Origin of the sequence: uncultured Jannaschia sp. (assembly GCF_947494025.1) — a bacterium.
Classification (GTDB): Bacteria; Pseudomonadota; Alphaproteobacteria; order Rhodobacterales; family Rhodobacteraceae; genus Jannaschia.
Map to the genome: position 1 here is coordinate 1 of NZ_CANLTQ010000013.1, position 56087 is coordinate 56087.

The 56087-nt window shown below is 69.1% G+C and carries 53 protein-coding genes and 3 tRNA genes (1 of these 56 running past the window's edge); 35 read left to right on the forward strand and 21 right to left on the reverse strand.

Annotation, left to right across the window (positions count from 1 at the left end; genetic code table 11):
* Window positions 1–139 precede the first annotated feature (139 nt).
* The 5 genes from Q1B08_RS13935 to Q1B08_RS13955 all read right to left on the reverse strand — a co-directional run bounded on the left by Q1B08_RS13935 (window position 140) and on the right by Q1B08_RS13955 (window position 3068).
* Window positions 140–523, reverse strand: coding sequence for a hypothetical protein (locus Q1B08_RS13935; protein WP_299819970.1), 384 nt, complete (start codon window positions 521–523; stop codon window positions 140–142).
* On the reverse strand, window positions 520–867 hold the full coding sequence (locus Q1B08_RS13940) for a hypothetical protein (RefSeq protein ID WP_299819973.1): 348 nt from the start codon (window positions 865–867) through the stop codon (window positions 520–522). Before Q1B08_RS13940 ends, Q1B08_RS13935 begins: the two co-directional genes overlap by 4 nt.
* A 70-nt stretch (window positions 868–937) precedes the next feature.
* The gene (locus Q1B08_RS13945) at window positions 938–1951 is read right to left on the reverse strand and encodes a patatin-like phospholipase family protein (RefSeq protein ID WP_299819976.1); all 1014 of its coding nucleotides are present in this window, start codon (window positions 1949–1951) and stop codon (window positions 938–940) included.
* Window positions 1948–2298 (reverse strand): pentapeptide repeat-containing protein, encoded by a 351-nt coding sequence (locus Q1B08_RS13950; RefSeq protein ID WP_299819979.1) that lies wholly within the window; start codon window positions 2296–2298, stop codon window positions 1948–1950. Before Q1B08_RS13950 ends, Q1B08_RS13945 begins: the two co-directional genes overlap by 4 nt.
* Window positions 2295–3068: a 3-hydroxybutyrate dehydrogenase gene (locus Q1B08_RS13955; protein WP_299819982.1), complete on the reverse strand. Its 774-nt coding sequence runs from the start codon at window positions 3066–3068 to the stop codon at window positions 2295–2297. The genes Q1B08_RS13950 and Q1B08_RS13955 overlap by 4 nt, the downstream gene beginning before the upstream one ends.
* A 568-nt stretch (window positions 3069–3636) precedes the next feature.
* Here Q1B08_RS13955 and Q1B08_RS13960 point away from each other — a divergent pair.
* Window positions 3637–5466 carry an extracellular solute-binding protein gene (locus tag Q1B08_RS13960; protein ID WP_299819986.1) on the forward strand — a complete coding sequence of 610 codons (1830 nt, stop codon included), beginning with the start codon at window positions 3637–3639 and terminating at the stop codon, window positions 5464–5466.
* 41 nt (window positions 5467–5507) lie between these two features.
* Here the strand turns inward: Q1B08_RS13960 and Q1B08_RS13965 are convergent, their stop codons facing one another.
* Window positions 5508–5783, reverse strand: a complete 276-nt coding sequence (locus Q1B08_RS13965; protein WP_299819989.1) for a DUF3572 domain-containing protein — start codon at window positions 5781–5783, stop codon at window positions 5508–5510.
* 89 nt (window positions 5784–5872) lie between these two features.
* Between Q1B08_RS13965 and Q1B08_RS13970 the strand changes: the two genes are divergently transcribed.
* The 3 genes from Q1B08_RS13970 (at window position 5873) to Q1B08_RS13980 (ending at window position 9109) form a co-directional block, all read left to right on the forward strand.
* Window positions 5873–7303 carry a diguanylate cyclase gene (locus Q1B08_RS13970; RefSeq protein ID WP_299819992.1) on the forward strand — a complete coding sequence of 477 codons (1431 nt, stop codon included), beginning with the start codon at window positions 5873–5875 and terminating at the stop codon, window positions 7301–7303.
* A gap of 727 nt (window positions 7304–8030) precedes the next feature.
* Window positions 8031–8444 (forward strand): DUF983 domain-containing protein, encoded by a 414-nt coding sequence (locus Q1B08_RS13975; protein ID WP_299819995.1) that lies wholly within the window; start codon window positions 8031–8033, stop codon window positions 8442–8444.
* Window positions 8441–9109, forward strand: a complete 669-nt coding sequence (locus Q1B08_RS13980; protein WP_299819998.1) for an NUDIX hydrolase — start codon at window positions 8441–8443, stop codon at window positions 9107–9109. Before Q1B08_RS13975 ends, Q1B08_RS13980 begins: the two co-directional genes overlap by 4 nt.
* Here the strand turns inward: Q1B08_RS13980 and Q1B08_RS13985 are convergent.
* A complete protein-coding gene (locus tag Q1B08_RS13985) occupies window positions 9075–9968 on the reverse strand; it encodes a DMT family transporter (protein WP_299820001.1) in 894 nt (297 codons plus the stop codon). The two genes, Q1B08_RS13980 and Q1B08_RS13985, sit on opposite strands and share 35 nt — an antisense overlap.
* Before the next feature lie 142 nt (window positions 9969–10110).
* On the opposite strand from Q1B08_RS13985, the gene Q1B08_RS13990 reads away from it, so the two are divergent.
* Together Q1B08_RS13990 and Q1B08_RS13995 are read left to right on the forward strand one after the other, a co-directional pair.
* Complete coding sequence (locus Q1B08_RS13990; RefSeq protein ID WP_299820004.1) at window positions 10111–12402, forward strand: NADP-dependent malic enzyme; 2292 nt, start codon at window positions 10111–10113, stop codon at window positions 12400–12402.
* A 179-nt stretch (window positions 12403–12581) separates the two neighbouring features.
* Window positions 12582–13256: a hypothetical protein gene (locus Q1B08_RS13995; protein WP_299820007.1), complete on the forward strand. Its 675-nt coding sequence runs from the start codon at window positions 12582–12584 to the stop codon at window positions 13254–13256.
* Window positions 13257–13430: 174 nt separating this feature from the next.
* Here Q1B08_RS13995 and Q1B08_RS14000 read toward each other — a convergent pair whose 3' ends face one another.
* Window positions 13431–13646 (reverse strand): hypothetical protein, encoded by a 216-nt coding sequence (locus tag Q1B08_RS14000; protein ID WP_299820010.1) that lies wholly within the window; start codon window positions 13644–13646, stop codon window positions 13431–13433.
* A gap of 77 nt (window positions 13647–13723) precedes the next feature.
* On the opposite strand from Q1B08_RS14000, the gene Q1B08_RS14005 reads away from it, so the two are divergent.
* Window positions 13724–14008 (forward strand): DUF2312 domain-containing protein, encoded by a 285-nt coding sequence (locus tag Q1B08_RS14005; protein ID WP_299820013.1) that lies wholly within the window; start codon window positions 13724–13726, stop codon window positions 14006–14008.
* A gap of 9 nt (window positions 14009–14017) precedes the next feature.
* Here the strand turns inward: Q1B08_RS14005 and Q1B08_RS14010 are convergent, their stop codons facing one another.
* Window positions 14018–14884, reverse strand: a complete 867-nt coding sequence (locus Q1B08_RS14010; RefSeq protein WP_299820016.1) for a hypothetical protein — start codon at window positions 14882–14884, stop codon at window positions 14018–14020.
* Between the two features lie 87 nt (window positions 14885–14971).
* On the opposite strand from Q1B08_RS14010, the gene Q1B08_RS14015 reads away from it, so the two are divergent.
* The 13 genes from Q1B08_RS14015 to Q1B08_RS14075 all read left to right on the forward strand — a co-directional run bounded on the left by Q1B08_RS14015 (window position 14972) and on the right by Q1B08_RS14075 (window position 27970).
* Window positions 14972–16636, forward strand: coding sequence for an iron ABC transporter permease (locus tag Q1B08_RS14015; RefSeq protein WP_299820019.1), 1665 nt, complete (start codon window positions 14972–14974; stop codon window positions 16634–16636).
* Between the two features lie 9 nt (window positions 16637–16645).
* Window positions 16646–16718 (forward strand) — tRNA-Thr (locus Q1B08_RS14020).
* A 1662-nt stretch (window positions 16719–18380) separates the two neighbouring features.
* On the forward strand, window positions 18381–19067 hold the full coding sequence (locus Q1B08_RS14025; protein WP_299820022.1) for a hypothetical protein: 687 nt from the start codon (window positions 18381–18383) through the stop codon (window positions 19065–19067).
* A gap of 320 nt (window positions 19068–19387) precedes the next feature.
* Window positions 19388–19555: a hypothetical protein gene (locus Q1B08_RS14030; RefSeq protein WP_299820025.1), complete on the forward strand. Its 168-nt coding sequence runs from the start codon at window positions 19388–19390 to the stop codon at window positions 19553–19555.
* Window positions 19552–20664 carry a tetratricopeptide repeat protein gene (locus Q1B08_RS14035; protein ID WP_299820028.1) on the forward strand — a complete coding sequence of 371 codons (1113 nt, stop codon included), beginning with the start codon at window positions 19552–19554 and terminating at the stop codon, window positions 20662–20664. The genes Q1B08_RS14030 and Q1B08_RS14035 overlap by 4 nt, the downstream gene beginning before the upstream one ends.
* A gap of 58 nt (window positions 20665–20722) precedes the next feature.
* Window positions 20723–21118, forward strand: coding sequence for a DUF4112 domain-containing protein (locus tag Q1B08_RS14040; protein WP_299820031.1), 396 nt, complete (start codon window positions 20723–20725; stop codon window positions 21116–21118).
* Window positions 21115–22098, forward strand: a complete 984-nt coding sequence (locus tag Q1B08_RS14045) for a YihY/virulence factor BrkB family protein (protein WP_299820034.1) — start codon at window positions 21115–21117, stop codon at window positions 22096–22098. The genes Q1B08_RS14040 and Q1B08_RS14045 overlap by 4 nt, the downstream gene beginning before the upstream one ends.
* The gene (locus Q1B08_RS14050; RefSeq protein WP_299820037.1) at window positions 22076–23242 is read left to right on the forward strand and encodes an AI-2E family transporter; all 1167 of its coding nucleotides are present in this window, start codon (window positions 22076–22078) and stop codon (window positions 23240–23242) included. The genes Q1B08_RS14045 and Q1B08_RS14050 overlap by 23 nt, the downstream gene beginning before the upstream one ends.
* A 116-nt stretch (window positions 23243–23358) precedes the next feature.
* Window positions 23359–24315: a tripartite tricarboxylate transporter substrate-binding protein gene (locus tag Q1B08_RS14055; RefSeq protein WP_299820040.1), complete on the forward strand. Its 957-nt coding sequence runs from the start codon at window positions 23359–23361 to the stop codon at window positions 24313–24315.
* A gap of 70 nt (window positions 24316–24385) precedes the next feature.
* Window positions 24386–24835, forward strand: coding sequence for a tripartite tricarboxylate transporter TctB family protein (locus Q1B08_RS14060; RefSeq protein ID WP_299820043.1), 450 nt, complete (start codon window positions 24386–24388; stop codon window positions 24833–24835).
* Window position 24836: 1 nt separating this feature from the next.
* On the forward strand, window positions 24837–26357 hold the full coding sequence (locus Q1B08_RS14065; RefSeq protein ID WP_299820046.1) for a tripartite tricarboxylate transporter permease: 1521 nt from the start codon (window positions 24837–24839) through the stop codon (window positions 26355–26357).
* The gene (locus Q1B08_RS14070) at window positions 26338–27687 is read left to right on the forward strand and encodes an acyclic terpene utilization AtuA family protein (RefSeq protein ID WP_299820050.1); all 1350 of its coding nucleotides are present in this window, start codon (window positions 26338–26340) and stop codon (window positions 27685–27687) included. Before Q1B08_RS14065 ends, Q1B08_RS14070 begins: the two co-directional genes overlap by 20 nt.
* On the forward strand, window positions 27680–27970 hold the full coding sequence (locus tag Q1B08_RS14075; protein WP_299820053.1) for a DUF4387 family protein: 291 nt from the start codon (window positions 27680–27682) through the stop codon (window positions 27968–27970). Before Q1B08_RS14070 ends, Q1B08_RS14075 begins: the two co-directional genes overlap by 8 nt.
* 338 nt (window positions 27971–28308) lie before the next feature.
* Here Q1B08_RS14075 and Q1B08_RS14080 read toward each other — a convergent pair.
* Window positions 28309–28392, reverse strand: a tRNA-Tyr gene (locus tag Q1B08_RS14080).
* A gap of 98 nt (window positions 28393–28490) precedes the next feature.
* Here Q1B08_RS14080 and Q1B08_RS14085 point away from each other — a divergent pair.
* Together Q1B08_RS14085 and Q1B08_RS14090 are read left to right on the forward strand one after the other, a co-directional pair.
* Complete coding sequence (locus tag Q1B08_RS14085) at window positions 28491–29273, forward strand: RNA methyltransferase (RefSeq protein ID WP_299820055.1); 783 nt, start codon at window positions 28491–28493, stop codon at window positions 29271–29273.
* Between the two features lie 188 nt (window positions 29274–29461).
* The gene (locus Q1B08_RS14090) at window positions 29462–29884 is read left to right on the forward strand and encodes a CoA-binding protein (protein ID WP_299820058.1); all 423 of its coding nucleotides are present in this window, start codon (window positions 29462–29464) and stop codon (window positions 29882–29884) included.
* A gap of 64 nt (window positions 29885–29948) precedes the next feature.
* On the opposite strand, the gene Q1B08_RS14095 is transcribed toward Q1B08_RS14090, so the two are convergent.
* The 9 genes from Q1B08_RS14095 to Q1B08_RS14135 all read right to left on the reverse strand — a co-directional run bounded on the left by Q1B08_RS14095 (window position 29949) and on the right by Q1B08_RS14135 (window position 38977).
* The gene (locus Q1B08_RS14095) at window positions 29949–31151 is read right to left on the reverse strand and encodes a PRC-barrel domain-containing protein (RefSeq protein ID WP_299820061.1); all 1203 of its coding nucleotides are present in this window, start codon (window positions 31149–31151) and stop codon (window positions 29949–29951) included.
* 216 nt (window positions 31152–31367) lie between these two features.
* Window positions 31368–31685: a phosphoribosyl-ATP diphosphatase gene (locus Q1B08_RS14100; RefSeq protein WP_299820064.1), complete on the reverse strand. Its 318-nt coding sequence runs from the start codon at window positions 31683–31685 to the stop codon at window positions 31368–31370.
* 2 nt (window positions 31686–31687) lie between these two features.
* Window positions 31688–32449, reverse strand: coding sequence for an imidazole glycerol phosphate synthase subunit HisF (hisF, locus tag Q1B08_RS14105; RefSeq protein WP_299820067.1), 762 nt, complete (start codon window positions 32447–32449; stop codon window positions 31688–31690).
* A 70-nt stretch (window positions 32450–32519) separates the two neighbouring features.
* Window positions 32520–32762, reverse strand: a complete 243-nt coding sequence (locus Q1B08_RS14110) for a hypothetical protein (RefSeq protein WP_299820070.1) — start codon at window positions 32760–32762, stop codon at window positions 32520–32522.
* On the reverse strand, window positions 32759–33481 hold the full coding sequence (hisA, locus tag Q1B08_RS14115) for a 1-(5-phosphoribosyl)-5-[(5-phosphoribosylamino)methylideneamino]imidazole-4-carboxamide isomerase (RefSeq protein WP_299820073.1): 723 nt from the start codon (window positions 33479–33481) through the stop codon (window positions 32759–32761). Before hisA ends, Q1B08_RS14110 begins: the two co-directional genes overlap by 4 nt.
* 233 nt (window positions 33482–33714) lie before the next feature.
* A complete protein-coding gene (hisH, locus tag Q1B08_RS14120) occupies window positions 33715–34353 on the reverse strand; it encodes an imidazole glycerol phosphate synthase subunit HisH (protein WP_299820076.1) in 639 nt (212 codons plus the stop codon).
* A gap of 2 nt (window positions 34354–34355) precedes the next feature.
* The gene (gene hisB, locus Q1B08_RS14125; protein ID WP_299820079.1) at window positions 34356–34943 is read right to left on the reverse strand and encodes an imidazoleglycerol-phosphate dehydratase HisB; all 588 of its coding nucleotides are present in this window, start codon (window positions 34941–34943) and stop codon (window positions 34356–34358) included.
* A gap of 115 nt (window positions 34944–35058) precedes the next feature.
* Window positions 35059–35133 (reverse strand) — tRNA-Gly (locus tag Q1B08_RS14130).
* A 403-nt stretch (window positions 35134–35536) separates the two neighbouring features.
* A complete protein-coding gene (locus tag Q1B08_RS14135) occupies window positions 35537–38977 on the reverse strand; it encodes a pyruvate carboxylase (protein ID WP_299820082.1) in 3441 nt (1146 codons plus the stop codon).
* Window positions 38978–39513: 536 nt separating this feature from the next.
* Between Q1B08_RS14135 and Q1B08_RS14140 the strand changes: the two genes are divergently transcribed.
* Complete coding sequence (locus Q1B08_RS14140) at window positions 39514–41907, forward strand: UvrD-helicase domain-containing protein (protein WP_299820085.1); 2394 nt, start codon at window positions 39514–39516, stop codon at window positions 41905–41907.
* Between the two features lie 738 nt (window positions 41908–42645).
* On the opposite strand, the gene Q1B08_RS14145 is transcribed toward Q1B08_RS14140, so the two are convergent.
* Window positions 42646–42867: a DUF1127 domain-containing protein gene (locus Q1B08_RS14145; protein ID WP_299820088.1), complete on the reverse strand. Its 222-nt coding sequence runs from the start codon at window positions 42865–42867 to the stop codon at window positions 42646–42648.
* A gap of 199 nt (window positions 42868–43066) precedes the next feature.
* Between Q1B08_RS14145 and Q1B08_RS14150 the strand changes: the two genes are divergently transcribed.
* From Q1B08_RS14150 to Q1B08_RS14205, 12 genes are all read left to right on the forward strand, one after another.
* On the forward strand, window positions 43067–44257 hold the full coding sequence (locus tag Q1B08_RS14150; protein WP_299820090.1) for an MFS transporter: 1191 nt from the start codon (window positions 43067–43069) through the stop codon (window positions 44255–44257).
* 21 nt (window positions 44258–44278) lie between these two features.
* Window positions 44279–45358, forward strand: coding sequence for an Mrp/NBP35 family ATP-binding protein (locus tag Q1B08_RS14155; protein ID WP_299820093.1), 1080 nt, complete (start codon window positions 44279–44281; stop codon window positions 45356–45358).
* A gap of 832 nt (window positions 45359–46190) precedes the next feature.
* Window positions 46191–46697, forward strand: coding sequence for a cell division/cell wall cluster transcriptional repressor MraZ (locus Q1B08_RS14160; RefSeq protein ID WP_299820096.1), 507 nt, complete (start codon window positions 46191–46193; stop codon window positions 46695–46697).
* Between the two features lie 3 nt (window positions 46698–46700).
* Complete coding sequence (gene rsmH / locus Q1B08_RS14165) at window positions 46701–47684, forward strand: 16S rRNA (cytosine(1402)-N(4))-methyltransferase RsmH (RefSeq protein ID WP_299820099.1); 984 nt, start codon at window positions 46701–46703, stop codon at window positions 47682–47684.
* Entirely contained in the window at window positions 47684–48121 is a 438-nt protein-coding gene (locus Q1B08_RS14170; RefSeq protein WP_299820101.1) for a cell division protein FtsL, read from the forward strand. Before rsmH ends, Q1B08_RS14170 begins: the two co-directional genes overlap by 1 nt.
* On the forward strand, window positions 48118–49908 hold the full coding sequence (locus Q1B08_RS14175) for a penicillin-binding protein 2 (protein ID WP_299820103.1): 1791 nt from the start codon (window positions 48118–48120) through the stop codon (window positions 49906–49908). Before Q1B08_RS14170 ends, Q1B08_RS14175 begins: the two co-directional genes overlap by 4 nt.
* Before the next feature lie 50 nt (window positions 49909–49958).
* Entirely contained in the window at window positions 49959–51410 is a 1452-nt protein-coding gene (locus tag Q1B08_RS14180) for a UDP-N-acetylmuramoyl-L-alanyl-D-glutamate--2,6-diaminopimelate ligase (RefSeq protein WP_299820105.1), read from the forward strand.
* Window positions 51407–52795 carry a UDP-N-acetylmuramoyl-tripeptide--D-alanyl-D-alanine ligase gene (murF, locus tag Q1B08_RS14185; protein ID WP_299820107.1) on the forward strand — a complete coding sequence of 463 codons (1389 nt, stop codon included), beginning with the start codon at window positions 51407–51409 and terminating at the stop codon, window positions 52793–52795. Before Q1B08_RS14180 ends, murF begins: the two co-directional genes overlap by 4 nt.
* Window positions 52796–52798: 3 nt before the next feature.
* Window positions 52799–53881, forward strand: a complete 1083-nt coding sequence (gene mraY / locus Q1B08_RS14190) for a phospho-N-acetylmuramoyl-pentapeptide-transferase (RefSeq protein WP_299820110.1) — start codon at window positions 52799–52801, stop codon at window positions 53879–53881.
* A gap of 7 nt (window positions 53882–53888) precedes the next feature.
* Entirely contained in the window at window positions 53889–54122 is a 234-nt protein-coding gene (locus Q1B08_RS14195) for a hypothetical protein (protein ID WP_299820112.1), read from the forward strand.
* Complete coding sequence (gene murD, locus Q1B08_RS14200) at window positions 54119–55507, forward strand: UDP-N-acetylmuramoyl-L-alanine--D-glutamate ligase (protein ID WP_299820114.1); 1389 nt, start codon at window positions 54119–54121, stop codon at window positions 55505–55507. Before Q1B08_RS14195 ends, murD begins: the two co-directional genes overlap by 4 nt.
* Before the next feature lie 128 nt (window positions 55508–55635).
* Complete coding sequence (locus Q1B08_RS14205; protein ID WP_299820116.1) at window positions 55636–55902, forward strand: hypothetical protein; 267 nt, start codon at window positions 55636–55638, stop codon at window positions 55900–55902.
* A 100-nt stretch (window positions 55903–56002) separates the two neighbouring features.
* On the opposite strand, the gene Q1B08_RS14210 is transcribed toward Q1B08_RS14205, so the two are convergent.
* Window positions 56003–56087 carry the end of a DUF502 domain-containing protein gene (locus tag Q1B08_RS14210; RefSeq protein WP_299820119.1) on the reverse strand. The gene runs 626 nt beyond the window's last position, so the window shows 85 of its 711 coding nt (coding positions 627–711); the start codon falls outside the window, past its right edge; it ends in the stop codon at window positions 56003–56005.

Below are 56087 nucleotides of genomic sequence, written 5' to 3' on the forward strand. Positions count from 1 at the left end.
AAAGCCGCACTCGTCGCAACCGCCAGAAAGCTGCTCTGCACCCTCAACGCCATGCTCGCAGCAGGAACAGACTACACCCAGCAGACACCTGGCTAAGTACAGTTGCCGGGCGCCGGCGGGTTCCGCACGACCGGCGATATCAGAACGACGGGGCGATCCGGCCGCCGTCGATGGGCTCCAGGTCGAAGCCCGTGACCACCATGTCGGGATAGCGGAGAACGACGTCGCGGAAGGCCGCGTGGCGGGCGCGTGGCTCTGCCTGCTCCACGGGCATCGCGAAGGCGAAGCGCGCGAGGTGGCGTCGGTAGACCTGTTCGTAGTGCCAGTACTGGTTCGGCGTCAGCGCGGCCTCTCCCTCGCGGCCGGCGAAGACGATTCGCATGCGCGCATCGCCTGCTCGGGTCGTCGTCGGGCCGTCGTACCACGCATATCGCGGATCGAAGTCCCCGCTCAGGCCCAGCCGCTGCGCCCAGACCGGACCGGCCGCGGTCAGCGCGCAGAGCAGCGCGATCACGCCCCTCATCGGTCGCGTCCCATCGGGTTGGCCTCCCGGTCGTCGTCTCCGAATCGGCCATCGTCGGCGAGCGCGTCCTCGCCCTCGGGAATGTAGCCGTCGCTTTCGCGGACCGCGGCATCGTCATGGGTCGGGTCGGCATAGGCATCCGCCGGCATCGGCCCGCCGAGGAACTCATGAAGCGCCTGCTGCGCTTCGCCGGGCGAGGTCCCCTCGTGCGCCGCGATCAGCTTCGCGAGCTCGGCGGTGGAACCATCGGCGTCCTCGAGGTCGGAATCACTCAGTTGCGGCCAACGGCTCATCAGCGCATCGCGGAACGGCACCCAGTCCTGTTCGAAATCCTGGCGGCTCATGCGGTCCTCCTGTGGTTGCGTGTCGGCAGAACGCGTGCCGCGGATGGGGGTTCCTGCGCGGCGACCCGGTTCAGGCGTACATCTCGCGGAGGTCGACGGTGGAACGCACGCCGATCGCGTCGAAATCCCGGTCCAGAAACGCTTCGGCGGCTCCCGCGCCGGCTTTGCGGAGCTGGTGGATGACGACCGGGTTCGGCACGACCTTGGTCGCGACCGAAAGCTGCCGCATCAGGGGATCGTCGGCGATCATGTGGACGATCACGTCCTTCATGGAGCCTTCGGGTATCTTGCCGGAATGGACGAGACGTTGCACGAACTCGACCGCCCGCAACTCGCGCAGCAACGAGGTGTTGAAGCTGATCTCGTTGATCCGGTTCTGGATATCGCGCGCCGTTACCGGCAGCTCGGGCCGCTCCAGCGGATTGATGTTCACGATCAGGATGTCGCGCGGCAGCGACCCGTCGAAGAGCGGAAACAGCGCCGGGTTGCCGGTATAGCCGCCGTCCCAATAGGCCTCCCCGTCGATCTCGACCGCCGGGAACAGCGTCGGCAGGCAGGTGGAGGCGAGGATGGCCTCCACCGTGATCGCGTCCCGCGTGAAGAGGCGGATCTTGCCAGTCCGCACGTTCGTCGCACAGATGTGGAACTCCGGACCGGATGCCGCGCAGACGGCGTCGAAGTCGAGTCCCGACAGGATTCGCCGCAGCGCGTCCTGGCTCATGCTGTTCGTCATGTAGGGACTGACGGCCCGGCTGATCGCGTCGACGAACTGGTAGCCCGGCGACATCTCGGTGCCGTAGCTGACCGCCATCGGGGAGAAGGCCTCGAACCAGGGGCCCCAGACCTCGTCGGTGAGCGCGCCGACGCCGGTCCAGATCGCCTCCAGCCATTCGCGGGCGAGGTTGCGGCTGCCACGCGCGAGGCCGGCTTTCACCGCCGCGCCGTTCAGCGCCCCGGCGGAGGTGCCGGAGATGCCCGCGATCTCGATGCGCTCGTCCGCGAGCAACCGGTCCAGCACGCCCCATGTGAACGCGCCATGCGCCCCGCCGCCCTGCAGCGCGAGGTTGATCCGCTTCGGCGTCATCCGTCCCGCCAGCGGGCCAGAAGGTCGGACACGGCGATGCCGTCGATCGTCATGCCCTCGATCTCGGCATTCGTGATGACGACCCCCGTCAGGTTCGCCGCGTCGATCGTCGCGCCCGCGAGGTTCACGTCGTGGAACCGCGCGCGACAAAGGTTGACGTTCTCGAAGGCGATGCCTTCCGCGTTCACGTCGTCCACCCGCGCAGCCTGCAGCTGACTGTCGGCCAGGATCGCATCCTTGAGGCTGACACGGGTGAAGGTGGAGCCGTCGAGGAACTTGTCGGCAAGCTCGAGACGGTCGGGCAGGGCGCCGCCGTCCTCCTCGCCGGTGAACATGTCCTCGGTCACAACGCGGTCCATCCGCCATCGACGCTGATCGTTGTGCCGGTGATCTGCGCCGCCGCGTCCGAGCAGAGGAACAGCGCCGTTCCGCCGAGCTGTTCCACCGTGGCGAATTCCTTGGAGGGCTGCCGGGCGAGAAGGACGTCACGGATCGCTGTTTCCCGATCCATGCCGTATTCCTTCATGGTGTCGGGGATCTGCCCCTCCACCAGCGGGGTCATGACGTATCCGGGGCAGATCGCGTTGGCGGTGATCGGCTCCTCCGCCGTTTCCAGCGCCACGACCTTGGTCATGCCGACGATCCCGTGCTTCGCCGCGACATAGGCCGACTTGTAGGGCGAGGCCGTCAGCCCGTGGGCGGAGGCGATGTTGATGACCCGGCCCCAGCCGGCCTCGCGCATCATCGGCAGGGCCGCGGCCGTCGTGTGGAAGGCGGAGGACAGGTTGATCGCGATGATCGCGTCCCATTTCGCGGCCGGGAAATCCTGGATCGGCGCGACGTGCTGGATGCCCGCATTGTTGACAAGCACGTCGCAGGCCCCGGCCCGCTCCACGAGCGACCGTGCCGCGTCGCCGTCCGACAGGTCGGCCTGGATGTAGCGGACGTTGACGCCGTGCGCCTTGGCCATGTCGGCGGCAAGGGCATGGTCTTCGTCGGTGTCGGTGTAGGAGTTCAGCACGACGTCGAGCCCGGCGGCCGCGAAGCTTTGGGCGACGCCCAGCCCGATTCCCGAATTCGATCCCGTCACGATGGCCGTCTTGCCCTCGAGCGACATATCTGACCCCTTCTTCGATCATTCTCTATCGCTGCGGAGCATAGATGCCGCAGGTGCAAAGGAAAGAGGAGGGTTCTTCAGGGCAACCGGTCGGTGGGAACGCGACAAGGCCCGGCGGTCGTCGGTCGGCAAGCCGGGGGCGAAACGAACAGCTCGCGTGCCCGCCCCGATCGGTGCGGATCCGGTTGGCCTCCGCACGCCCTACGATATTTCCCCGATTTCAAGCATGCCGTGGTGGAACGCGGTCCTGGCGGCGGGCTTTCGCCGAGATCGCGCGAAGGCGGATGGACGCGGCCGGGAACTCGACTAGAGGAAGGGCGCAAGGTCCGACCAAGGCGCGGGACCCGGCAGCTGCCGGGCAAGACCTGTACCACAATGCCAAAAAAAAACGCCGGCACGAGGCCGGCGTTCAGTCATTGAGGCAGGTTTCATACAGGCAAGAAACCTATCGAGCAGTAATTCGTATATAGACGTTAACGTAACAGAGTCCAAGGAAATCTTTCGATCCCGGCGAACAAATACCTCTGATAAAGTTCAAATTGTACAGGCTGTTAGAAGGGGCAGAACAATGCACCTCGATCGTTTCGCGCGAATCGCCCATCCGATTCGTTCACTCGCCATCGCTTTGATCCTAGGGGGATTCGCCGTCCGGGCAGGGGCCGACAGCCACGGGGTCGCCCTTTACGGGGCGCCCGCGCTGCCGCCGGATTACGAACACCTGCCTTACGTAAACCCCGATGCGCCGAAAGGCGGAACCTTCACGGACGGACAGGTCGGCAGCTTCGACAGCCTCAATCCGCACATCCAGCAGGGTAACGTTCCCTGGCAGCTACGCTTCCTCGCCTACGAGACACTGCTCGGCCGCTCCTACGACGAACCGTTCACGCTCTACACGCTCCTTGCGGATTCGGTGAAGGTGAACGACGCCAATACCGAGATCACCTTCACGCTGAATCCTGACGCGCGGTTCTCGGACGGATCCCCCGTCACCGTCGACGACGTGATCTGGTCCTGGAACGTTCTGGGGCAGGAGGGGGCGAACGGTCGCTACCGGACGGCCTTTGCCAAGGTCTCCTCCGTGGAGAAGGTGGGCGAGCGCGGCATCCGCTTCGCTATCCCCGAACCGGATCGTGAGCTGCTGATGACGCTCGGCATGCGCCCCATCATGAAATCCGCGCCCTATGCCGGGGACGAGCGGTCCTTCTTCCGTTCCGGTCTCGACAACGTTCCCGTCACTTCGGCCCCCTATGTTATCTCCGACGTGGATGCCGGCCGCTTCGTCGAACTCGAACGCGACCCCGACTACTGGGGCGCCGATCTGCCGTTCCGGCAAGGCATGCACAACGTCGACACGATCCGGATGGAGTTCTTCGGCGACGCCACCGCGCATTTCGAGGCGTTCAAGGCCGGCGAACTCTCGTCCATGCGGGAGACGAACGCCTCCGCCTGGGCGCGGAACTATGATTTTCCGGCAGTGCAGTCCGGCGAGGTCGTCCTGTCGGAAATCCCGCACGAGCGGCCCAGCGGGATGACCGGGCTCGTGATGAACACCCGCCGCGCGCCCTTCGACGACTGGCGCGTGCGCGAGGCGATGATTCAGGCCTTCAATTTCGAATACGTCAACGCCGTCATCAACGATGGCGCACAACCCCGGATCACATCCTACTTCTCGAACTCGCCCCTCGGCATGGAGCCGGGACCGGCGGGAGGACGCGTGGCCGAACTGCTCGAGCCGATGGCGCCGGATCTCCTGCCCGGCACGATCGAGGGTTACGCGCTGCCGCGAACGGAGGGGCAGGCCTCCGACCGTCGCGGTCTGCGCAGCGCGATGCGTCTTCTGGAGGACGCCGGCTACGAGGTCGAGGCCGGCGTGATGACAGGCCCGGACGGCCCGCTTTCCGTCGGCATCCTCGTCCCTAACGGCTCATCCGAGGTGCGGACGATCGTCGACATCTATCTCCAGTCGTTGAAACGCCTGGGCATCGACGCCCATGCCGTCTCCGTCGACAGCGCGCAGTTCACCGAACGCACGAACGCCTACGACTTCGACATGGTATGGTATTCCTGGGGCCTGTCGCTCAGCCCCGGCAACGAGCAGCTCGCCTATTGGGGGCCGAACGGCGTGGACCGGCCGGGGTCGCGCAACCTGATGGGGGCCGACGATCCGGCCATTGTCGCGATGATCGACGCCATGCTCACCTCCGAGACGCAGGAGGATTACATCGCCGCCGTCCGCGCGCTCGACCGGGTCTTGACCGCGGGGCGCTACGTCGTGCCGACCTGGTACAATCCCGTCAGCTGGATCGCGCACGATGCCGATCTGAAATATCCGGCCGACAACCTGCCGATCTACGGCGACTGGATCGACTTCCAACCCGACGTCTGGTGGTTCGACTAGGCCGGTCGCCCGCGTTGCCGCCCTGCGAATCAGGTCGGTCGTCAGGTCCAATGCGGCAGGTCACCGCCCGGCAGCGCCGCCCGGGCGGCCGCGAAGGTGTCGGTGCTGTACCCGCGCGCGCGGCAGAAACCGGTGACCCAATCGTCGTCCAGCATGACGAAGTCGAGCACGGCGCCGAGAAAGGCCGGATCGCGGGCCCCCGCGACGATCGCGTCGCGGTCGGCGCCGGTCGTCGACTGGAACTGGTCCAGAAGCTCGGCCTCGGCCATCCAGCCCAACGCGTCTAGGGCGATGACGTCGGCATGATCCCGCTGCATCGGCACGTCCCCCAATCCTCTCGAAACCAATTGTTAACCTTCATGACCGATTAATTCGGTGAACAAAACAATAAGCCGCAGGTAACGGAATGTCGGGTCGCATCCTCATCGTCGACGACGTCGCAACGAACCGCATCGTTATGAAGGTGAAGCTTTCCGCGGCGCGCTACGAGGTCGTGCCCGCGTCGAGCGGTGCCGAGGCGCTCGCGATCGCGGAAGCCGGCGGCATCGACATCGTTATCATGGACATGATGATGCCCCAGATGAACGGCGCCGAGACCTGTCGCAGGCTGCGGGCGAATCCCGCGACCGCGACGATCCCCGTGATCCTCGTGACCGCTTCGGAGGATATGCAGGCCCGGATGGAGGGGTTGTCGGCGGGGGCGGACGACTTCCTTTCGAAGCCGGTGGACGAAGTGGCGTTGCTGGCCCGGGTCCGGTCGCTGCTACGCGCCCGCGAGGAGGAGCGCGAGTTCGAGGCCCGCAGCAGCGCGCTTCTGGAGATGTCCACGCCCGTGGCGATGGGCTTCGCGGAAGCCGGCGGCCAGGCGGCGTTCCAGTCCGCGCCTTCCGTGGGGGGTGTCGGGGGGGGCCTGACCGACGGGCGGATCGCCATCGTCGGCGGGCCCGAATCGACATGGCTGCCGGTGCAGCGCGACCGTTTGCGCCCGCTTTTCCGCGAGACCGTGCGAATCGTCGCTCGCGACGCCGCGCTGGCGATGACGTCGGAGACGGCGCCGGACCTGTTCCTGATCGATGCCGATCTGGGCGGCCGCAACGACGGGCTGCGCCTGATGTCGGAGTTGCGCTCCCGCGCGGCTACCCGTCACGCGGCGTTCATCATCCTCTTGCCGCCGGGTGACAGCGAGCGCGCGGCGACGGCGCTCGACCTGGGCGCGGCCGATGTGGGCTACCATCCGTTCCCGGTGGACGAGATTGCGATGCGCATCCGCACCCAGCTCGCCCGCAAGAAGCGGGCCGACAAGATGCGCGACACGCTCGACACGGGTCTGAAGCTCGCGGTGATCGATCCGCTGACGGGCCTGCACAACCGTCGCTACGGCCTGTCGCACCTGAACCGGGTGGCCGCGCGCTGCCGGGCACAGGGCATCCGCGCCGGCGTCGTGCTGATGGACATCGACCACTTCAAGCAGGTGAACGACACCTATGGGCACCCGGCGGGCGACGTCGTGCTGGCCAAGGTGGCCCAGACCCTCGACAACAGTCTGCGTCACGAGGACCTCGTGGCCCGGATCGGCGGCGAGGAGTTTCTTGCCATCCTGCCCGACACCGACATCAACCAGATGCGCTTCGTCGCGGAACGCCTGCGCAACGCCGTCGAGGAGCTGCGCATCGACGTCCCCGGCGGACAGGTCCTGCAAGTGACGCTCTCGATCGGCGTGGCGCTGCTGGAGGATCGCGACGACGCGGCCAGCCGCGCGATGGAGACGGCGGACAAGGCGCTCTATTCGGCCAAGGGCGCCGGGCGCAACCGGGTGCGGATCGCCTCCGGCGCCTGAGCCGCGGGTCGCCGCTGGCGTCGGCCGGTTCACGACGATTTCGGGGGATCTTGATCCCGATTCTCGCGAGCGCCGCTGCACCGTCATCGACGACTCGAATGCGGCCCGATCGAAGGGCTCCGAGCGCAGCGCCGCGGCAGCACGTCGAAGATGAGCGTGGTCCGTACCGCGCCGAAGCGGAACTCGTCGAGGAACGAGCCCGACGCGGCGATCCGCCCGCCGAGTCTCCTGCGAAAGAACAAGATTTTCGGTGGAACGGCCGCATGGCCGGGCGCCGCGACGATGCGCGCGCAAGGTTTCGGGAGCCGGCGCCGTGTCGCCGCAGGCCGCCCGAAGGAGCTCGTCGAGATCGTGCTCGCGTGTTCCGACGACACCAGCCATTTTCCGCTCGCCGCGTGGGGACAGGCTCCCGACCGCTCGCACCCAGCGTCGCCGCGATGTCCGGGGTCGAATGGGTCTTCGGCATCGCGAAGGACCACAACCTGCCGCTGCCGTTCGCGCAGCTAGGCCAGGGCCGCGCCCCGCGCTGCGCCGTTCCGCGGCGATCAGGCCCGCGAGCGCGAAGGGCGCGACGTCTGACGCTTCGCCCCGCCTCGTCGAGCGGGGCCTGTCGCCCGGCGTTCCATCGCGCAGATCGCCGAAAAGATGCGAACATGCGACCGCACCCGGCCAGACGCCTTTTCCGCGATGCATGCATGTCCTAGCTACGGGATATTGGAGGATCGCGATGACCGAGGCCCACACGAACCCGCAGGACGCGGATCGCCCCATGTCGCAGGCCGTCTGGCGCGGATGGCGGCGACGCTGCCCGAATTGCGGCGAGGGCGGGATATTCACCGGCTACCTGAAGGTGCGCGACGAATGCCCCCATTGCGGCGAATCCCTGCATCATCATCGGGCCGATGACGGGCCGCCCTACCTGACACTCCTGATCGTGGGGCATATCGTCGGGCCGGGGATGCTGTGGTATTTCGTCGCCTTCGAACCCGACCCCTACAGCTTCATGGCGATCTTCATGGGCGCCTCCGTCGTCCTGTCGCTCTGGTTCCTGCCGCGGTTGAAGGGCGTGATCGTCGGCGTGCAATGGGCCGCGCGGATGCACGGCTTCGGCCACGGCGACCCGCCGAGCGACCTGTCGTGAGCGCACCGATCCGCGACGCGGCGAGCGTCGTGCTGCTGCGGCGCGGGGCGGCGGGGCCGGCCGTTCTGATGGGGCGGCGCGGGGCCGGGGCGGCGTTCATGCCGTCGAAATACGTCTTTCCCGGCGGCGCGGTGGACCCGGGCGATGCGGCGACCGTCTTCGCGCGACCGCCTGCCGGGCCGACCTGCGCCGCGCTTCTGGACCGGTCGGAAACGCCGCCCGAAGCGCTCGCCGCCGCCGCCATCCGCGAGCTTGCGGAGGAGACGGGGCAGGTGCTGGGCCGGCCCGGGTCGGGCTGCGACTGGCCCGGCTTCGCGGGTCTCGCCCCCGACGCGGCGCCGCTGCGCTTCGTGTTCCGCGCCGTCACGCCGCCGGGGCGGCCGCGCCGCTTCGACGCGCGGTTCTTTCTTGTCGACGCGGATGCGCTCGCGACCGATCCCGACGATCATTCGCGGGCCGAGGACGAGCTCGCGCACCTCCATTGGGTGCCGCTCGCGGCGGCCCGCGCGCTCGACATCCCCTTCATCACCGAAGTCGTGCTGGCCGAGGTCGCGGCCATCGCCGCCGGCGCCGTGCCGCAGGGCGTGCCGTTCTTCGACAATTCCGGCGAAACGTCGCTCTTCCGCAGGCTCAGGCCCGGAGCAGGACAAGCGCGACCACGCTGAGGCTGACGAGGACGATGGCCAGAAGCTCCCGCCGCGAGAAGCGCTCGCCCAGCACCAGCCAGGAGATCGCGAGCGACAGGATCAGCTCCACCTGCCCGACGGCGTTCACATAGGCCGCGTTCTGAAGCGTGTAGGCGGTGAACCAGCCCAGCGAGCCGAGCATCGACGTCGCGCCCACGAGCGCGGTCGCCCGCCAGCGCCGGAACACCGCGACGAGGCCCCCCCGGTCCCGCCAAAGGAGCCACAGGCCGAGCAGGATCGTCTGCACCAGCGTCACGAGGCAGAGCGTCACCGCCGCCCGCAGGATCGCGGCCTCCGCGTCCACGAGGAGCGAGGCGCCCCGGTAGCCCACCGCCGAGACCGAGAAGAACGCGCCGGAGGCGAGGCCCAGGGCGGAGGCGCGGTTGAAGACCTGCCAGCCCCCGTCCGCCGGCACGGAAAGGACCAGGACGCCCACGAGACCGACCGACATCGCCGCGAGATCCGCGAGCGTCACCGTCTCGCCCAGCACCAGGAAACCCGTCGCCGCCGTCATCAGCACCGTGACCTTGGAGAAGGCGATCCCGACCGCGAAATTGCGCCGCGCGAACAGAGCCACCACGCAGATCGTGGCGAGGATCTGCGCGATCCCGCCCGTCACGGCATAGGGCCAGAAGCCCGGTGCGATGCCGGGCAACGCGCCGCCTCGCGCCACGACCCAGACGAGGAGGCCGAGCGCGATGGCCCCCGGTGCGTAGACGAAGCGCGCGAAGGTCGCGGCGGCTGGCGACAGGCCCCCGACCGAGAGCCGCTTCTGCAGAAGAAAGCGCAGCGCCTGGACGGACGCGGCGAGGAGCGTGGCGGCGACCCAGAGCGACATGCGCGTTCCTCTGGCATGCGGGGCGCGGCGTGCGCCAGTCCCGACCGGCGAGCCGCGGGCCGGGCGGCCGCATTCCTCTCTGGCCGCGTTCTCGGCTTCGGTGCTACGCAGGCGTAAAGCCTGTGAAGGGGAGGGGGACCGAATGAGCGAACGCGACAGCGACGAACACCACGCGGCGCAGCGGAAGGCCGCGCTCGACTATCACCAGTTCCCGAAGCCCGGAAAGCTCGAGATTCGCGCGACCAAGCCGCTGGCCAACGGCCGCGACCTGTCGCGCGCCTATTCGCCCGGCGTGGCCGAAGCCTGCACGGCGATCCAGGCGGATCCGGACCGCGCCGCCGATTACACCGCGCGCGGCAACCTCGTGGCCGTCGTCACCAACGGCACCGCGGTGCTGGGCCTCGGCGATATCGGCGCGCTCGCCTCCAAGCCGGTGATGGAGGGCAAGGCCGTGCTCTTCAAGAAGTTCGCCGGGATCGACTGCTTCGACATCGAACTGAAGGAGACGGACCCGGAGCGTCTGGCCGACATCGTCTGCGCGCTCGAGCCGACCTTCGGCGCGATCAACCTCGAGGATATCAAGGCCCCCGACTGCTTCGTGGTCGAAAAGCTCTGCCGCGAGCGGATGAACATTCCCGTCTTCCACGACGACCAGCACGGCACCGCCATCGTGGTGGGTGCCGCCGCGCTGAACGCGCTGCGCCTGACCGAGCGCCGGTGGGAGGACATCAAGGTCGTCTCCACCGGGGGCGGGGCGGCGGGGATCGCCTGCCTCAACATGCTCCTGACGCTCGGCGTGCGCCGGGAGAACGTGTATCTGCTCGACTTGCACGGCCTCGTCCACGAGGGGCGGGAGACGGACATGACGTCCCAGAAGGCCGCCTTCGCGCAGCCCGGCCCGTTGCGCGGGCTCGGCGACGTGATCGAAGGGGCGGACCTGTTCCTCGGGCTGTCCGGGCCGAACGTGCTGACGGCGGAGATGGTGTCGAAGATGGCGCCGCGCCCGATCATCTTCGCGCTGGCCAACCCGAACCCGGAGATCGCCTACGACGTCGCCAAGGCCGCCGCGCCCGACGCGCTGATCGCGACGGGGCGGAGCGACTACCCGAACCAGGTCAACAACGTCCTGTGCTTCCCCTTCATCTTCCGCGGCGCGCTCGACGTGGCGGCGACGGAGATCAACGAGGCGATGAAGGTCGGCTGCGTCGAGGGGATCGCCGCGCTCGCCCGCGCCACGACCTCCGCGGAGGCCGCCGCCGCCTATCAGGGCGAGCAGCTCACCTTCGGCACCGAATACCTGATCCCCAAGCCCTTCGATCCGCGTCTGATGGGCGTGGTCGCCGCCTCCGTCGCCGGGGCCGCGATGGAATCCGGCGTGGCCCGTCGGCCGATCGAGGATCTGGCGGCCTACAAGGCCAATCTGGACGCCTCGGTCTTCAAGTCCGCGATGATCATGCGCCCGGTCTTCGCCGCGGCCGGCAAGGCGCAACGCCGTATCGTCTTCGCCGAGGGCGAGGACGAGCGCGTGCTCCGCACCGCGCAGGCCATGACCGAGGAGATGACGGACATCCCGATCCTGATCGGGCGTCCGGAGGTCATCGCCACCCGCATCGCGCGCGCGGGCCTTTCCCTCGACCCGGAGACCAGCCTCGAGATCGTCAACCCCGAGAGCGACCGGCGCTACCGCGACTACTGGGAGACCTACCACGCGCTGATGGCCCGGCGCGGGGTCGCGCCCGACATCGCGCGGGCGATCATGCGCACCAACACCACCGCCATCGGCGCGGTCATGGTCGCGCGCGGCGAGGCCGACAGCCTGATCTGCGGCACGTTCGGGCAGTTCCTGTGGCACCTGCGCTACGTGACGGAGGTGCTGGGGCAGGGCGGCCTGCACCCCGTGGGCGCGATGTCGCTGATGATCCTGGAGGACGGGCCGCTCTACATCGCCGACACGCATGTGCATGCCCGCCCCACCCCCGAGCAGGTGGCCGAGACCGTCGTGGCCTGCGCCCGCCATGTCCGCCGCTTCGGGATCGAGCCGCGCGTAGCGCTCTGCTCGGCCTCGCAGTTCGGCAACCTCGACACCGAGAGCGGCCGGACGATGCGGGCGGCGCTGGCGCGTCTCGACGCGATGCGCCTCGACTTCCAGTACGAGGGCGAGATGAACGCGGACGTGGCACTCGATGCCGAGCTGCGCGCGCGGTTCCTGCCGAACGGCCGGATGGACGGGCCGGCCAACGTTCTCGTCTTCGCGTCCACCGACGCGGCGGGGGCCACGCGCAACATCCTGAAGGCTCGGGCCAACGGTCTGGAGGTCGGGCCGCTCTTGATGGGGATGGGCAACAAGGCCCATATCGTGACGCCTTCCGTCACCACGCGGGGCCTGTTGAACGTCACCGCGCTGGCGGGCATGCCAGTGGACGATTACGGCTAGGCGGATCGCGGTTCGGGGGCGCGTCGTCCGTGTCGGCTCCGGACCGCATCGTGGCGGCCCATCGGGTTGACGCGTCGCGGCGATCTCTGGAATAGGGCCCCCTCGCAGAAACCGGGACCGCGCGTTCCACGCGCGGCCTCCGGTCCGCCCTCAGCTCCGTCCGGAAGGCCGTCTTCACCATGATCCACCGGCGCATGTCCGCCGCGACCGAGGCCGCGCTCTGTGTCGTCACCTGCTCCGCCGTCGCCGCGGCCGCTATTGGCGGCGACCTCGCGACCTTGTCCGGGGGCGAAACGCTGACGCGCGAGGGCGGCAGCGTCGAAGCGCTCTCGATGCTGGGTTACCTAGCGGCCATCGTCCTCTATCTTCTGAAAAGCGCGAGGCCGTTCTGGCCAGTCCCGGCGACGCTTCTGTTCATGGCGGCGCGCGAGTTCGACGCCGACAAGCGGTTCACCAGCGAAGGCATCCTGAGCACCAAGATCCTGTTCTACGACACGCCGGTCTGGGAGAAGGCCGTGGCCCTCCTCGTCTGGGCCGCGCTGGCGATCACGCTGATCGCGCTGATGCGCGGCCGGTGGCCTGCTCTTGTCGCCGCGCTCAAACGCGGCGTGCCCTGGGCGCTGGCCTTCGCGACCGGGTTCGTGCTTGCCGGGTTCAGCAAGCTCATCGACGGGCTGGCACGAAAGCTCGCACCCTGGGGGATCGCCGTGCCGGGCGACGTGAACCGGATCGCGGGGACACTGGAGGAATGGCTCGAACTGCTGATCCCGGTCGCGTTCATGGTCGCGATCCTTCTGCGCGACCTGCCGCGCGGCGGAGAAAGACGGCCGACCGCGCCGGGGCGGAACGCCTGACCAGCCGACCCCCGACTCAGGCCTTCTCGACCTCGGAGCCGGTCGCGGAGCCGTTGCCCCACGCCCGCTTCGCCTTGCCGTCTTCCTCGTGGCCGGTCATCGCCGCGCGCCTCCGCTTGCCGCCGGGACGACCGGGCAGCGCGGAACATGGCGTCGCTGTCTCCGTCGGCACGTTCAGCCGAGGATGACGCCCGTCACCACCAGCATCAGCCCGATCGCGGACACCGCGAGCGCCCCGAGATTGAGCGCGACCAGCCGCCGGAGCCGCGCCTCCATCGCCGGACCCTCGAGCCCTTCGCGGCGGGCGCGGAGCGCGACGAGGATGCACCAGACGAGCCCGCCCAGCCCCGCCAGCGTCAGCGCCGCGCCGATCCAGATCATTGCCGTCATCCGCGCATCCTCCCGCGTTGCATCGCGTCCCGCCCGGCGCTACCGAAGGCGCTCGATACGGGCAAGAGGAGCAGAGCATGGCCGAACCCCAACGCGCGGATGCGGAGAACAGCGGGCCCGCCGACACCTATCGCGTCACCGCCGACGAGCTCCGGCAGTTCATCGAGCGGGTCGAGCGGCTGGAGCAGGAAAAGAAGGATATCGCCGAACAGGTCAAGGAGGTCATGGCCGAGGCCAAGGGGCGCGGCTACGACACCAAGGTCATGCGCAAGGTCATCGCGCTTCGCCGACGCGAGCCCGACGACATCGCCGAGGAGGAGGCGGTGCTCGAGATGTACCGCGAGGCTCTCGGCATGACGTGAGACAGGGCCTCAGGGCGCGAGGAACGTCACGTCGTCGCGCGCCCTGATCCGCGCCACGTCGGCCTCGTAGAGATTCGAGAGCCCGGCGATCATCTCCTCTGACCAGTCGGGCTGCGCGATCTCGGGTTCGATTTGCGCGGCGTCGGCGTGGCGCACGAGAAAGGCCGAGGCCGTCTTGCGCCAGGTGGAACGGTCGGCTGTGGGATTGTCTTTCAGATAGGCCTCGAAGCTGCGGAACCCCTCGGAGGTCATCACCTGCCGCAGGATCGCGTCCTCCCCCGCTAACGGTATGTCGACACCCGAGACGGCGCGGAGGATTTCGGGCCAGATCAGCGGCAGATCCTCGTTGCACCACACCGTCAGCGCCGCGTCCGAGCAGACCGCGCGAATGGCGTCCACGACCGCCGACCAGCGCAGGCTGGCAAGGTCGACCCCGTCGAGGAAGTCGCCGAAATCCTCGAAGGAGGACGCCTCGAAGAGCGCCGGCACATGCGTCGCGGGATTCCGGATCGCGAGAAAGAACGCCACCCGGTCGCGCGGAAAGACATCCTGAAGAAGCGCGGTGCGCGCATCCGCCTCGGGGTAGAGGTCAGGCCCTTCGAGCGCGGTGGCGTAGGTCGACAGGAACCCCTCGTAGCTCAGGACCATCCGTCGCGCGCGCGTCCCGTCGAGGAGGCTGTCGCGCAGCGGCTCCGCGTTGGGCGGGAAGGCATCGTCGGGACGGGCGGCGAAAACGCGGCGGATCGCCGGGCGCACCCGGGCCCCCGGGGGAACGACGACGCCCCGTGTCGCGAGGACGTCCGCGTTCCGCGACAATGTCCGCAGGATCAGATCCTCGTCCGTGCAATGCGCGCCGAGATGGATGGCGATGTCCAACCTTGAAAGCCTCTCGATGAACTCCGTCGGGGAGCCTAGCCGGGCCCCGCTGGACAGGCAAACGCCGATCCTCTAGCGCCTCGACCCATGTCCGACCGAAACACTCGGGGCGTTCCTGCGCCGTTTTCCGCATCCGCGCCGGATCTCTGGTCGGTCGGCGCCCTCGCGATCGCGGCCCTCGTGCTGGTGCCGATCGTCGCGGTGTTCTGGCTGGCGGCGAACCCGACGGAGAATGTCTGGCCGCACCTCGCGGCGACGGTGCTGCCGCGCTACCTTTCCACCACGCTCGTGCTGATGGCGGGGGTGGGCGTTCTGACCGCGGCGATCGGCACGGGGGCGGCGTGGCTGGTGGCGATGCACGACTTCCCGGGACGCCGGGTGCTTGCTTCCGCGCTTCTGATGCCCCTCGCCATCCCGGCCTATGTGGGGGCCTACGCGCTCGTCGATTTCCTCGACTATGCGGGTCCGGTGCAAACCATATTGCGCGCGTCCTTCGGCTGGACGAGCGCGGCGGAGTACGCGTTCCCCGATATCCGTTCGCTGCCCTCGGCCATGCTTGTCCTGTCCTTGTCGCTCTACCCGTATGTGTACCTGCTCGCCCGCGCGGCCTTTTCCGAGCAGTCGGGTGCCGGATTCGAGGTGGCCGCCGCGCTCGGCGCGGGGGCGTGGCGGCGGTTCTGGCGCGTGGGCTTGCCGCTCGCGCGGCCCGCCATCGCGGCGGGCGTGGCGGTCGCGATGATGGAGACGGTCAACGATTTCGGCACGGTGGACTTCTTCGGCGTGCAGACGCTGACGACCGGCATCTTCTCGACCTGGCTTTCGGGCGGGAACGCGGGCGGGGCGGCGCAGATCGCCTGCGTCGTCCTCGTCCTGATCGCCGCGCTCGTCTGGATCGAGCGGCAATCCCGCCGCCGCCGCCGCTTCTGGCAGGCGGCGCGCGCGCAACGGCCGGTGGCCCGGCAGCGGCTCGAGGGCGGCGCGGCCTGGGGCGCCGCGCTCGCCTGCCTCCTGCCGGCGCTGGGCGGGTTCGTCTTTCCGGCCTCCGTCATGGGCTGGCACGCGCTGGTGGCGGCCGACGGGTGGCTCGCGCCCGGCCTCCTTCGCGCGATCGGCAACACCCTGACCGTGGCGGGGGCGGCGGCGGTGCTGACGGTCGGGCTCGCGCTTTTCATGACCTACGGCGTGCGGATGGCGGGCCGGACCCTGCCGCGCCTCCTGTTGCCGGTGACGACGGTGGGCTATGCCGCGCCCGGGGCGGTGCTGGGCCTCGGCGTCCTGATTCCGATGGCCGCGCTCGACAACCGGGTGGCCGACGCGGTGCTCGCGCTGACGGGTCACGATCCGGGGCTGATCCTGACCGGCTCCTGGGCGGCGCTGGCCTTCGCCTATGTGGTGCGCTTCTTCGCGATCGGGCAGGGGGCGGCGGACGCCGCGCTGGGGCGCATCCCGCCGTCGCTGCCGATGGCGGCGCGGGCGCTCGGACGCGGGCCGGGGGGCGTGCTGGCGGCGGTCCACCTGCCGCTTATGCGCGGCTCGGTCGCGATGGCGCTGCTGCTCGTCTTCGTGGACGGCATGAAGGAGCTGCCCGCGACGCTTCTTCTGCGCCCCTTCGGCTTCGACACGCTGGCCACGCGGGTGCACGACCAGGCGAGCCTCGAGCGGCTTTCGCAGGCCGCGCCGGCCGCGCTCGTGATTACGGCGGTCGGGCTCGTGGCGGTGCTCTTGCTCGCGCGGGCGGACGCGGCTAGATGAAAGCGGTATGCCCCTATAGCTCAGCTGGTAGAGCAACTGATTTGTAATCAGTAGGTCCGCGGTTCGAGTCCGTGTGGGGGCACCGCCTTTTCCCTATGTGCGCCTCGCGCAACCCGAGCCGATACCGCCTGCGGCGTATAAAAACGAGACTGTCTCGTGATTTGCCTGCCGCGCTTTCTATCTGCTACGGTGAGGGAGAGGTGGCCCATTCATGACGCGCGACACGCACGATCCGCGGGACGCGGCTCCGGATGCGCCGAAGACGGCCGGATCGGGCGTCGCGTCGCCGAAGCGCTCCCCGAGGGTGGAGGGGTGGACGCGACGGGGCGGCAACTTCGAGCGGCGGCTGGCCGAGGCGCGGGCGAAGCGCGCCAAAAAGATCGGAAAGGGACCGTCCGGGAACGCCGCCACGCGCCCCGTACTGGATATCGCCGCGACGCTGGCCGGAGGAGCGGTGCCAAATACCGGGGCGCGCAACGGCCCGGGCGCGGCTGCGTCCGTTCCCGGCGTCCATGCGGCTTCAGAAGCCGCACCCCCGAAATTGCCGGCCGCCGACGCGGCGCGCGATCGCCCGATGCGCCGGTTCGCGATTGCCGGGCTCGCGCTTTTTGGTGTGGCGGGATTGGCGATCGGGATCGGTCTGCATGGGCAGCCGGAGACCGTGGTGCCGGACGTTTCCCGCGGGGCGACAGGGCCGGCTCTGATCACCGTCGGTCCGGGCGCGTCCCGCGCGGCGCGGGACGCCGCGCCTTCGTCGCTTACGGAGGTCGCCGCGTTGTCGTCGCCGCAAAGCGCCGAGGCGCTGCCCCTCGTCGGCTCCCGTCTGCCGGAGGCGCGTACGGTTCGCGAGATCGCGGGCTCCCGCCCGGTCGAGCCGTCCGCCGCGGCGGGCTTCGCGCCGTCTCCTTCCTTGCCGGCTCGGTCTGCGCCCCCCACCGTTCCGCGATTCGCCGAACGTGACATCCCGGGCAGTGCGCTTCCCCCGATCACGAAAGCGAACGACGCTCCGGGAGCGATGGCGTTCGGTGGGTCCGCCCGTCCCGGCATTCTCGTGGCAGGCGAGTTCACCAAACGGCCCGAGCCTGTGCGACGGCCAAAGCTGACGGATACCGTCGCTGCGCCGCGACCGAATCATTCGATGCCGGTCAGGCCAGATGCGCGGGTCGCGGAACGCCCTCCCGTATCTGCGATGGCACCGCCCGAAACGATGCGGGCGCGATCGGTCGTTGAGGGTGTCGACGCACCGCAGTCGGGGGCACGTCCCGTCAATGCGAGCATCGTCGTGGCGACGCTCGTGGGACAGCGGACGGCCGCGCTTCCGGATCCCATCGCAACGGCACGCGACGCGGCGCCGGACAGGCTCCTGTCGCGCTTGGGGTGGCCGCCGACCGGCGACGCGCCGCTTCCGACGGCTATCCGATCGGCGCCTCCTCAAACAGCGACGCCCGGTGGATTCGGGGCGCCGGCGACGATCCGGAACGCGTCGTTGGTCGCGATGGCGTCGGTCGAAACGTCCGATCTGCCGCCGCTTGCAGCACGGCAGAGTGATCTGGCTCGACAGGGCTTCGCAGCCGACCGGCCGGTTCGCGCTCCCGCGGCCAGACCATCGCCCTCGGTCCGCTTCCGCGCCCCGACGATGACCGCTCCAGTGGCCGACGCGAGGGTTGAGCCCCGCATGGCCCGTTCGGACGGCTTCGCTCGCACGGGAGCCGCCATCGCGCCACGCCGGCCGGAGGCGGCGCCTGTGCGTCCGGCGCCTGTGCTCGACGTCATGCGGGACGCGCGTCCGGTCCCGAACACGCGGCCCCAGACGAGTTTCGTCGTCTCGGATCTTGGCGCAGCCCCGGCCCGGGTGGACGCGGCCCGGCCGCGCCCGGCGCGGGAGCTTGCCGTCCCGGCGTCGCGACCGGACCTCGTCGCGAGCCCCGCGCCGGAAATGAATCGACCGGCCCCCGAACCGGCGGACCGCATCGCCGCGCGGGGGCACGGTCCGACATTCGGCCCGTCGGATCGCGACACAGAAGTAGACGCTCTGCTGCGGGTCGCGGCGGGGCGGCCCGATCTGGGGCGGCTGTCGAAACCGGCCACGCTGACCGGGCCGGAGAACCCCTTTTCCTGCATTGCCTGCGCGATGCCGCCGCCTTTCGGGTCGATCCCCGACGTCGCAGTGATCGTCGCGGAGGGCGCGGGGGACGCGTCGGACTACCTCGAGCACCTCCGGTCCTACGGCTTCCGCCGGATCGAGACGCGGCGCGCGCGATTGCCTGTCGCGCAGCCGCAGGTCCGGTATTTCCGCGCGGCGGATGCCGGCACGGCCCAGGCCCTTGCCGAGCAGGTCAGCGCGGAGCTGGTCGACCTGACCTGGTTCCTGCCGACGCCGGACGGCGGGTTGATCGAGATTCTGCTGTCGGAGGATTTCCAGCGGCATTGAAGTCGCCGCAAACGTTTTCACCGTTTCCACGTTCGTTCGATATAGATCTTGAAAAGGTCCGTTCCTTGAAACGATTTAGCAAAGCCGTCCCCGTCGCGATCGCTGCGGTCTCCCCGCCTTTTGCCGCCGCCTCACAGGATGCCGGAAGCGCGACGCGCGGTCAGAAAACCTTCCGGGCCTCGACGCGGATGCGCGCGAGCGGGCGGGCCGTATCCGAACGGCCTCGGGTTTGTTCCGATGCAGGAAGCGTGCGCGTCCGGGCGGACCGATCCGACGCCCTCGACACGGCGACGCGCGCTTTCCGCAGGGATGACCCCTGTGTGACGATCATCGCGGGCGGGGCGGACACGATCGGCACGTTCGCGACGCAGGGCATCCCGGTCGAACGCCCGCAGGTCTCGGGTCGCGGCAACAGGGAGCTCCCGGTCGATACCGGCGGCGACGTGCCGGAGCCCGGGAACCGCGTGGTGGAGATCAGCTGGCGGTGACGCGGGGCTTCGGACCGCTGCTCCGCGCAAGCCTTCTTGCGCTGGCGTTCCTGCCGGGCCCGGGGCGGGCGCAGACCGGGGCTTCGGCCTATGCGGCGGAGGATTACGCGGCGGCGGCGGAACTCTGGCGGGCGGAGGCGCGAGACGGATCGGTGGAGGCGATGCTGGGTCTTGCCCGTCTGGCCGATCGCGGCCTCGGGCTGCCGCGCGATCCGGAGCAGGCGTTCGACTGGTACCTCCGTGCGGCGGAAGCCGGGTCCGCCGAGGCGCAGTTCAACCTGGGCGTTCTATACGACATCGGCACCGGAACGGCGCGGGACGCGGGCGAGGCGACGCTCTGGTACACGCGCGCGGCGCTGCGCGGCAATCCGCAGGCGCAATACAATCTCGGCCTGATCTATTCGTTCGGCGCGGCGGGTGCGAAGAGCGACGCGGTTGCCGCGGCCTGGTTCGAAGCGGCAGCCGACGAATTGCCCGCCGCGCACGACAAGCTCGACGAGCTGTCACGGGACAACGCGCCGTCCGGCGACCTCACCCCCCCCGAGCTTCGGTTCGCCGATCTGGGCCCGGAGGGATTGGAGCTCGTCTGGGTGGACACGGGAGGAAGCCCTTCGGAATTCCTTGTCGAGATCGTGGACGTACCGGAACCGGGGGAGACGTTCGCCGCGCCGCGCCTGCTGCGCCGTACGTCCTTGTCGGGACTGCTCGACCCGTCGGAGGCGTCCGGCGACCTTCTCGTCGCGCGGGTCAGCGCGCTCGGGACCGATGGGGAGAGCTATGCCGCCTCCGACTGGGCGGGCGGCGCGGCCGGCCCGGCCGGCCGGGCGAGGCTTCAGGTGGATGCCGGCGACGCCCGTGCGGTCCGGCTCGCCGAACTGGTCGCGGCGGACCTCGCGTCCGGCGGGATCTGGGCGCGGATCGAGACGGCGGATGCGGCGGCCCCGGGCGGCCGCTCGGGCGTCCGCTACGGCTGGCGCGAGGATGCCGCGCTCGCACGCGCAGTGACCACGCTGATCCCGGTCCTGACCGAGGCCGACGCGACCTTCGTGCCCGATGCGGATCTGCTGCCGGGCGAGATCGCGATCCGGATCGCCGGTTCCCGATCCTGAGGCGCGGACCGGGAACCGGGCAGAGACGTCCGGCGTCTTGTCCGAAGGAGGTACTTGCGTGACACCGGACATGACCGCACGGCTTGACCGTCTGGATCGCCTCGCCCGCAACATGGACAGCCGCTACCGCATTCCGGGGACCGGTATCCGCTTCGGCTGGGACTCGATCCTCGGGCTGGTCCCGGGGCTCGGCGACGTGGCCTCGCTCGGCCCGGCCGGCTTCATCTGGCTGGAGGCGCACCGGATGGGCGTGCCCAATTCGGTCAAGGCGCGCATGGCCGCCAATATCGGCATCGACTGGATCGTCGGCTCGGTTCCGCTGGTGGGCGATCTGCTCGATGTCGGGCTCAAGGCCAACCGGCGCAACGTCGCTCTCCTGCGGGAGCATTTCGCGTCGTCGGACGGCAGGCCCGCGACGGAGGCGCGAACCGACACGCTGGTTTCCTGGCAATGAGCGTCGCCCGAAGCACCCGGGAGATCGCGCGCGCGGAGCCGGACCGGGGGCGCGACGCCAAGCGGCCGTCGTCGATCCCCTGGCGGGGGTGGAAGGACATCTTCTTCCGCGTCGCCGGGCAGGTCGCGAAGGATCACGTCGGTCTGGTCGCCGCCGGCATCGCCTTCTACGGCCTGCTTGCGATCTTTCCGGCCATCACCGCGCTGATGGCAATCGCCGGTCTCCTCTACCAGCCGCAGGAACTCGTGGGCGCGCTCGAGGGCATCTCCTCCGTCGTGCCGCCGGATGTGAGCCGCATCCTGCTCGACCAGGCGATGCAGGTGGCGGGCACCCAGCAGAGCGGGCTGACGCTCGGCCTGATCCTCGGTCTGGCGCTGGCGCTCTGGTCTGCCTCGATCGGGGTAGGCAGTCTGATCGAGGGGCTCAACATGGCTTACGACGAGCGCGAGACCCGTAGCTACGTCATCCTCAAGCTCCAGACGATCGTGATGACCTTCATCATGATCATCGCCGTCATCGTCGCCGCGTTGATGATGATCGCGCTGCCGGTCGCGCTGTCCTTCCTCGCCATTGCGCCCTGGCTCGAGCGGGTGATCCAGATCCTCGCCTACATCCCGATGGCGCTCGTCTTCGTCGGCGGCGTGGTCGCCTTCTATCGGTGGGGGCCCGACCGGAACCCCGCCAAGCTGCGCTGGCTCACCCCCGGCGCGCTGGTGGCGAGCGGGGTGTGGCTGATCGTGTCGATCGGGTTCTCGATCTACGTGCAGAACTTCTCGAGCTACAACGAGACCTTCGGCTCGCTCGCCGGGGTGATCGTCATGTTGATGTGGATGTGGCTCTCGGCCTACGTGATCCTGATGGGGGCGGAGCTCAATTCCGAGATCGAGGCGCAGACGGCGCGCGATTCCACGATCGGACAGCGGGAGCCCATGGGCGAGCGGAACGCGGTAAAGGCGGATGAGCTTGGCCCCGCGCGGTGAACCCCGGGACATTCCGCGCGAGCCCGGCGGCATCGCCGCGCTTCCGCAGCTGCCGCCCGTCAAAAAACAGCGTCATCCCCTCGTCGTTCCGGTCACCGGGATCTTCCTGCTCCTGCTCGTGCAGGCCCTGGTCTTCGCTTCCCCGTTCCTGATCCCGGTCACCAGCGCGGTGCTGGGCTACTTCATCCTCAACGCGCCCCGACGGGGGCTCAGCAAGCTGGGCATCCCCGCCCCGGTCTCGGCGGGGATCTTCACGCTGACGATCGGTCTGGCGCTGGTAATGGGCGCGGTGATGCTGAGCACGCCGGTAACGAGGTTCGTCGGCGACATCCCGCACCTCATCGACGAGATGGTCGGCATGGTATCCGGACCGGGCGGCATCTTCGAGTCGATCTCGGAAGCGGCCGAGGCGACCGAGCGCGCGCTGGAGGACGAGGACGAGCGCCCGATGCGGGTGGAGGTCGTCGACAGTTCCGGCATCGCCACCTCGGTCGCCACCATCGCGCCGGGATTGCTGAGCCAGGTCGTCTTCGCGATGTGTCTGCTGTTCTTCCTCGTGGCATCGGGCGACCTGTTCATCCAGAAGGCCGTGCAGGTCGCGGACCGGTTCGAGGACAAGAAGAACACCGTCCGCACCGTCCACACGATCGAGAAGCGGCTGGGCAACTACCTTGGCGCCATCACGCTGATCAATATCGGGCTCGGCCTGTGCATCGGTCTCGGCATGTGGTGGTGGGGCCTGCCGTCGCCCTGGCTGATCGGATTGATGGCCGCCACGCTCAACTTCATTCCCTTTGTCGGCGCGGTCGTTGGCTCGGCTATCGCGGGCATCATCGGCTTCGTGTCGTTCGGCGATCCCTGGCCGGCGCTCGGCGCGTTCGCGACCTATTACGGCATGACCTCGCTGGAGGGGCAGCTGATCACGCCGGCCCTGGTCGGGCAGCGGCTGCGCCTCAACATCGTGATGGTGTTCCTGTCGGTCGCGTTCTTCGCCTGGATCTGGTCGGTGATGGGCATGGTCTTCGCCGTGCCGCTGCTGATCGTGGTGAAGGTCGTCTGCGACAGCATCCCGAAGTTCCGCAAGGTCGGCCTTTTTCTCGGCGACGCGGAAGGCTTCCAGCCCGGGGAATCGCGCTCCGACTGACCCCGCGTCGGGTGCGGGCCCGGCGCGAAACCGGTTGCGGCATGGATGTGGTTCGATAACCTGCGCGCGAGGACGCCGCGGGGGAACGGGGACGTCCGACCTGAAGGGAGATAGGGATGACCGACACGTTTCGCGCGCTTCTGACCGGTGCGGCCATGTTCACGGCCGGTGCGGCCGGCGCGGCCGAATGCATCGCGCCCGCCAATCCGGGCGGCGGCTGGGACTTCACCTGCCGGCAGATCGGCAAGATCATGTACGACATCGGGGCGGTCGAGCAGCCCGTGCAGGTCACCAACATGGCCGGTGCCGGCGGCGGGCTGGCCTTTCAGACCGTCGTGAACGAGCGCAACGAGGACGAGGACCTGATGGTCGCGGCCTCCGTGGCGACCGTCACCCGGCTCGCGCAGAACGCCTATGGCGGCTCCACTTCGGATCAGGTGCGCTTCGTGGGCGCGATCGGCGCCGATCCGGGGGTCATCGTCGTCGCCGCCGACAGCCCGTTCCAGAGCCTGACCGACATGCTCGACGCGATCGAGGCGGACCCGTCTTCCGTTTCCTTCGCCGGCGGGTCCGCGGCGGGCGGGTTCGATCACCTGAAGGTGCTGCAACTGGCGCAGGCCCACGGGGTCGAGGACCTCCGTTCGATCAAGTATATCGGCGTCGATGGCGGGGCCGACGCGATCACCCAGACCATTGGCGGCTTCACCGATGGAATGACCGGGGACATGTCCGAGATCGTGGGCTTCATCGAATCGGGCGAGGTGCGCGCGTTGGCCGTCCTGTCCGACGAGAGGATCGAGGGGTTCGACATCCCCACGGCGATCGAGCAGGGCGTCGACATGACGGGCGTGAACTGGCGCGGCCTTTATGTTCCGGGCGGCATCTCCGACGAGCGCTTCGCGGAATGGGCCGACAAGCTGCGCGCCGTGGCCGAAAGCGAGGAATGGCAGCAGGCGATGGTCAACAACGGTCTGGCCCCGTTCACGAGCGTCGGCGACGAGTTCCAGTCATTCGTGGACGAGAGCATCGAAAGCCAGGCCGAGCTGTCGCGCGAGATCGGCATCATCCAGTGAACGCCCCGGGGAACGCGGCCGGCGGCGGCCGGCCCGGGGAGCATCCGGCCGCCCGCGGGGGCGCGTCCGGATGACCGGCCCGGCGGGAAAAGGCGACCGCATCTTCGGGGCGGTCGTCATCCTCGGCGCCGTGGCCTACGGCGCCGCCGCGCTCAAGTTGCAGGTCGGGTTCATGACCGATCCGGTCGGCGCCAAGACCTTTCCGCTTCTGGTCGCGGGCGTGTCGGTCATCTGCGGACTGGTCATGGTGCTGAAGCCGGATCCCGATCCTGACGCCCCCGATGGCGGGACATGGGCCCGGCTCGCCATCGCGGTGGCGACGCTCGTGGCCTATGCCTACGCCTTGCGACCGCTGGGCTTCCTTTTGCCCACGACGGTCGCCGCCGCGATCCTGAGTTACCTCATCGAGCCCCGCCCGCGCTATGCGGCGCTGGCGGGGCTGGGCCTCGCGGTCGGGCTTTTCGTCCTGTTCCGCTTCGTGCTGGGTCTCGGGCTCGTCGCCTGGCCCCGGGGGCTCTGAGGTGGATATCCTTTCGAACCTCGCGCTCGGCTTTTCCGTGGCATTGTCACCCTGGACGCTGTTCCTCTCGGTCGTCGGATGCTTCATCGGCACGATCGTGGGCGCGCTGCCGGGGCTCGGGCCGTCGAACGGCGTGGCGCTGCTGATTCCCATCACCTTCACGATGGGCCTCGACGCGACCGCGGCACTGGTCCTGCTCACCTCGGTCTATTACGGCGCGATGTACGGGGGGCGGATCAGCTCGATCCTCCTCAACATCCCCGGCGACGAGCCTGCGATGATGACCACGCTCGACGGCTACCCGATGGCGCGATCCGGCCGGGCGGGGGATGCGCTGGTGATCTCGGGGGTGGCCTCCTTCGTCGGCGCCCTGTTCGCGACGGCGGCGCTCGCGCTGGTGGCACCGCTGCTCGCCCGGGTGGCATATCTTTTCGGACCCGCAGAGTACTTCGCGCTCTACCTCCTTGCCTTCTCGACCCTGGGCGGCATCGCCTCGAAGAACCAGGCCAAGGCCGCGCTCGCCTCCGCCATCGGGCTCGGCATCGCGATGATCGGGCTCGACAATTCTTCCGGCTTCATGCGCTTCACCGGGGGCAACCTCCACCTCGCCGACGGGGTGGATTTCCTCGTGGCGATCGTCGGCCTCTTCGCGGTCTCGGAGGTCTTCGTCTTCATCGAAAGCCACGGCAGGGGCAGTGCCATCGGCGTCAAGCTCGACCGGGTGACGGTGCCCTGGCGGGAGCTGTGGGCGACCCGCTGGACGATGCTGCGCGCCTCGGTGCTGGGCTTCGTCGCGGGCGTGCTGCCCGGCGCGGGCGCGTCGCTGGGCTCGTTCCTCACCTACATGATGGAGAAGTCCATCGCCGGGGCCAAAGGCGGCTTCGGCACCGGAGTCGCGAAGGGCGTGGCCGCGCCCGAGGCCGGCAACAACGCCGCGGCCGGCGGCGCGCTCGTTCCGATGCTGACGCTGGGCGTGCCCGGTTCGGGGACGACGGCGGTTCTGCTCGCGGTACTGATGACGCTCAACATCACGCCGGGGCCGACCCTTTTCGCCAACAACCCCGACGTGGTCTGGGGATTGATCGCGTCGCTGCTGATCGCGAACTTCGTCCTGCTCGCCATGAACGTCCCGATGGTGAAGGTCTTCGTCCGCGTCCTGTCGGTGCCGCCGCAGCTTCTGCTGCCGGGCGTGATGATGGTCAGTTTCGTGGGGATCTACTCGTTGACGGGGAGCTATTTCGATCTGCTCCTGATGGTCGTGTTCGGCATCATGGGCTGGCTCTTCCGCAAGCTCGACATACCCACCGTTCCCGTGATCCTGGGCATTCTGCTCGGCAATGCGATGGAGAACAACCTGCGTCGGGCGATGACGCTGTCGGACGGGGACGTGACCTTCCTGTTCTCCTCCGGCATTGCTATCGGTCTATGGATCGCGGCGGTGCTGGGCTTCGTCGCGCCCCTGTTCCTGCGGCGCGTCCTGCGCCGGCCCGAGGTGCCCGACCATGCCAGACCGGCAGACTAGAATCCTCGTTCCCGCCGGCGCGCTCGGCCTCGGCTGGGACGAGGCCGCGCTGGAGGCGGGGCTCGCCCGGGCGCCGGATCTCATCGCCATCGACGGCGGCTCGACCGATAGCGGGCCGGCCTATCTGGGCCGGGGCGTCAGCAAGTATTCCCGCGCGCAGACCAAGGCCGAATGGGCCGCCCTGATCGACGCGCGCGCGCGGGCGGGCTGCCCCCTCGTCGTCGGCACGGCGGGAACCTGCGGCGCGGGGGCGGCGGTGGACTGGCTGCTGTCGATCACGCGGGAGGTGCTGGCGGAATCGGGCCGCCACGCGAAGATCGCCGTCCTCTACTGCGACCGTGATCCCGGCGCGCTCGCCGCGGCGTGGGACCGCGTCGCGCCGCTTCCCGGCGCGCCCGAGGTGACGGCCGAGGACGTGGCGACCTGCACCAACGTCGTCGCGTTGGCCGGGGTGGAGCAGGTGCAGGCGGCCCTCGCCACGGGGGCGGACATCGTTATCTGCGGACGCACGACCGACACCGCCATCCTCGCGGCACTTCCCATCGCGCGGGGCGGCCATTCCGGCGCGGCGTGGCATGGGGCCAAGGTCGGCGAATGCGGCGCTCTCTGCTGCACGCATCCCGACACGGGCGTCATCGAGATCCTGTTCGACGCGACCGGGTTCACCGTGACGCCGATGGCCGGGATCTCCCGCGCGACGCCGCAGACTGTCGCGGCGCATCTCCTCTACGAGAACAGCGACCCGATCATCCTGCACGAACCCGGCGGTTTTCTCGACGTCACGCGCTCTACCTACCGGGCCGCAGGCGACCGCGCCGTGCGGGTGGAGGGCAGCGAGTGGGTGCCCGGCACCTATGCCGTGAAGCTCGAAGGCGCGCGGGTGGCGGGCCATGGCATCATGTCGCTCGTTCTGGTGCGCGACCCGCGCTACGTGCGCGCGATCGACGAATGGTGCATCTCGCTCGAGGCTCGGGCGCGGCGCCGGATCGGGCAGCGGATGGGCGACGTGGCCTACGACCTCGAGTTGCGGCGTATTGGTGTCGACGCGACGCTCGGCGCGCGGGAGCCGGACCGGGCGGTGCCGAACGAGGTCGGCGTGATGGCGCAGGTGGTGGCGCCCGACGCGGATGTGGCGCGCGAGGTCGCGAAGGTCGTCAATCCGCTCCTCCTGCATCATCCGCTGACCGAGGAAGAGCCGATGCCCACCTTCGCCTTTCCGTTCTCGCCGCCCGAGGTGGATCTCGGCCCGCAATACGAGTTCGTCTTCCATCACGTCCTGTCGCTCGACGATCCGATGGACGGGTTCCGAATCGAGGTCGTCGATGTCTGAGGAGCTGGGCCGACTCGCGCGTATCCGGTCCAAGAATGCCGGACCGTTCTGGCTGACGATCGACATTTTCTGTTCGGAGACGAGCTACGGCCGAGTCAGCGCCATTCCGACGGAGACTTTCGCCGCCCGGCTCGCCGCGCCGGATCTTCGGCGCTTCGACCTGCCGGACCTGCATGTTGTAAAGCTGAGCCTGCCGCGCCCCGAGATACAGGGGAGCCTTCGCGACCGGGACATGCACGGGGCGGCGATGGCGCAGGTACTCGCCGCGATGGCGGTGGGTTAAAGCTTTCCGCGACTTCGCGAAATCGTGAGAATACCGACGGGCGACGATGGCGTTCCCCAAATCCGGATGCCGGCGTCCGGAATTTCGACCAACTTGCCGAGGTCTTGGGCGCCATCTGCAATCTCTCCACACCCGACGAATGCTGGAACGACCTCGCAGATGCCGTTCGTCATGCAGGCGAGGCGGACATGTATGTTCCCAGGGTACGGCGTCGGTCTGCCTCGTCGGCCATGAGACGCGCCGAAGCGCGATGTGACGCGTCCTGACTGGAAAACCACCTACCGGCGCCGAGGATGCCCGTCCGCATCATCTACCGAATACGTTCACGGAGGGGGTGTTGGTGGGCGACCCTGGAATCGAACCAGGCGTGCGTCTCCGCGAGGGAGTTACAGTCCCCTGCCACACCTTGCGGCCTGTCGCCCAACGGTGGACCGGATAGCCGCCGCTCCGGGTGGGGTCAAGCGGTGTTGTGGCTCTGTGTGCAAGCGGCGATAAGCGCCGGAAACCAACAGGGGGTCGCATGGCGCAGAAGCCGAAATGGGTCGTCGCGAAGGAGCAGGAGCGACGGGCCGGGGCGCGCGAGACGCTCTGGCTCTTCGGGCTGCACGCGGTGCGTGACGCGCTGGCCAATCCGATGCGCGACCGGTTGCGCCTCGTCCTGACGAAGAACGCCGCCGACCGGCTCGGCGAGGCGGTTCCAGCCTCGGGCATGGAGCCGGAGATCGTCGATCCGCGGAAGTTTCCCGTCCCCCTCGATCCGGGTTCCGTCCACCAGGGGGCCGCGCTCGAGGTGCGTCCGCTCGATTGGGGCCGGCTGGAGGACGTGGCCCGCCCCGGCGGCGATGCGCCGCTTCTCGTCCTTCTCGACCGGGTGACCGATCCGCACAATGCGGGCGCGATCCTGAGGTCGGCGGAAGTGTTCGGCGCGCGGGCGGTCATCGCGCCGAGCCGCCATTCCGTACCGGAAACGGGGGCACTGGCCAAGACGGCGTCGGGTGCGCTCGAGCGGCAGCCCTACCTCCGGATCGGCAATCTCGGCGACGCGATGGAGCGGCTGGCGGGACTGGGCTACACGCTCGTCGGTCTCGACGGCGAAGCGGAGGAAACGTTGACCGATGTGGCGACGGGGCTTGTCACGACCCCCACAGCCATCGTCCTCGGGGCGGAAGGGCCGGGATTGCGGGACCGGACCCGGTCGCTTTGCCACCGCATGACGCGCGTCCACGCGAGCGGAACGTTCGGGTCGCTCAACGTGTCCAACGCCGCTGCCGTCGCTCTTTTCGCTTTGTCTATCGGGCGTTGAACGAAAAATGGATGGTGGCAGAAGAAAATGCCGATCGCAAGGGAACTCCTTGCTTGCAAGTCTGTTGTCCTTGTGTCTGAGGAAGGCGAGATTGGAACTTTCGCACTTCTGTTCACTGTCCCTCGTTCCATAACTTGGGCCCGCGTCTTCGATGCCGCGGGCCCTTTTTTCTATGATTTGGTGCATCAATGGCCGACCTTTCAGACGATGATCTCCGCGACCTTCTCGCGCGTGCTCGTCGCTTCGCCTGTGTCGGGGCGTCCGCGAACCCCGCGCGCCCGAGCCATTACGTATCGCGGTACCTCATCGCACAGGGCTACGACGTCGTGCCCGTCAATCCGGGCCTTGCCGGGCAGGTCGTGTTCGGCCGCCAGGCGGTCGGGTCGCTTTCGGAGATCAAAGGGCCTGTCGATGTGCTCGACGTGTTCCGCCGGTCGGAGGCGGTGTCCGATCTGGTCCGCGACGCGCTGGCGACATTGCCCGCCCTTCAATGCGTCTGGCTGCAACTCGGCGTCTTTTCGGACGAAGCCGTGGAGATGTGCCGCGAGGCGGGGGTCGGTTTCGTACAGGACCGCTGTCCCAAGATCGAGCATGCGCGTCTGATCGCCTAGTCCTGCCGGACACGAAAAGGCCCGCCGCTTTCGCGACGGACCGTCTTCTTACCGTATGCCGCGCTCAGCCCTCGTATGCGGGCAGCTGCTCCAGTTGCTCCTCGGTCGCGTCGATGTAGATGCGCATGTCGTTCTCGCCCTGCAGGATCTGCAGGTTGTCGAACGGCACCTCGACCTGCTTCTCGCCGAGACCGAGGAAGCCGCCAACGTCCACGATCGCGCTGTCAAGCTTGCCGTCGTCGCTTACCAGCAATTCACCGATCTCGCCCACGCGCTCGTCCTCCGGGCCGTAGACAGCCGCGCCTGTCACGTCGTCGGCGGTCAGCTGGTCATAGCCGATCACCTGATAGCCCTCGCGTTCCATCATCGGCGCGGGCATCAGGCCGGCCGTGCCAGCCGCCGCCATATCGCCTTCGGGGGCCATCGTCGCGTCGTCCTGCGCCATTTCGGTCTCGCCGCCGGTCATCTCGGTCGCGGTTTCGTCCACGGTGGCCTCGACCTCGTTTCCGGCCTCCGCCATCTCGTCGCCCGCATTCTCCATGGCCGTCTCGGCTTCGCCGCCGGCCTCGGCCAGCTCTGTCTCGACGTTCTCCAGGGTGGCTTCGGCCTCGTCTCCGGCCTCTGCCATCTCGGCCCCGGCGTCTTCCACGGCGCCTTCGGCTTCCGTCTCAGCCATGTTCACGGCATCGCGGGCCTCCTCGGGCTCCATTCCGTCGGCGATCAGCGCGGATTCCTCCGGGTCCATGCTCGGATCGGAATTGCCGCCCGTCACCAGCGTCGAGCCAGCCTGCGTGTCCATGCCGGTGCCCTGCGTGGCGTTCATCGCGCCGGTCTCGAGGCCGGCGGCACTCGTCGGTTCCTGAAACTCGGGGGCGTTCTCAAGGTCTTCCTGCGTGCCCTGCATCACGATGAAGTAGTCGCTTGCCGCCTCGCCGTCGGACACGAATTGCAGGTCGTCCATGTTCACGGCAACGGTGCGCTCGCCGATGCCGAGAAAGCCGCCGATATCGACGAGGACCGCGTCGATCTCGCCCGAATTGCCCAGCACGATGTCCGAGATCTCGCCGACGTCGTTCCAGTCCTGGCCTTGGCCGGCGGTGATGTCGACCTCGGTCTCGGAGACGTAAAGGCGCGATCCCATGAGGTCGGACCCCCGGACGGAGTCGCCCTCGATGGCGGAGACGAACGGGCCGGTTGCCGCATCCTGGGCGGTGGCGGGGACGGCAAGGGCCATAGCGATGGCCGTAGACGCGAACAGCGTTTTCATCGGGAGTTCCTTTCGTTGCTGCGGTGACCTGCGTGCAGGCGGATTGGCTAGGCAACACGCAGGGAAGCGCGAAGGTTCCGAAACCGGAATGCCGTTTCGCTTTCTTTTCCGGAACATGCACACCGAAGCGGTGCGAAGCACCCCTGTGCCACGTCTTGGGCCGTCTCAGACGTCGAAGCGACGCATCGAGAAACGTTCGCCAGAAAGACCAGAGATTCAGGACGTGCCGCGCGAGGCCCGTTCGTCCAGCCCCGACCGCCCGCTCCGGCGGTCGAGTTCTGCCAGGACGTCGGCCAGATCCACGTCCCGGGCCGCCAGCATCACGCAGAAATGGTAGAGGACATCCGCTCCCTCGCGGGTCAGGGCCTCGCGGTCGCCGCGTGCTGCCTCGATGATCGCCTCCACGGCCTCCTCGCCGAATTTCTCCGCGCATTTCGCAGGACCCTTGGCGAGAAGCTTCGCGGTCCAGCTGCTGTCGGGGTCCGCATCGCGGCGGGCGGCAATGGTCTGCCAAAGGGCGTCGAGCGCATGCATGCTCATTCCATCCGCATGGGGATGCCGGCCGCGGCCATGTGGGCCTTCGCCTCGGCAATCGTGTGGGTGCCGAAATGGAAGATCGACGCGGCGAGCACGGCGGAGGCCCGGCCTTCCGTTACGCCCGCCACGAGATGGTCGAGCGTGCCCACGCCGCCCGAGGCGATCACCGGGATCGGCAGGGCATCGGCGACGGCCCGGGTCAGGGGCAGGTTGAACCCCGCCTTGGTTCCGTCGCGATCCATCGAAGTGAGGAGGATCTCGCCCGCCCCCCGCTCCGCCGCCAGCCGGGCGAAGGCCACCGCGTCGATCCCGGTCTTCCGCCGGCCGCCATGGGTAAAGATCTCCCACTTGTCCGGCGCCACCGTGCGCGCGTCGATGGCGCAGACGATGCACTGGCTGCCGAACTTGTCCGCCGCCCGGGCGAGCACGTCGGGGTCGGCCACGGCGGCGGAGTTGAAGCTGACCTTGTCGGCCCCCGCCAGCAGCAGGTCGCGCACGTTTTCCACCGTCCGGACGCCGCCGCCGATGGTCAGCGGCATGAAGCACGCTTCCGCCGTCCGGGTAACGAGGTCGTACATCGTGCCGCGGTTTTCGTGCGTGGCGTGGATGTCGAGGAAGCAAAGCTCGTCGGCGCCGGCCGCGTCATAGGCGCGCGCCGATTCCACCGGGTCGCCCGCGTCGCGCAGGTCGACGAAGTTCACGCCCTTGACCACGCGCCCGTCGGCCACGTCGAGACAGGGAATGATGCGCGTCTTCAGCATGGGCGGGGTTCTGGCCGGGTTTCGCGAGCGGGGCAAGGGCTTGGCGGTTCGGGGACGGCCCCCGTCGCCATCAGCCCCGGACAACCCGCCGGATCGCCGCCGCCAGAAGCCAGACCCCGCCGGCGAGAAGGAGCGCTTGCGCCAGAAGGGTCAGATGGGCGATCGCGAAGCGCGCGGGGACCGAGACGATGCAGACGACGAGGTCGAACGGTCGACTGCAATCCAGCGTGCCCAGCGACCATTCGAACCACAGATCGATGAGAAGCGCCCCGAAGCCGAGCGCGATGAGTGCCGCGGGGTAGCGCAGCCTCACGCCGTCTTCAGCGCCGCCAGAGCCGCCCGGAGGTCGATCGCCCCGTCGTAGAGCGCGCGGCCGGAGATCGCCCCGGCAATGGAGCCGGTCGCCTTCAGGCGTTCAAGATCCGCGAGCGAGGACACGCCGCCCGAGGCGATTACCGGAATCGACACCGCCTCGGCCAAGGCCCGCGTCGCTTCGACGTTCGGGCCGCCCATCGCGCCGTCGCGGTCGATGTCGGTATAGACGATCGCCGCCACGCCGGCATCCTCGAAACGCCGGGCGAGGTCGGAGGCCATCACGTCCGTCTCCTCCGCCCAGCCGCGCGTGGCTACCCGGCCCGCGCGGGCGTCGATGCCGACGGCGACCTGTCCGGGGAACGCGGCCGCCGCCTGCCGCACGAGGTCCGGCTCCTCGACCGCCGCGGTGCCGAGGATCACGCGCGCCAAACCCTTGGCGAGCCATGCTTCGATCGTGGCCATGTCGCGGATGCCGCCACCCAGCTGCGCGGGAACGTCGATGGCCGCGAGGATCTCCTCCACCGCCGTGGCGTTCACCGGCTGGCCGGCGAAGGCCCCGTTCAGGTCGACGAGGTGGATCCAGTCGCAGCCCGCGTCCTGGAAGATGCGCGCCTGCGCGGCCGGATTGTCGTTGAAGATCGTCGCGCTTTCCATCTCGCCGTGGAGCAGGCGCACGGCCTGCCCGTCCTTCAGGTCGATCGCGGGGTAAAGGATCATGGGGGACGCTCCTGTCTTGCGCGCGCTCAATGCCCGACCCGGACACGATGGGAAAGACCGTCACGGCGGATCGGAAACGCGGGCGGGGTCAGGTGTCGACGGACATCGCCTCGACGCTCCGCATTCCCGGGCTTCGACGCGCTTCGTGTCGCCCGCTCAAACGGTCACGTCCGAACGGCCGGGCTGAGGTTCGCCGGAACCGGGGTGCTGCGTGCGGAGCCCGTATGCGGGGGTCAGGGCGCCCAACGAAGAAAATTCGCGATCAGGCGCAGACCGGTCCGCTGGCTCTTTTCCGGGTGGAACTGCGTGCCGACGACATTGCCGCGCGCGACGATCGCGGTCACGTCGCCGCCGTATTCCACATGGGCAAGCCGGTCGGACGGCGTGTCGACAGACATCTGGTAGGAGTGGACGAAATAGGCGTGATCGCCTGTGGCCACGCCGTCGAGGACCGGATGCGCCTCGGTCACGACAAGGTCGTTCCATCCCATATGCGGCACCTTCAGCGCAGGGTCGGAGGGCACGATCCGCTTCACTGTTCCGGGGATCACATCGAAGCCCGCGACCTCCTCGTATTCGCGCCCCTTCGAGGCGAGCATCTGCATGCCGACGCAGATGCCGAGAAAGGGCAGGGCGCGCGGGCCGATCGCCTCCAGCAATGCCCCCTCCAGCCCGTCGAAGCCCTTCAGGCCCCGGCGGCAGGCCGGAAACGCGCCGTCGCCCGGCAGGACGACGCGATCGGCCCGAACCACGTCCTCGGGGCGGGAGGACACCAGGATCTCCCCCGCATCCGTTTCCCGCGCCATTCGCTCGAAGGCCTTCCGCGCGGAATGCAGGTTGCCACTGTCGTAATCGACGAGAACGGTCCGCATGGTCAGAGCGATCCCTTGGTCGACGGGATCGCATCGGACTTCCGCGGATCGGTCTCCAGCGCATCGCGCAGGGCGCGGGCGACCGCCTTGAACGCGGCCTCCGCGACGTGGTGCGCGTTCACGCCGCGCAGGCCGTCGACATGCATCGTGATGCCCCCGTGGGTCGCGAAGGCCTGAAAGAATTCGCGCACGAGCTCGGTGTCGAAACTCCTGATCTGCGGCGCCGACATCTCGACGTGCCAGGCGAGATAGGGCCGCCCCGACAGGTCGAGCGCGGCGCGGACCAACGCGTCGTCCATCGGCAGGAGGCACGCGCCGTAGCGGCGGATGCCGCGCTTGTCGCCCATGGCCCGCGTGAGCGCCTGACCGATCGCGATGCCGGTATCCTCGACCGTATGGTGGTCGTCGATATGCAGGTCTCCGTCGCAGCGCACCGTCAGGTCGATCAGCGCGTGGCGCGCCAGCTGGTCGAGCATGTGGTCGAAGAAGCCCACACCCGTCCGGTTGTCGTAGGCGCCGGTCCCATCGAGGTCGAGCGTGACTTCGATATCGGTTTCGGCGGTCTTGCGGGCGATGGTGGCCGTGCGCATCGGCGGCTCCTCGGAAGTCGGTCGCGGCCCCCTTAACCCGACGGACGGAGGCCGGAAAGGGCGGGAAACGACGAAGGCCCCCGACAAGGTGCCGGGGGCCTTTCGAGGTCCGAAATGGAGCGGGCGATGAGATTCGAACTCACGACCCTTACCTTGGCAAGGTAATGCTCTACCCCTGAGCTACGCCCGCCCGTTTCGGTGCGCGTCAGATAGGAAAACGCTGCAGGGCGTGCAAGCGGAAAATCCCGGCTCCGTGCGTTATTCCCAGGCGGCCCCCCGGTCCCCCGCTTCTGCGGCCGCAGGCCGCTCGCCATGACGTTGTCGATCGCGAAGACGCCACCGCCGCCGCTTTGCGTCAGGTCCGTGCCGAAGCCGAGCGCGGCGCCCGTTGCTCATCGGCCGCGCGGCGAACAGGGCGAGGGCTGTGATACCGGCGGTCAGCACAACGTGGTCGATGGAGACCGCGCCCTCGCTCCGCCCGGAGGAAGCGGCGGCGCGGGGCGGGGCGCATGATCGGGCAGAGGCGGGCCGGGCTTCCGATCAGGGACCGATCCCGGCGCGAGCGCGGCAGGGATCGGGCGAGGAGCGGTCGGTCAGCCGAGCTCCACCAGCAGGTCCTTCGCGTCGATCTGCGCGCCGGGCGTGACATTGACCGCGGACACCGTCGCGTCGCGGTCGGCGTGCAGGCCCGTTTCCATCTTCATCGCCTCGATGGTGAGCAGCAGGTCGCCCTTGCGCACCGTCGCTCCGGTCTGCGCCGCGACGGAGGCCACGACGCCCGGCATCGGCGCGCCGACATGGTCGGGATTGCCCATGTCGGCCTTGGGCCGCTTGGTCTGGGTTCCCACGACCTTGCGGTCGGCGACGCGGACGGTGCGCGGTTGACCGTTCAGTTCGAAGAAGACGCGGACCTCGCCGTCCTCGTTGGTCTCGCCCGCGGCGACGCAGCGAATCTCCAGCGTCTTGCCGGGGTCGATCTCGGCGAAGGTCTCGTCGCCCGGCTCCATTCCATAGAAGAAGACCGGCGTCGTCAGCGCGCGAACGGGGCCGTAGGTCTGGTGACGCTCGGCGTAGTCGGTGAAGACCTTGGGATACATCAGGTAGCCGTTCAGATCCTCGTCGTCGATCTTCTGGTCGAGCTTCGCGGACAGCTCCGCGCGCACCACCTCCAGATCGACCGGCTCGAGATGCTTGCCCGGGCGTTCGGTCAACGGCGACTCGCCCTTCAGGACCTTCTTCTGCAACGCCATGGGCCAGCCGCCGGGGGGCTGACCGAGATTGCCGCGCATCATGTCCACGACCGAGTCGGGCCACGAGACCTCGACCTTCGGGTCGAGCACCTGCGCCACGGAAAGGCCCTGGCTCACCATCATCAGCGCCATGTCGCCCACCACCTTGGAGGACGGCGTGACCTTCACGATGTCGCCGAACATCCGGTTCACGTCGGCATACATCTGCGCCACCTCGTGCCAGCGCGCCTCGAGCCCCATGGAGCGGGCCTGCGCCTTGAGGTTTGTGAACTGCCCGCCGGGCATCTCGTGCAGGTAGACCTCCGAGGACGGCGCCTGCATCCCGCTTTCGAAGGCGAGGTACTGCTTGCGGACAAGCTCCCAGTAATCCGACATCCGCCGGACCGCCTCCTCGTCGAGGCCGGGGTCGCGCGGGTCGTCCTTGAGGGCGGCGAGGATCGTGCCGAAGGTCGCCTGGCTCGTGTTGCCGGACAGCGCGTCCATCGCCACGTCGGCCGCGTCCACGCCCGCCTCGGTCGCGGCGAGGATCGTGGCGCAGGCGATGCCGGCCGTGTCGTGGGTATGGAAATGGATCGGCAGGCCGATCTCGTCCTTGAGCGCGCGGAAGAGCTGTCGCGCCGCGGCGGGCTTCAGAAGGCCCGCCATGTCCTTCACGCCGAGCACGTGGGCGCCCGCCGCCTCGAGCTCCTTCGCCATGCCGATATAATACTTGAGGTCGTATTTCGCGCGGTCGGGGTCGAGCAGGTCGCCGGTATAGCAGACCGTCCCCTCGCAGACGCGCCCCGTCTCGATCACCGCGTCCATCGCCACGCGCATGTTCTCGACCCAGTTGAGCGAATCGAACACGCGGAACACGTCCACCCCGGTCTCGGCCGCCTGCCGCACGAAACTGCCGACCACGTTGTCGGGGTAGTTCGTGTAGCCCACGCCGTTCGACGCGCGCAGCAGCATCTGCGTCAGCAGGTTCGGCATCGCGGCCCGGAGCTCGCGCAGCCGCTGCCACGGGCATTCCTGCAGGAAGCGGTAGGCCACGTCGAAGGTCGCGCCGCCCCAGCATTCGACGGAGAACAGCTCCGGCAGGTTCGTGGCGTAGGCCGGCGCGGAGCGGACCATGTCGATGGAGCGCATCCGCGTGGCCAGAAGCGACTGGTGCCCGTCGCGCATGGTCGTGTCGGTCAGCAGAAGCCGGTCCTGCGCCAGCATCCAGCGGGCCAGGCCCTCCGCGCCCTCGCGGTCCAGTATCTGTTTGGTGCCGTCGGGCGGCGCGTCGCAGCGCCGCTCGGGCGCGGTCGGCGCGCGCTGGTCGGCGGGCGGGCGCGGCCGGCCCGCCGTTTCAGGATGCCCGTTGACGGAGATGTCGGCGATGTAGGTGAGGATCCTGGTCGCCCGGTCGCGCTGCACCGGGAAGTCGAAGAGCTCCGGCGTCTCGTCGATGAACCGGGTCGAGTATTCGTAGCTCAGGAATTTCGGATGCCGCAGCAGGTTCACCACGAAGGGGATGTTCGTGGAAACGCCGCGGATGCGGAACTCGCGCAGGGCCCGGTCCATCCGCTTGATCGCGGCCTCCGGCGTGCGCGCCCAGGCGGTCACCTTGGTGAGGAGCGAGTCATAGTAGCGGGTGATCACCGCCCCCGAATAGGCGGTGCCTCCGTCGAGGCGGATGCCCATGCCGGTGGCGGAGCGGTAGGTGGTGATGCGGCCGTAATCGGGAATGAAGTTGTTCTGCGGATCCTCGGTGGTGACCCGGCACTGCACCGCGTGGCCGTCGAGCTGCACGTCGTATTGCGACGCGACGCCGGTCGCTTCCATCAGGGACTTGCCTTCGGCGATGAGGATCTGGGCGCGCACGATGTCGATGCCGGTGACCTCCTCGGTGACGGTATGCTCGACCTGCACGCGGGGGTTCACTTCGATGAAGTAGAACTGGCCCGAATCCATATCCATCAGGAACTCGACCGTGCCCGCGCATTCGTAGGCGACGTGCTCGCAGATTTTCTTGCCGAGCGCGCAGACCTGTTCGCGCTGCGTCTCCGACAGATAGGGCGCGGGCGCGCGTTCCACGACCTTCTGGTTGCGTCGCTGCACGGAGCAGTCGCGCTCGTAGAGGTGGTAGATGTTGCCATGCGCGTCGCCGAGGATCTGCACCTCGACGTGGCGGGCGCGGGTGATCATCCTTTCGAGATAGCCCGCGCCATTGCCGAAGGCGGCCTCCGCCTCGCGCCGGCCTTCGAGGACCTTTTCCGCCAGCTCGTCCTCCGACGCGATCGGCCGCATGCCGCGCCCGCCGCCGCCCCAGCTCGCCTTCAGCATCAGCGGGTAGCCGATCCCGGCGGCCTCGGCGCGGATGGCGTCCATGTCGTCGCCCAGAACCTCGGTCGCGGGGATGACCGGCACGCCCGCCTCGACCGCGACGCGCCGCGCGCTCGCCTTGTCGCCGAGCGCGCGCATCGTGTCGGCCTTCGGGCCGATGAAGGCGATGCCGGCAGCGGCGCAGGCATCGACGAAATCGGGGTTCTCCGACAGCAGGCCGTAGCCCGGATGGATCGCGTCGGCGCCGCAGGCCTTCGCGACGCGGATGATCTCCCCGATGGACAGGTAGGCCGCGACGGGCCCGAGCCCTTCGCCGATCCGGTAGGCCTCGTCCGCCTTGAAGCGGTGGAGGCTCAGCTTGTCCTCCTCGGCATAGACGGCAACCGTGCGCTTGCCCATCTCGTTGGCGGCACGCATGACGCGGATCGCGATCTCTCCGCGATTGGCGATCAGAATCTTTCCGAAATCGGCCATGCGAAATCCTTTCGTCTGGTTCCCCGGGCACCCGGTCGCATCCCGACGCTATTCTTCGCGCTGCAATGCGGCAATAGTGTCCCGTTCGAAGCTGCCCGGCTGCATCACGCTCCGATCCCACCCCTCATGTGCGAAGGTCCGGCCGAACTCGACGATCGTCGTGTCGATAGGCGCAATCCGGGCGAGCCGGCGGTCGCCGAGGCCCGGACGGGAAGAGCATCGTGAGGATGACCCTGCGCGCCGCCGGCGCGCCCGGATGGACGAAGATCCGCGCGGCGCGATTGTGGACAAAGCGTGTAACCCGTTGCGCGAAGATTGCCCGGATCCCGATCCATCGCTTGATCCGGCACGAGCGAGGAGGAGCGAAGCCTCCGCCGATTCTGTTCCCGCGAGCCGATAACCGCTCCGTGCGGCCGTTTGCCGCCGGCTCCCGGAAAGCTGTGCGGATCGGGATGCGAACGCAAGGCGAACACGGGGTTCCGTTCCGCGGCCGGGCGTCCTATCCTTGGTTAATGATGCACGATGATTCCGACGCGATGCAAGCCGCCAGCCTGTCCGCCCGTGCCATGGCCGCCCGGCCCGCCCCCTATCTCCAGGGGCTGAATCCGGCGCAGCTCCGGGCGGTGGAAACGCTCGACGGGCCCGTTCTCATGCTCGCCGGCGCGGGCACCGGCAAGACCCGCGCGCTGACCGCGCGGATCGCGCACCTGATGGCGCAGGGCCAAGCCCGGCCGAACGAGATTCTCGCCGTGACCTTCACCAACAAGGCCGCGCGGGAAATGCGCGAGCGGGTCGGCGCGATGATGGGGGAGGCGGCCGAGGGGATGCCGTGGCTCGGCACCTTCCACTCGATCTGCGTCAAGCTCCTCCGCCGCCATGCGGAGCTCGTCGGTCGCGAGATCACGGCCGGGGGCGCGCCGCGCGAGCTGCACCTGCGCTCGAACTTCACGATTCTCGACACCGACGATCAGCTTCGTCTCCTGAAGCAGCTCATCACCGCGGCCGGGATCGACGAGAAGCGCTGGCCGCCACGGATGCTGGCCGGCATCCTCGACAATTGGAAGAACCGCGCCTGGACGCCCGACAAGATCCCCGCGCACGAGGTGCAGGCCTTCGACGGCAAGGGCGTGGCGCTCTACCGCGCCTATCAGGACCGTCTGCTGACGCTGAACGCGGTCGATTTCGGTGATTTGCTCCTGCACGTCATCGACATCTTCCAACGGCACGAGGACGTGCTCTCGCAGTATCGCCGCTGGTTCCGCTACATCCTCGTCGACGAGTACCAAGACACGAACGTCGCGCAATATCTCTGGCTCCGCCTGCTCGCGGGCGGCCACCGCAACATCTGCTGCGTCGGCGACGACGACCAGTCGATCTACGGCTGGCGCGGTGCCGAGGTGGGAAACATCCTGCGCTTCGAGAAGGATTTCGAGGGGGCGGAGATCATCCGGCTGGAGCAGAACTACCGCTCCACCCCCCATATCCTCGCCGCCGCCTCGGGCGTGATCGCGGGCAACAAGGGCCGGCTCGGCAAGACGCTCTGGACGGAGGCCGAGGAGGGCGAGAAGGTCCGCCTGATCGGCCATTGGGATGGCGACGAGGAGGCGCGCTGGATCGGCGAGGAAGCCGAGGCGATGACCCGCGGCACCCGCGGCATGGCGCCGGTCTCGCTCGACGACATGGCGATCCTCGTGCGCGCGGCCCACCAGATGCGCGCCTTCGAGGACCGGTTCCTGACCATCGGCCTGCCCTATCGCGTGATCGGCGGCCCGCGTTTTTACGAACGGCTCGAGATCCGCGACGCGATGGCCTATTTCCGCCTCGTGGTCAGCCCCGACGACGACCTTGCCTTCGAGCGGATCGTCAATACGCCGAAGCGGGGGCTGGGCGACAAGGCGCAGCAGAACATTCAGGTCATGGCCCGGTCGAACGGCGTGTCGCTGCTGGAAGGCGCCAGGCTTTGCGTGCGGACGAAGACGATCGGCGGCAAGGGCGGCGCGGCGCTGGGGGAGCTCGTCGACGGGCTCGACCGTTGGCGCGCGGAGATGCTCGACGGCCGCGACCACATCCGGCTGGCCGAGGAGGTCCTGGACGAATCCGGCTATACCGGCTTCTGGCAGAACGAAAAGACGCCCGAGGCGCCGGGTCGGCTCGAGAACCTGAAGGAGCTCGTCAAGGCGCTGGAGGGCTTCGAGAACCTCCAGGGCTTCCTCGAGCATGTCTCGCTCATCATGGACAACGAGTCCGAGGTCGAGGAGCCGAAGATCACGCTGATGACGCTCCACGCGGCAAAGGGGCTCGAGTTTCCCGCGGTGTTCCTGCCCGGCTGGGAGGACGGCCTCTTTCCCTCGCAGCGCGCGATGGACGAGACCGGCGTGAAGGGTCTCGAGGAAGAGCGGCGGCTTGCCTATGTCGGCATCACCCGCGCCGAGCGGATCGCCACGATCAGCTTCGCCGCCAACCGCCGCGTCTACGGACAATGGCAATCCGCGCTGCCTTCGCGCTTCATCGACGAATTGCCGACCGACCATGTCGAGGTGCTGACCCCGCCCGGCCTCTACGGCGGCGGCTTCGGCGCGACGGGGATGGCCGCGGCACAGCAGGCCGGGATGGCGGGCGGCGTCGAATCGTCGATGCCCGAGAAGGCGGCCTCGGCCGACGTCTACAACTCCCCCGGCTGGCGGCGGCTGCAGGCGAACGCGGCCCGTCCGATCCGGCAACCGGCGGAGGCGAAGAACCTCGTGATCGACGCGACCGCCGTCAGCGCCTTCGGTGTGGGCGAGCGCGTGTTCCACACGAAGTTCGGTTACGGCGAGGTCATGGGGGTGGAGGGCGACAAGCTCGAGGTCGCCTTCGACAAGGCCGGCACCAAGAAGATCGTCGGCCGCTTCCTTCTTCCGGCCGATCAGGCAGGCGAGGTGCCGTTCTGAAGCGTGGCGGCCGGAGGGCGTATCGCCCCCGGAGCCTCGGGCCGGATCGCCCTCGTCGTTGCGATCCGTCAGCTTCGGCTCGGTGAAGGATCGCCGCGCGATCGCGGGACGAAGCGGTCACCTCGCCGCACCGAAGGCAAGCGTATCGCGTGGAATGGTCGTTACTGACACGACTCGAATCGGATCAAGATGAATCCGCGACCGTCCAACGTTGCAGGTCTTCGAATGCCCGCTGTCGATCCGGGGCGTCCCGAGTGCGATCCGTCGCGGTAGCCGTTATGCGGCGCAGCCAGAATCCCGAGGCGTCTTCGGCTTTCCGGGAACCTGCCGAGCAACGTTCGGCAGAACCGGAACGCCAAACGAAAAAACGGCGATGCCCAAGGGAGGAAAGGCACCGCCGTCTCTTCTGTGGCGACCACCCCTAGGGAGGAGGTAGGGCGGCCCGCCGGTCCGACGATCGCCAAGGGAGGAGAGGCGACCGACGAAACTTTGTCGGGAACGTCCGAACATCGGTTCGGGGTTCCCGGAAATCTGTCGAAGGGCCCCGACGACGCCCAAGGGAGGAGAGGACGCCGCCGGTTCCTTCTGTGACCCAGCCCCCAGGGAGGAAAGGGGCGAGGGTCTCATCCGGCCCCAAGGGAGGAGGAAGAGCCGGAATTTAATGCGGCGGACGGATCAGGGAGGAGATCGCCGCCGCAACCCCAAACCCGCGAGGGAGGACGCGGGCCCGGAGTGTTCTTATTGTCCGTAGGCCGCCTCGAGCGAGATGGCCCGAATGGAGGCCCGGCTGATGCCGAGATCCGCCAGGTCGCGGTCCGACAATGCCGAAAGCTCCTTCTGCGTGGTGCGATACACGCGGCGCTTCGCCAGCTCGGCGCGCATGCCATTGAGGCGGGCCGCGATGTTGCCGCGCAACAGGGAGCCAAAACTGGACGTCGAACCGTTGATTGCGTATGCCATGTTCGTTTCCTTTTCTCGAAGCCGCTCGCTCCGTTGTCCTTCCGGCCCCATTGCCGGTCGGGGTGTCCGTTTGCGTTGACTGAGAGATGGCGCTGATGCTGCGGTTGCACAACGAACGATGTTTCAATGCTGCCATGCAGCAAACGCATGACGGCTTAACGGCGTTTGAGTTCCCGGCGTCCGACCTAGTTCCCCCGGAATGAGTGCGCTCTCCCATCCCGGTTTCCGGGCCTACTTCATCGCCGCCGTTCCGTTGACGCAGGCCCGCTGGGCGCAGCGGGTCACACTGGGTTGGCTCGCATGGCAGGTTTCGGGTTCGGCGCCCTTTGTGGGGCTGATTGCGGCGCTGGGCCTCGCCCCGTTGATCTTCGCCGGACCGGTCTTTGGCGTGCTGGTGGACCGGGCCGAGATCCGCCGGGCCCTCCTGTTCACCTCCGGAACGATGTGCGTCCTTCTTGCCGTGACCGCCATGCTGGCCGCGGCGGGGCTTGGCCGGGCGACCCTCGTGGCCGTCGCGCTCATGACCGGTTTCGTCACCGCCGCGCACGATCCGGTGCGAATGTCGCTCGCCCCGCGGCTGGTGCCCAAGGCGGACGTGCCGAATGTCATCGCGCTCACGGCGCTGAATTTCAACATGGCCCGCATGATCGCTCCGGTCCTGACCGGCCTGGCCCTTGCCACGTTCGGACCTGTGGCGACACTTTGGATATCGTCGATCCTGTACATGCCGATGCTGCTCGCGACGCGCTGGATGCACCCCAGGCCCTTGCCGGCGGATCAGGGCCGAACCAGCGTTCGCGAGGGAATCGCCGAGGGTCTCCGCTACGTCGCCACCCATCCCGTTGCGCGGGAGGCGATGGTGCTGACCGGCGCGATCGCGCTCCTTGTCCGCGCTTACCTCGAATTGCTGCCGGTCATGGCCGAAGGCGTGCACGATCGCGGCGCGGAGGGGTTGGGCGTTCTGACCGCCGCGGCGGGGTTCGGCGCGCTCGTCGCCGCGGTCGCGAAAGCGGCGGGCGCGGGGCAGGGCGGTATCGCCCCGATCACCCGGCTGACGCTCGTCCTGGGGGTTCTGGCGGTCGCGCTGGTCGGCCTGTCGGAGGATTGGTGGGTCACGCTGGGCTGGACGGCGGTGCTGGGCTTCGCCTCGACCTTTTCGGGCGTCGGCTTGCAGGCGGCCGTGCAGGAGGAGCTGCCGGACGCGCTGCGCGGACGCGTCATGTCGCTCTGGGCCGTTGTCGGCATCGGTGCCGTCGCGTTCGGCTCGGGGCTGCTCGGCTGGGGCGCCGGGTTCTTCGGCCTGCCGCGCGTGCTTCTCGTCGCCGGGCTTCTCGGCGCCGCGGCGACCGGGTGGCTGGCCTTGTCATCGCGGGGCGGCCGGGCCACGTAACCCGCGAAGGAGGCCCACGCCATGTCAGTCACCCGCGAGGACGTCACCCGGATCCTGTCGCAAATCGCCACCCCGGACGGCGGCGACCTTGTGTCGTCGGACATGATCCGGGCGCTGGTCGTCGATGGCGGCCACGTGCGCTTCGTGATCGAGGTCCCCTCGGCCGAGATCGCCCGCGTCTCCGAGCCGCTGCGCGCCGCCGCGGAGGCCGCCGTCACCCGTTTGCCGGGTGCCGAACGGGTGCAGGCGGTGCTGACCGCCCCGACCTCCGAGAAGGCGCCGCCCTCGCTCAAGGTCGGCGGTCACCCGAAACCGCAGGAGGGCCCCATGCGCGTGCCCGGCGTCGCGCGCGTGATCGCCATCGCCTCCGGCAAGGGCGGCGTCGGCAAGTCCACGATCAGCTCCAACCTCGCCGTCGCGCTGGCGCGGCAGGGACGCAAGGTCGGGCTTCTGGACGCCGACATCTACGGACCGAGCCAGCCCAGGATGATGGGGGTGAGCCAGCGTCCCGCCTCGCCCGACGGCAAGCGCATCCTGCCGCTCGAGGCGCATGGCGTCACGATGATGTCGATCGGGCTCATGCTGCCGGAGGACAAGGCCGTCGTCTGGCGCGGTCCGATGCTGATGGGGGCGCTGCAGCAGATGCTGGGGCAGGTGGACTGGACCTACCATGCCGGCGGGCCGCTCGACGTGCTCATCGTCGACCTGCCGCCCGGCACTGGCGACGTGCAGCTCACGCTTTGCACCAAGGCCGTGGTCGACGGCGCCATCGTCGTGTCGACGCCGCAGGACGTCTCCCTTCTGGACGCGCGAAAGGCGCTCGACATGTTCGCGACGGTCAAGACGCCCGTTCTGGGCCTGATCGAGAACATGTCGCTGTTCCATTGTCCGCATTGCGGCCAGGAGACGCATATCTTCGGACATGGCGGCGTCGCGACCGAGGCGAAGCGGCTGGGCCTGCCGTTCCTCGGCGCGCTGCCGATCGACCTCGACACCCGAGTGGCGGGAGACGAGGGCCGGCCGGTGGCGTCCGGGTCCGGCGCGATGGCGGACGCGTTCGCGGCGCTGGCCCGGCGCATGGTCGAAGACGGGCTCGCCTGATCCGACGGCAGGATCCGCTGCCTGCCGGCGCCGTTCGTGCCGCGAGCGATCCGGTCATGCCCCTCCATGCCCCGTGATGCCCATGTCGCGGTTTGGCGACCGCGGGGCGAGGCGAAGGCATGTCGAAAGAATCGGTTCCGGGACAAGAGGTGTGGCAACCCGGTCACATCCCGATCACGGCTTCGCGATTCGCGCGTGTGGCATCGGGGTCGGGAGCCCTCTGGAATCCCTCGGATTCCGTCCTGCGAACCCGCCCGGATCCGTCTTGCCTGCGCGATTCCCGATCGGTTAATAATTGGTAAACAGGTCCGGGCCAAGATGGGGATTATCTGGGAGCGGGCTTGTGGAACAATGCCGAGGGAGGCCCGGACTGTCCCCATATCTTGAGGGTTTTGCCCGTCTGGAGGCCTCATGATGTGCCCGAAAAACTTCTCCACATATTCCTCCACACGCTGTGGATAAGAAAAGTGGCTTGGAGTGGCATGAGGGGGCTTCCCAGACCGCGCCTCTCATGGCATCAAGTCCTCACAGAGCACGGGGAGGAAAGAGGCGGAGACCTCAGACCCCTAAAACCCAAATGAGGCAGGTCAAAACAGGCACCCCCCACATACGTCTCTGGACGACAAGGCTCCGAGGCGCGCTAATCGGACATCCCCTACTGTGACAGCGCGCCGCGGACGCCCCGATAGGACCATCTGACGGGTCCGTTCGACGGGGAAATAGGGCGGACCGGGTTGGCAGACCCCGGTTCGCCCTTTTCTGTCGCGCGCCCTTCCTCGGGCGTGCGCGGCGAAACCAACGGGCCGTCGGGCGGCTCAGGCGAGGAGCGGTCTTGAAGCAGCGCTTCACCAGCACGAGCACCCACAAGGTGGACGCGAAGGGCCGGGTCTCCATCCCCGCCGAGTTCCGTCGCGTGCTGGACCGTGGGGACCCCGACCGCGATCCCGGCACCAATCCGCGTGTCCATGTCCTCTACGGCGACCCGCGGGAGCCCTGGCTCACCTGCCATTCGATGGCCTCGTTCGAGGAAATCGCCGATCTCCTCGACGAGATGGAGGAGAACGACCCGCTCCTGCCGGCGCTCAACGCCTATTACTTCCGCCATGCCGACACGCTGACCATCGACGACAGCGGCCGCCTGATCCTGTCGAAATCGCTGCGCGACCGCGTCGGCGTCGACGGGGAGGCCGTTTTCGCCGGCATGGGCAAGACCTTCCGCATCCATTCGCCGGACGCGCCGCAGGAATCGGTGGATCCGCTCGCCGCGCTTCTCGGCACGCTGCCCGAGGGCACGTCGATCGCGAGCCTCCTGCCGCGCAAGCGCCGGCCGGTGGACTGAACGATGGCCGGCTCCGACGCACCCCATGTCCCCGTCCTCCTCGACGCGATCCTTGAAGCGGTAACGCCGGTGCGCGGCATCTGGCTCGACGGCACGATGGGGGCGGGCGGCTATGCGCGGGGGCTTCTGGACGCGGGCGCGGACAGGATCGTGGGCCTCGACCGGGATCCGCTCGCGCACCGGATGGCCCGCGACTGGGCAAGAAGCTACTCGGAGGATCGCGTGACGCTGGTGCAGGACGTGTTCTCGAACATGGATGCGGCGGCGCATGACCTCGACGGCGTCGTGCTCGACCTCGGCGTTTCCTCCATGCAGCTCGACGAGGCCGATCGCGGCTTCTCCTTTCTGCGCGACGGACCGCTCGACATGCGGATGGGGGATGCTGGCCCGAATGCGGCCGAACTCGTCAACACGCTGCCCGAGGGGACGCTCGCGGACATCCTGCACCGCTACGGCGAGGAGCGGGCGGCACGGCGCATCGCCCGCGCCATCGTGCGTCGCCGGACGGAGGCGCCCTTCGCGACGACCGCGGATCTGGCCGAGACCGTCGCGGGCTGCCTGCCGCGCGCGAAGCCCGGCCAGTCGCATCCCGCCACGCGCAGCTTCCAGGCGATCCGCATCGCCGTGAACGACGAGTTCGGAGAGCTGGCCGAGGGGCTTTCGGCGGCCGAGCGCGCGCTCGCCCCCGGTGGCTGGCTCGCCGTCGTGACCTTCCATTCGGTCGAGGACCGCGCGGTCAAGCGCTTCCTCGCCGATCGCGCCGATGCCGGCGGCGGGGGCAGCCGGCACGCCCCCGTGCGCGAGGCCCGCAAGCCGGCCTTCGCCGTGACGCACAAGGCGATCGCCCCGAGCGAGGCAGAGGTCGCGCGCAACCCGCGCGCCCGTTCCGCCCGGCTGCGCCTCGCCCGCCGAACCGACGCGCCCGCAGGCTCCGTGCCGCGCCGGGCGCTCGGCCTGCCCGATCCCGTACGACTGGAGGCGAATTGATGCGCGGTCTGATCTACGCCCTGTCGATCTGTGCGGTGATCGGCCTCGCCTTCTGGGCCTACGGTTCGGGCTACGGGACCCGCGCGCTTGAGCGTCAGGTGGCCCGGCTCGAGCGCGACATCGGCACCCGGCACCAGGAGCTTTCCATGCTGCGCGCCGAATGGGCCTACCTGAACCGCCCCGACCGCCTCCACGAGCTGGCCGAGATGAACTTCGAGCTGCTGGGCCTCGTGCCCCTGTCCGCCGACCATTTCGCCCAGACCGATCAGGTCGCCTATCCCGCCACGACCGGCCCGCGCGAGCTGGGCTTCGACTGGGCGTCCCGCGCGCTGGAGACGGAGATCGACGGGGTGATCGTGATGAACCACCGGCCGGGGGAGGAGCGCGATCCCGTCGCGCCGCCCGCCCCGGCCCGCGATGGAGAGCAGCTGCCGTGAGACTTCCGTTCAGCCGCCGGCGCGTCGTCGCCACCGACCCCTTCGTGCCCGTCACGCCCACGGTCGCGCCGCCGCGCTCCGCCCCCGTGCGCGAGAATCCCGAGAAGACCCGCCGGCGGGCGGAACGCCGGATCAAGTTCACGGCGATCTGCTTCGTCTTCGGCTTTTCCGTGATCGGCGCGAAGATGGGCGCGATCTCCGCCTCCGAGGCGCACGAGCCCGCGACGGGGGGGCTCGCCGGGGCGGGGATCGTTTCCGAGCGCGCCGACATCACCGACCGCGAGGGGCGGGTGCTCGCCACGAACGTGTCGGCCACCGCGCTCTACGCGCAGCCGCACAAGATGGTCGATCCCGCTGCCGCCGCCGAGGGGCTGGCCAGCGTGTTTCCCGGCATGGATGCCGAGACCTGGGCACGCCGCTTCACTTCGGGCTCCAAGTTCTACTGGCTCAAGGGAAACATCTCGCCCGAGCAGCAGCAGGCCGTGTTCGACCTGGGCGAGCCGGGCCTTCTGTTCGGGCGCCGGGAGATGCGGGTTTATCCGAACGGCCCCCTGGCCGCGCATGTCCTGGGCGGCGCGCGCTACGGCGAGCAGGACGTCCGCGCCGCCGAGATCCGGGGCGTGGCCGGCGTGGAGGCGGTCTTCGACGAGTATCTCGGCGACCCCGCCCGCGAGGGCGCGCCGCTGCGCCTGTCGCTCGACCTTTCGGTGCAGACCGCTGTGGAGCGGGTGCTGGCTTCGGGCATGGACCTGATGGGAGCCAAAGGCGCCGCCGCCATCCTGATGGACGCGCGGACGGGCGAGATCGTCTCGATGGCGAGCTTGCCGGATTTCGACCCGAACGACCGCCCCCAGATCCTCGTCGAAGGGGACCGGGGCGACGACCCGCTCTTCAACCGCGCGGTACAGGGCGTCTACGAGCTCGGCTCCACCTTCAAGATCTTCGCCGTCGCGCAGTCGCTCGAGCTCGGCCTGACAAATGCCGCCACGATGATCGACACGTCGGGTCCGCTACGCGTCAACCGCTTCCCGATCCGCGACTTCCACGATTACGGACCGCGCCTGTCGGTCACCGACGTGATCGTCGAATCCTCGAACCGGGGCACGGCGCGCATGGCGCTCGACATCGGGGCGGCGCGTCAACAGGCGTTCCTCGAATCGCTCGGCTTCTTCGCCCCGACGCCGGTGGAGCTGACCGAGGCGCCGGGCGCGAAGCCCATCGTTCCCACGCGCTGGCCCGACATCACGACGGCCACCGTCAGCTACGGCCACGGCCTTTCGGCCTCGCCGCTGCACCTCGCCACCGCCTATGCCTCGCTTCTCGGCGGGGGCACGCGGGTCACGCCCACGATCCTCGCGCGCGAAACCCCGCCGGAGCCCGGCCCCCGCATCGTCGCCCCGCGTGTCTCGGCGGAGGCACGCCACATGCTGCGTCAGGTGGTGACGCGCGGCACCGCCTCGCTCGCGGAGGTCGAGGGCTACCGCGTCGGCGGCAAGACCGGCACCGCCGACAAGCCGAGCCCGACGGGGGGCTATTACAACGACAAGGTCATCACGACGTTCGCCGGCGTCTTCCCCGCGCAGGACCCCGCCTACGTCCTCGTCGTGACCCTCGACGAGCCGGAGATCGAGGCGGCGGGCGAGGCGCGGCGGACCGCCGGCTGGACCGCGGTGCCGGTCGCCGCCGAGATCGTTCGCCGGATTGCCCCCCTTCTTGGCTTGCGGCCCGATTTCGATGCCGGTTCGGAGGCGTTCGGCGCCTATCTGGCCAGCGCGACCGGGCAGTGATGGACGCGCGCGACGGGCCGCGCTAGGCCCGCCGGCGGGAGACAGAACCGATGCAGAAGCTTCTTTCCGAGCTTGGCCTGACCGGCCCCGCGGACCTCGCCGTGACGGGTCTCGCCGTGGATAACCGCAAGGTCCGCGCGGGCGACCTCTTCGCCGCGCTGCCCGGCCACGCAACCCACGGCGCGCGATTCGCGGCCGACGCGTTGGCCCGGGGGGCGCGTGCGATCCTGACCGATCCGGCCGGCGCGCGGATGATCCCCGCGGACGCCCCGGCCGTGGTGGTGGAGGATCCGCGCGCCGCGCTCGCCTTCGCCGCCGCGCTCATGGCCGGCAGCCAGCCCGAGCTGATGGTCGCGGTGACGGGGACCAACGGCAAGACCAGCGTGGCGAGCTTCACCCGCCAGATCTGGGAAGCGCTCGGTCTCGCCGCGGCCAATATCGGCACGACCGGGGTGGAGGGCGCGTTCCACGCCCCGGCGCTCCACACCACGCCCGAACCCATCACGCTGCACGCGCTTCTGGCCGAGATGGCGGCCTTCGGCGTGACCCACGCGGCGATGGAGGCGTCGTCCCACGGGCTCGATCAGCGGCGGCTCGAGGCGGTCCGTCTCGCCGCGGCGGGCTTCACCAACCTGACGCAGGATCACCTCGATTACCACGGCGACATGGGGAGCTACTTCGCCGCCAAGGCGGGCCTGTTCGACCGCGTGCTGCCCGGCGACGGGATCGCGGTGGTCAATCTCGACGACCCGCGCGGCCCCGACCTCGCCGCCGCCTGCGAGAGCCGGGGACAGGAGGTGATCGGCGTCGGCCGCAACGAAGCCGCGCGCCTGCGCCTGACGGGCCAGCGCTTCGACACGACCGGGCAGGAGGTTCTGTTCCGCTGGCAGGGGCAGGCCCACAATGCGCGCCTCGATCTGATCGGCGGCTTCCAGACGGCCAACGCCCTTGTGGCGGCCGGTCTCGTGATCGCGGGGGGCGAGGCGCCGGAGGCGGTCTTCGCCGCCCTGCCGCGGCTCGAAGGCGTCCGGGGCCGGATGCAGCTCGCCGCCCGACGCGAGAGCGGGGCCGCCATCTTCGTCGACTACGCCCACACGCCCGATGCCGTGGCCACCGCGCTCGCCGCGCTGCGCCCGCATGTGATGGGCCGGATTGTCGCCCTCGTCGGTGCCGGCGGCGACCGCGACCGGGGCAAGCGGCCGCTGATGGGCCGGGCGGCCGCCGCGCATGCCGACGTGGTCATCGTGAGCGACGACAATCCCCGCGGCGAGGACCCTGCGGCGATCCGCCGGGCGGTCCGCGAGGGCGCGCCCGACGCGACGGAGATCGGCGACCGGGCGGAGGCCATCCTTTGCGGCGCCGGCATGCTGGAGCCGGGCGACGCGCTCCTCGTCATGGGCAAGGGGCACGAGACCGGGCAGATCGTGGGCGACATGGTGCTGCCCTTCGACGATGCGGAGCAGGCGTCGATCTCGGTGGCGGCGCTGGAGGGACGGGCATGAGCCTCTGGACGGCGGCCGACGCCGCCGACGCCACGGGGGGACGCGCGCAGGGCGACTGGGTGGCGGGACCGCTCGCCATCGACAGCCGGGCGATCTGGCCCGGCGAGATGTTCGTGGCGCTGAACGCGGTGCGCGACGGGCACGACTACGTCCGCGCCGCGCTCGCGGCGGGCGCGGCGGCCGCTCTGGTGTCGCGGGTGCCCGAAGGGTGCGAGGACGCGCCCCTTCTCGTCGTCGACGACGTCCAAGCCGCGCTCGAGGCGCTCGGCCGGGCCGGCCGCGCCCGCACCGCGGCGCGTCTCGTCGCCGTCACCGGCAGCGTCGGCAAGACCTCCACGAAGGACATGCTGCGCCACGTGCTCGCCGCGCAGGGCGTCACCCACGCCGCGATCAAGTCCTACAACAACCATTGGGGCGTGCCGCTGACACTCGCGAACATGCCGCGGGAATGCCAGTACGGCATCGTCGAGATCGGCATGAACCACCCGGGCGAGATCGCGCCGCTCGTTCGGCTCGCCGCCCCGGACGTGGCGGTGGTGACGAATGTCGGGCCCGTCCATCTGGAGGCGTTCCCGGACGGGCTCGCGGGCATCGCGCGGGAAAAGGCGTCAATCTTCGAGGGGCTTGGGCCCGGCGGCACGGCGATCTGGAGCGCCGATACCGAAATGACGGATATTCTGGCGCAACCGGGGGGCGTGTCCTTCGGTCGGGCGGAACACGCCGTCTGGCGGATCGTGGAGGTCAACGCCAATGCCGACAGCACGACCTGCGCGGCGGCGACGCCGCTGGGCGACATGATGCTGCGGATCGGCGCGCCCGGCGCGCATTTCGCCCCCAACGCGATGGCGGTGCTGGCCGCCGTTCACGCGCTCGGCGGCGATGTGGCGCGCGCGGCGCTGCGCCTTGCCGACTGGACCCCGTCCGAGGGCCGCGGCCGCCGGCATGCGGTGATGCTGCACCCGGACGCCCCGCCCGTCGACCTGATCGACGACAGCTACAACGCCAACCCGTCGAGCGTCGGCGCCGCGCTCGATTTGCTCGCCACGACCGAGGTGCCCCGGCGCGCGCGGCGGATCGCGATCCTGGGCGACATGCGCGAGCTCGGCCCCACCGGGCCGTCCCTGCATCGCGCGCTCGCCCGGCATCCGGCGATCGAGCGGATCGACGTCGTGCACACGGTCGGTCCGCTAATGCGGGGCCTGCACGATGCGCTCGATCCGAACCAGCGCGGCCATCACGAGGCCGATGCGACGCGGATGGCCCGCCACCTGCGCGAGATGGTCCGGCCCGGCGACGCGATCCTCGTGAAGGGCTCCCTGTCGATGCGGATGACGATGCTGGTCGACGGGCTTCGCGCCCTGGGCGAGACCGAACGGAAGGCCTGAGAGATGTTCTACTGGCTCACCACATTCTCGGACGGCGGAGGTGTGTTCAACCTCTTCAACTACATCACCGTCCGGGCGGGCGGCGCTTTTTTCACCGCGCTCATCTTCGGGTTCCTGTTCGGCCGGCCGCTGATCGACCTGCTTCGCAAGCGGCAGCGGCGCGGGCAGCCGATCCGCACGGACGGGCCGCAGACGCATTTCGTCAAGGCCGGCACGCCGACCATGGGGGGCGTGCTGATCCTCGGGGCGGTGACGGTGGCGACGCTGATGTTCGGGCGGCTCGACAACGCCTATGTCTGGCTCGTCCTCGGCGTCACGATCTGCTTCGGCGCGATCGGTTTCGTCGACGACTACGCGAAGGTCAGCGCCGGCAACACCCACGGCGTGCCTGGCCGGGTGCGGCTGGGGCTCGGGTTCCTGATCGGCCTCGTCGCCGCGCTCGTGGCGCTCTTCGTCCATCCCGCGGAGCTCGAGGCGCAACTCGCCGTCCCGGTCTTCAAGAACGTGCTTCTGAACCTGTCGTGGTTCTACCTGCCCTTCGTGATGCTGGTCATCGTGGGCTCCGCCAACGCGGTGAACCTGACCGACGGGCTCGACGGGCTCGCCATCATGCCGGTGATGATCGCGGCCGGAACGCTGGGCGTGATCTCCTACGCCGTGGGGCGGGTCGACTTCACCGATTATCTCGAGGTCCATTACGTGCCGGGCACGGGGGAGCTTCTGATCTTCTGCGCTGGGCTCATCGGCGGAGGGCTCGGCTTCCTGTGGTACAACGCGCCGCCCGCGGCGGTGTTCATGGGGGACACGGGGTCGCTCGCGCTCGGCGGCGCGCTCGGCACGATCGCGGTCGTCACCAAGCACGAGCTGGTCTGGGCGATCATCGGCGGCCTTTTCGTGGTGGAGGCGCTGTCGGTCATCATTCAGGTCGCCTACTTCAAGTCGACGGGCAAGCGGGTCTTCCTGATGGCGCCGATCCACCACCATTTCGAGAAGAAGGGCTGGGCCGAGCCGCAGGTGGTGATCCGGTTCTGGATCATCGCGCTGATCCTCGCGCTGATCGGCCTCGCCACGCTGAAGGTGCGGTAAGGTCGCCGTGAAGCTCCTCGCTCGCTATCTCGGCCGGCGCACCTCGCGCGCGCGACCGCCGCTCTCGCTGGCCGAAACGGCGGCACGGTGGGGCGCGGCGGCCTTGCTCGTCGGCGCGGCGATCCTCGCGATCCCCGTCGTGCAGGGCTACCTCGAGGGACCGCGCTTTCCGGTACTGGAGCCGTCGCCCTGGGAGGCATTGAAGCAGATGGGACGCGAGATGCGGATGAACGCGGAATGATCCCGGTGCCGGGATTCGCCGGCGCGACGGTGGCCGTGCTGGGCCTCGGGCGCTCGGGCCTGACGGCGGCGCGCGCGCTCCGGGCGGGCGGGGCGGAGGTCGTCGCCTGGGACGACGGGCCGGCCGGCCGGGCGGCGGCGGAGGCCGAGGGCTTCACGATTCGCGATCTCGCGCGACCCGAAGCGCTCGAAGGGGTCGTCACCCTCATCACGTCCCCCGGCATCCCGCATCTTTATCCCGCGCCGCATCCGGCGATCCGCGCCGCCTGGGACGCGGGCGTGACCGTGGACAACGACATCGGCCTGTTCTTCCGCTCGTTGGGCCGGGACGGCGCGCCGCCCCGGACGGTCGCGATCACCGGGTCGAACGGCAAGTCCACCACCTCCGCGCTGCTGCACCACATCCTGACCCATGCGGGGCGCACCGCCCATCTCGCCGGAAATATCGGGCGCGGGGTGCTCGACCTCGACCCGCCGGGAGAGGAGGATGTGGTCGTGCTGGAGCTGTCGAGCTACCAGACCGAACTCGCCCGCTCGCTGACGCCCGACATCGCGGTGCTGACCAACCTTTCCCCCGACCATCTCGACCGCCACGCGGGGCCGGGGGGATACTTCGCCGCCAAGCGCCGCCTTTTCGCGGAGGGCGGGCCGGACCGTGCCGTGGTCGGCGTGGACGAGGACGAGGGGCGGTTCCTCGCCAACCAGATGCAGGAGGCGCCCGGCGACGACCGCGTCATCCGCATCTCCACCGGTAGGCTTTCCGGCGCGGGCTGGCGCGTCACGGCACGGAAGGGCTGGCTCGCCGAACATCGCAAGGAACGGCAGATCGCGAGCGTGGATCTGCGCGATGTGGCCGGCCTGCCGGGACGGCACAACCACCAGAATGCCTGCGCCGCCTGGGCCGCTTCCCGTGCCCTTGGCCTCGCCCCGCGCGAGATCGAGGCGGGGCTGCGCTCCTATCCCGGCCTGCCGCATCGTTCGCAACGGGTCGCGGAGCGGGGCGGGGTGGCCTTCGTCAACGATTCCAAGGCCACCAACGTGGACGCCGCCGCGCAGGCGCTACAGGCCTTCGACCGCATCCGCTGGATCTGCGGCGGGCTGATGAAGGAGGGCGGGCTCGGCGGATTGCGGCCGCATCTGGGCCATGTCGTCCGCGCCTATGTGATCGGGCGCGAGGCCGAGGCCTTCGCGCTGGCCCTCGGACCGGGGGTGGAGGCGGTGATCTGCACGGACATGGCCACGGCCGTCGCACGCGCCGCGGCGGACGCGCAGCCGGGGGAGACGGTTCTTTTGGCCCCCGCGGCGGCGAGCTTCGACCAGTACGACAACTTCGAACGGCGGGGCGAGGATTTCGCGGCGCGGGTGGGCGCGCTCGGACCGGCCTGACCGAAACGCAGCGGGCAGGCGGGACCGTCGCTTTTGCGCGAACCCGCGAGGCCCCGCGCGCGTTGGTCACGGAGATCAGGGCGCCGCGTTCCGCGCGCGGGCCCACAACGTATCGAGGAGAGATTGCCATGCCCCTGTCCAGCATTCGAGTCGAGGACGAACTCTTCGTGAAGGACGGCGAAACCGGCATCGGAGCCGTGCGCGACGTGAAGCCGGACCGCCTGATCGTGTATATCGAGGGCTACGGCGAGATCGAGATCGGGCCGGACCACATTGCCGATGCCCATGATGGCAAGGTCATGCTCCGCGTCGACCGCCTGCCCTCGGACCTGCAGGAGCGGATCGACCACGTGCACGACGCCGAATACCGCCGCCCCTCCGACAGCACGGCCTGAGGTCGCGGAGCAGGGCAATGTGGCACGGGCGACGCCTTTCGCCTAACCGACGAAGCGGAACGCGCGTCCGCAGCGAGAGACCGTCCGCCCGGTAGCGTCGTCAGTCCGCGGGTTCGAGATCGGGCACCCGGTCCCGGGCCCCCTTCTCGCCCGGATAGACGAGACCGGCCGAGATCACGAGCTTG

What these genes read in the sequence shown, in the direction of transcription:
- Q1B08_RS13935 (WP_299819970.1), bottom strand. Translation starts at nt 523, where the DNA reads ATGAGGGGCGTGATCGCGCTGCTCTGCGCGCTGACCGCGGCCGGTCCG.
- Q1B08_RS13940 (WP_299819973.1), bottom strand. Translation starts at nt 867, where the DNA reads ATGAGCCGCCAGGATTTCGAACAGGACTGGGTGCCGTTCCGCGATGCG.
- Q1B08_RS13945 (WP_299819976.1), bottom strand. Translation starts at nt 1,951, where the DNA reads ATGACGCCGAAGCGGATCAACCTCGCGCTGCAGGGCGGCGGGGCGCAT.
- Q1B08_RS13955 (WP_299819982.1), bottom strand. Translation starts at nt 3,068, where the DNA reads ATGTCGCTCGAGGGCAAGACGGCCATCGTGACGGGATCGAATTCGGGA.
- Q1B08_RS13960 (WP_299819986.1), top strand. Translation starts at nt 3,637, where the DNA reads ATGCACCTCGATCGTTTCGCGCGAATCGCCCATCCGATTCGTTCACTC.
- Q1B08_RS13965 (WP_299819989.1), bottom strand. Translation starts at nt 5,783, where the DNA reads ATGCAGCGGGATCATGCCGACGTCATCGCCCTAGACGCGTTGGGCTGG.
- Q1B08_RS13970 (WP_299819992.1), top strand. Translation starts at nt 5,873, where the DNA reads ATGTCGGGTCGCATCCTCATCGTCGACGACGTCGCAACGAACCGCATC.
- Q1B08_RS13975 (WP_299819995.1), top strand. Translation starts at nt 8,031, where the DNA reads ATGACCGAGGCCCACACGAACCCGCAGGACGCGGATCGCCCCATGTCG.
- Q1B08_RS13985 (WP_299820001.1), bottom strand. Translation starts at nt 9,968, where the DNA reads ATGTCGCTCTGGGTCGCCGCCACGCTCCTCGCCGCGTCCGTCCAGGCG.
- Q1B08_RS13990 (WP_299820004.1), top strand. Translation starts at nt 10,111, where the DNA reads ATGAGCGAACGCGACAGCGACGAACACCACGCGGCGCAGCGGAAGGCC.
- Q1B08_RS13995 (WP_299820007.1), top strand. Translation starts at nt 12,582, where the DNA reads ATGATCCACCGGCGCATGTCCGCCGCGACCGAGGCCGCGCTCTGTGTC.
- Q1B08_RS14000 (WP_299820010.1), bottom strand. Translation starts at nt 13,646, where the DNA reads ATGACGGCAATGATCTGGATCGGCGCGGCGCTGACGCTGGCGGGGCTG.
- Q1B08_RS14005 (WP_299820013.1), top strand. Translation starts at nt 13,724, where the DNA reads ATGGCCGAACCCCAACGCGCGGATGCGGAGAACAGCGGGCCCGCCGAC.
- Q1B08_RS14015 (WP_299820019.1), top strand. Translation starts at nt 14,972, where the DNA reads ATGTCCGACCGAAACACTCGGGGCGTTCCTGCGCCGTTTTCCGCATCC.
- Q1B08_RS14045 (WP_299820034.1), top strand. Translation starts at nt 21,115, where the DNA reads ATGAGCGTCGCCCGAAGCACCCGGGAGATCGCGCGCGCGGAGCCGGAC.
- Q1B08_RS14050 (WP_299820037.1), top strand. Translation starts at nt 22,076, where the DNA reads ATGAGCTTGGCCCCGCGCGGTGAACCCCGGGACATTCCGCGCGAGCCC.
- Q1B08_RS14055 (WP_299820040.1), top strand. Translation starts at nt 23,359, where the DNA reads ATGACCGACACGTTTCGCGCGCTTCTGACCGGTGCGGCCATGTTCACG.
- Q1B08_RS14060 (WP_299820043.1), top strand. Translation starts at nt 24,386, where the DNA reads ATGACCGGCCCGGCGGGAAAAGGCGACCGCATCTTCGGGGCGGTCGTC.
- Q1B08_RS14070 (WP_299820050.1), top strand. Translation starts at nt 26,338, where the DNA reads ATGCCAGACCGGCAGACTAGAATCCTCGTTCCCGCCGGCGCGCTCGGC.
- Q1B08_RS14075 (WP_299820053.1), top strand. Translation starts at nt 27,680, where the DNA reads ATGTCTGAGGAGCTGGGCCGACTCGCGCGTATCCGGTCCAAGAATGCC.
- Q1B08_RS14085 (WP_299820055.1), top strand. Translation starts at nt 28,491, where the DNA reads ATGGCGCAGAAGCCGAAATGGGTCGTCGCGAAGGAGCAGGAGCGACGG.
- Q1B08_RS14090 (WP_299820058.1), top strand. Translation starts at nt 29,462, where the DNA reads ATGGCCGACCTTTCAGACGATGATCTCCGCGACCTTCTCGCGCGTGCT.
- Q1B08_RS14095 (WP_299820061.1), bottom strand. Translation starts at nt 31,151, where the DNA reads ATGAAAACGCTGTTCGCGTCTACGGCCATCGCTATGGCCCTTGCCGTC.
- Q1B08_RS14100 (WP_299820064.1), bottom strand. Translation starts at nt 31,685, where the DNA reads ATGCATGCGCTCGACGCCCTTTGGCAGACCATTGCCGCCCGCCGCGAT.
- hisF (WP_299820067.1), bottom strand. Translation starts at nt 32,449, where the DNA reads ATGCTGAAGACGCGCATCATTCCCTGTCTCGACGTGGCCGACGGGCGC.
- hisA (WP_299820073.1), bottom strand. Translation starts at nt 33,481, where the DNA reads ATGATCCTTTACCCCGCGATCGACCTGAAGGACGGGCAGGCCGTGCGC.
- hisH (WP_299820076.1), bottom strand. Translation starts at nt 34,353, where the DNA reads ATGCGGACCGTTCTCGTCGATTACGACAGTGGCAACCTGCATTCCGCG.
- hisB (WP_299820079.1), bottom strand. Translation starts at nt 34,943, where the DNA reads ATGCGCACGGCCACCATCGCCCGCAAGACCGCCGAAACCGATATCGAA.
- Q1B08_RS14135 (WP_299820082.1), bottom strand. Translation starts at nt 38,977, where the DNA reads ATGGCCGATTTCGGAAAGATTCTGATCGCCAATCGCGGAGAGATCGCG.
- Q1B08_RS14140 (WP_299820085.1), top strand. Translation starts at nt 39,514, where the DNA reads ATGCAAGCCGCCAGCCTGTCCGCCCGTGCCATGGCCGCCCGGCCCGCC.
- Q1B08_RS14145 (WP_299820088.1), bottom strand. Translation starts at nt 42,867, where the DNA reads ATGGCATACGCAATCAACGGTTCGACGTCCAGTTTTGGCTCCCTGTTG.
- Q1B08_RS14150 (WP_299820090.1), top strand. Translation starts at nt 43,067, where the DNA reads ATGAGTGCGCTCTCCCATCCCGGTTTCCGGGCCTACTTCATCGCCGCC.
- Q1B08_RS14155 (WP_299820093.1), top strand. Translation starts at nt 44,279, where the DNA reads ATGTCAGTCACCCGCGAGGACGTCACCCGGATCCTGTCGCAAATCGCC.
- rsmH (WP_299820099.1), top strand. Translation starts at nt 46,701, where the DNA reads ATGGCCGGCTCCGACGCACCCCATGTCCCCGTCCTCCTCGACGCGATC.
- Q1B08_RS14170 (WP_299820101.1), top strand. Translation starts at nt 47,684, where the DNA reads ATGCGCGGTCTGATCTACGCCCTGTCGATCTGTGCGGTGATCGGCCTC.
- Q1B08_RS14180 (WP_299820105.1), top strand. Translation starts at nt 49,959, where the DNA reads ATGCAGAAGCTTCTTTCCGAGCTTGGCCTGACCGGCCCCGCGGACCTC.
- murF (WP_299820107.1), top strand. Translation starts at nt 51,407, where the DNA reads ATGAGCCTCTGGACGGCGGCCGACGCCGCCGACGCCACGGGGGGACGC.
- mraY (WP_299820110.1), top strand. Translation starts at nt 52,799, where the DNA reads ATGTTCTACTGGCTCACCACATTCTCGGACGGCGGAGGTGTGTTCAAC.
- murD (WP_299820114.1), top strand. Translation starts at nt 54,119, where the DNA reads ATGATCCCGGTGCCGGGATTCGCCGGCGCGACGGTGGCCGTGCTGGGC.
- Q1B08_RS14205 (WP_299820116.1), top strand. Translation starts at nt 55,636, where the DNA reads ATGCCCCTGTCCAGCATTCGAGTCGAGGACGAACTCTTCGTGAAGGAC.